Source organism: uncultured Fibrobacter sp. (genome assembly GCF_900316465.1).
Taxonomy (GTDB): domain Bacteria; phylum Fibrobacterota; class Fibrobacteria; order Fibrobacterales; family Fibrobacteraceae; genus Fibrobacter.
Window position 1 is genome coordinate 57672 of sequence record NZ_ONDD01000009.1, and the last position, 52375, is coordinate 110046.

Consider the following 52375-nt stretch of genomic DNA (forward strand, 5'->3'; position numbering starts at 1 on the left):
TGTCTTGCCCGAAGTCGCCGGAGCCTTTCGCTTTCAAGGTGCCGATGACTTTCAGGGGAATGTTCTTGTAGCGAATGGTCTTGCCGATGGGGTCGCCTTCGGGGAACAGGTTCTTGACGACGGTCTGCCCGATAACGCAGACTTTGGACATGCGGTCCGTGACATCATCGAACATGACGCCATCTTCGATTTCGTAGTTGCGAATCTTGAGGTAGTCGGCAGAAATTCCGCTCAAAGTCGTGGGGGAGTTATTGTTGCCTACAATCGCCTGCCCGCCCACGGTCATCATCGGGGAAACTCCGTTGATGTAGGTGGCATTTTCGCGGATGGCGATAATGTCGGCTTCTTCGAGGAGCTCGCTGGTAGATTCCTGCTGCACGCCGCCGCGACGGTCACGGTTCGGCATGATGATGATGGCGTTGGAACCCATCGCGGTCATCTGTTCCTTGATGGAGATTCGGGAGCCTTCGCCCATGGCGACCATGGCGATCACCGCCGCGACACCAATCACGATGCCGAGCACCGAAAGGAAGGTGCGCATGCGGTTGCGCAGCAAAGCCTTGAGTGCAATTTTGATTAAAGTAAACGGACTCATTCTTCCTCCTCAAACGTTTCCGGCGGAGGGAGGGCTTCGAAGGCTGCCTTGGCGTCTTGCACGTTTTCGTTCTTCACGTCTTTTTTCAGGAGTCCGTCGCGGAGTGTAATGGTTCGCCCGCTAAAAGTGGCGATGTCGGGTTCGTGCGTCACGAAGGCGATGGTTTTTCCTTGGCGGTTCAGTTCCTGGAAAATCATCATGATTTCGTAGCTGGTGCGGGTATCCAAGTTTCCGGTGGCTTCGTCTGCGAGAATGATCACTGGGTCGTTCACCAGGGCGCGTGCGATGGCGACTCGCTGCTGCTGGCCTCCCGAAAGCTGGTTCGGCAAATGGTTCATGCGGCTTTCGAGTCCGACCATTTTTAAAGCTTCGATAGCGCGGCGGTGGCGTTCTGCGGCAGACACGCTGGAGTTGTATAATAAGGGAAGTTCTACGTTTTCGATAGCCGTGGTTCGGCTGAGCAAGTTGTAACTCTGGAATACGAACCCGAGCTTTTTGCTTCGGATTTTCGCGAGAGCGTCGCGTTTTAATTTTTCGGTATGCTGACCGTCTAGAATGTACTCGCCGGAGGTCGGCTTGTCCATGCAACCTAAAATATTCAACATGGTCGACTTGCCGGAACCGCTTGTACCCATGATGGTCACGAATTCGCCGGGATAGATGTCAAAAGAGACGCCACGCAGCGCGTGGACCGTTTCGTCGCCCATTTTGAAGTCTCGGCGGATATTTTGGATAGATAAAATCGGGTTCATAATCGCTAATTAGATGCCTGTCAAGAACTTTTGGTTGCAAATCTACTGATTTTCGGGGCTATTTTGGGGTGTGAGCGGCGTCACACTTAGTTTTAATTTGCTGAAAATACTACATTGGAATCAAAATGTAATAAAGACATGCGAGGGATACAATGAAAAAAATCATTGCTTTGTCACTAGTCGCTGGCGGTCTTGCCTTTGCCCAGTCCGGGCTTCAGGGTGGTACCTCCGGTATTCATCAACACAACGCCTACACGTTGGGTCAGTGGGGTATCGAACTCGGTACGGGTGGAGATATTTCTTCGGACGCTTGGTCTCAGTCCCGTGGTGGCGTGCTTTACCAGGGAAACACGGAACGTTCTTTCCATAGGAATGCGGGTACTCTTAGCGGTAATGTTCATGCTGCAATTGGTCTGAAGGATTTCATTGACCTCGGTGTTGCCCTTCCGCTTTACTACGACCACGCCAACTTGAAAGGCGATGGCGAAGGCGATCTTTGGAAAGCTAGCCGCGGCGACCTGGACGTTTGGTTGAAGGCCGGCCTCGTGGGTGATGCCAAGAGCTTCTTTGGCCTCGCTATCCAGGGTGATGTCTACTTCCCGACCGGTGACGAAAACGTGGGCGTGCGTCCTCGTCATGCCTGGTATTTGAATGACAACGGCGGTGTTACCCACCCGTATACCGCTGGTGGATTTAGCTACGCTGGAACCGTGGTGCTCTCCTTGAACTTCGGCGCACTTGGTGTGCCGGTCTTGTGGAACACCCATGCAAGCTTTGTTTATGCCGACAAGGGTACCAATACCTTGGTTTATGGCACGGGCTTGAACGTGATGCCGACCAGCTGGATGGACATCTTTGTTGAATACTCCGGCGAAATGCGTATCGAAGACGGTGCATACCGTCGTGACCCGATGGACGACCCGATGCTCCTGACTCCGGGTTTCCGCTTCCATCTGCCGTGGCACATCGACTTCGCTTTGGGTGCTGACATTGCCTTCCGCACTCTTAATAACCTCGGCTACGATAGCGAAAAAGACTTGAAGAACGTGAATGAACACATGATTCATCATGCCAATACGACGGGTAATGTAAGCTATGGCTATGCTCCGACTCCGACGGTTGCTGTGACTGCAGCCCTTACCTGGCGCTTCGGCGGTAACGTCAAGGACGTGCAGACCGATAGCGATGCCGACGGCGTACCTGATGCCAAGGACCAGTGCGAAAAGACTCCGGCCGGCGCTGTGGTTGATTCCCTCGGTTGCCCGCAGGATTCTGACAAGGATGGTATTTTTGACGGCCTTGACAAGTGTCAGAATACTCGCGGTGGCGCAAGCGTCGACTCTCTCGGTTGCGAACCGGACTTCGACAAGGATGGCGTTCCTGACGCTCTCGACAAGTGCCCGAACACTGCTGCAGGCGTGAAGGCCGACTCTGTTGGTTGCCCGCAGGATACCGATAAGGACGGCGTGTACGACGGTCTCGACAAGTGCGAAAATACTCCGGCAGGTCTCCCGGTTGACGAAACGGGTTGCCCGGCTGATGCTGACAAGGACGGCGTTGCCGATGCATTCGACAAGTGCCCGAACACTGCTGCTGGCCTCGCTGTTGATACTCTCGGCTGCCCGGCTGACGCTGACAAGGATGGCGTACCTGATGCTCTCGACAAGTGCCCGAACACCAGCGAAGGTGCCCAGGTGAATGCTGAAGGTTGCGAAGGCGACTTCGATGGCGACGGCATTCCGGATGCTAAGGACCAGTGCCCGAACACCAAGCAGGGTGTGCCTGTTGATTCTACGGGTTGTCCGGCCGACGCTGACAAGGATGGCGTGCCTGATGCTCTCGACAAGTGCCCGGATACTAAGGCCGGCTTGAATGTTGACAATACGGGTTGCCCGCTCGACTTCGATAAGGACGGTATCCCGGATGGTATTGACCAGTGCCCGAATACTCTGCAGGGCGTGCCTGTTGATTCTACGGGTTGCGCTGCTGACGCAGACAAGGATGGCGTGTACGATGGTCTCGACAAGTGCCCGGATACTCCGAAGGGTGCATCTGTTGACACCGTTGGCTGCCCGGTCGATAGCGATAAGGATGGCGTGGCTGACTTCCTCGATAAGTGCCCGAATACCCTTGAAGGTGTACGTATCGACAAGAAGGGTTGCCCGCTCAACAAGGCTGAAGACCTCGAACAGTTGAAGAAGGGTATTAACTTCCAGAGTGGCTCCAAGAAGCTCACCAAGGCAAGCTACAAGACCTTGAACAACATCGTGAAGCTCATGAAGAAGTTCAACACCGCCAACATCGAAGTCCAGGGTCACACCGACAACACTGGCTCCGAAGAAACCAACAAGCAGATCTCTCAGGATCGTGCCCAGGTTGTGGTGGATTACTTCATCCAGAACGGTATTTCTTCTGACCGCGTTCGCGCTGTGGGCTTCGGCTCCGACAAGCCGATCGCCGATAACAAGACGAAGAAGGGCCGCTCTAAGAACCGCCGTGTTGAACTCGTACCGTTCTAATCGGAATTCTTGAAAAGCTTGTGCAGCTCAGCTGCAAAAAAGGGTCGCCGCGAGGCGCCCTTTTTGTATATGCGAACAACGACATATGAGAACTCCAAAAGGATTAGTCACTCGTTGTTCGCCCTTCGCTCCGACAATAGGCTAACAGCCTATTGCCATCGCTCGGCAAGAATGCATATAAACATCTCTCGTCTGTAGGACCGTAGGTCCGTTCTTTTGTCTATTTAAACACCCACTTCTTGTAGAGCATAAAGCTTGCGACGACATATACGCCGTTGGCGACGATGTTTGCGAAGAAGCCGGGTTTCATGAATTGCGAAATGAAGTCGGTGAACGGTTTGCACCAGGCGGTGTTCAAAACGTAAACGGTGGCTTCGAGCGTTACAAAGTTCAAGGCGTAGGCCGCAAGGAACACGAGGATGAATCGGATGATTTCGGTGCGCTTGCGGTTGTGGCTCTTGAAGTTCCAAATGCGGTTCATCAAGTAGCTGTTGATGGCGCCGAAAATGAACCCGAGAAAGTTCGAAAGTTCTAGGTTCCAGTCGAGTATTTGGTGCATTACCCAAACCGAGGCGAGGGTAATGAGCGTGTTCATAACGCCAATCAAGTTGTATTTGATAAAATGTTTCACACGGGAAAATCTAAAAAATTATTTTTACGGCACTATGACTTGGTTTGATGCGAAAAAGTGTTCGGCGGCCGATGCCGCAGCAATGATTAACGATGGTGATGTGCTGGGAGTTTCCGGTTTTACTTTGGCCGGTTACCCCAAAGAGGTTCCTACGGCTTTGGCCGCGCGTGCCGAAAAGATGCATGCCGAAGGCAAGCCTTTTAAGGTCACGCTTTTTTCTGGAGCTTCTACGGGCGACAGCTGCGACGGGGCTTTAGCTCGGGCGCAGGCGGTGTCGCTTAGAATGCCTTACCAGAGCAATCCGAGTTTACGCAAGGCGATTAACGCCGGCCAAATCAAGTACATTGATGCCCACCTCGGCAAGATGGGCTACCTCGTGCGTACGGGCGCTGTGCCTGCGCCGACGGTCGCTATTATTGAAGTCTCGGCCATATTGAGCGACGGTCGCGTATGCCTTTCGACCTCGGGCGGAAACTCGGTGACTTACCTCGAGATGGCACCCAAGATTATTCTGGAATTGAATACGCGCCTGGGCGATTCCTTTATGGGAATCCATGACACCGCACTTCCGGAACTCCCGCCGCATGCAAAGCCGCTGGCCATTTATAGCGCCGGCGATCGCGTGGGTTCTGAATTCGTTAAAATCGACCCGAACAAGGTCATCGCCGTTGTCGAAACATCTCGCCTCGACGAAGTGAATCCGTTCGTAGAACCGGATGCAGTCTCTAGAAATATCGGCGAACGCATTCTGGACTTTATCTGCTTTGAAGAAAGCAAGGGTCGACTCCCCAAGGGAATGGCCTTCCAGAGCGGTGTGGGCAAGGTGGCAAATGCTGTCCTTAGCGCCATGTCCGACGATAGCCGCCTTGGAACGATTGACCTTTATACCGAAGTCATTCAAGAAGCCGTGTTCCCGCTTTTAAAGAAGGGCAAGCTCGGTGTCGCTTCGGGTACGGCTCTTACTTTGTCCGAAAAAGCGCAGAAGGAATTCGTTGAAAATGCCGCCGAATGGAAAAAACACTTGGTGCTTCGCCAGCAAGAGGTGAGCAACAGCCCCGACGTGATTCGCCGCGTGGGCGTGATTTCCATGAATACGGCGCTAGAAGCCGACATCTTTGGCAATGTGAACAGCAGCCTTGTTTCGGGCTCTTCGATGATGAACGGAATTGGTGGCGCTGCTGACTTTGCGCGCAACTGCGCACTCGGATTTTTCTTGACTCCCTCGGTTGCCAAAGACGGTGCCATCAGTTCGATTGTGCCTTACGTAAGCCATGTGGACCAGACTGATCACGATACCATGATTTTCGTGACGGAACAGGGACTTGCCGACTTGCGTGGGCTTGCCGCCGAAGAACGTGCAAGACTCATTATCAAGAATTGCGCCCATCCGGATTTCCGCGAACCGCTCACGGATTTCTTGGAATACAGCCTGAAACATGCGAAGGGTTTACACATGCCCTTGGCCTTGGAACGGGCTTTCGAAATGCATTCCAGGTTCCTCGAAACTGGAAAAATGCGCTAAAAAGTTCCGTTTTTGCAGTTTTTCTGTGATTAGACGCATTGCCCTTGCGCAGGCGGGGGGCTTTGGCAAATTCTATTAGCTTTTTCGTTGAAAAAAAAGTAGTTTCTTGTTATATTGCGAGTAGCTTTTTAGGATCGACGAATGAATCGCCTGTTTTGGATTATAGTCTCTGTTTGGTTCGCCTTCTCTATGCAGGCGTGTTCCGGTAGTTCGTCTTCTTCGAACGAAGAACTTGATCCCGATGAAATTGGAGACGATTACGGTGATGGCGACGATGATGGCCGCTCCAGCGGCTCTCGCTGGGAAAAACGCTCCAGTGGTGTTGTCCAGAAAGATTCTTTAGGCCGTCCGATTTCGAGTGCGGCTGACCCTGACAAACCGGGTGAACCTGGCGAACCTGGTGGATCGGGTAATTCCAGTTCTTCGACGGGTGCGGTTGTCGGTATTGAAGATCCGGTTATTGAAGATACCACGACAGTGGTCGATGTAGAGGCCTTGCCGGAATGTACCGCCCAAAGCGAGGGCGAATCCTTCTTGGTCAAGAGCGAAAATATTCTGTATTTCTGCTTGGCGGGTGAGTGGGTTCCTTCCGAAGAGGTCTCCCAGGCCACGGGAATTTCTTGCCGCGACGGCAAGATGTACACGGGTGTCGAAGATGACGACGAGAAGGGCTCAAGTTCGCATGGCGGCTCTTCGACTTGGGGCTTTGGCAACACGGTGAATACGGATGCTGTCGATACGGCTGAACCGCGTATCGTGGGCGCCCATCTGGTCGGTGTCGCTGAAAAGGGCCCGTTCCGCTACGGTACATCCATTAAGCTGATCGAACTCGACAGTACGCAGCATTTGGCTGATTCCAAGCGTACTCACAAGACTTGTATTTTGAATGGCGATGGCAACTACAGCTTTGACAGCGTAGATTATGTTTCGCCCTATTTGCGTGTGAAGGCAAATGGTTACTACCGCAGTGAACTGACAGGCGGACTTTCTTCTAAGGCGGTGACGCTTGAAGCCGTGGTCGACGTGACCGAAAAAGATACGGTGAACGTGAATATCCTGACCCACATGGAAGCGGAGCGCGTGCTCAAGCTTGTGGAAAATAGCGGTAACAACCAACCGATTCGTGCTGTCAAGGCGCAGGCCCTGCGCGATATCCTTTCGAGCTTTGATATCCAGTGGGATAAATCTTCTGGCTCCGGTAGTACCGGTGGCGGCGGTGGCTTTGGTGGTTGGAACTTTGGTGGGCAGCAACAGCTCACGACCGATGGCCGCTTTGCCGAAGATATTGGACTCTTTGATGGTGACGAGTACAGTGGTGCCCTCCTTGCAATCTCTATCATGATGCAGCGCAAGGGCTCGGGCTCCGAGATGATGTCTTATGCCGCAGGCATTGCCGACCGCATTAAGGGTAACGGCAACTGGGACGACAACAACGCCAAGGCCGACCTGGCTGACTGGCTCATGGTGCTTGATACCAGCGGTTCTTACGCAACGATTCGCAACAATATCGCCAGCTGGAATATGGGCGAGGTCCCTGACTTTGAAAAGCATCTGAAGCGCTTCTGGTCCAGAGCCTATAACTTTGGTGATTGCAATGCGCAGAAAGCCGATTCGGTATTTTGCATTTCGAACAGCCTGAGCGCCTATTTCTGCGGGGGCGGCTACGATCAGCCGGGTCCGACGGTCCGCTTTATCTGCGATGCCAATACACATGAATGGCGCGCCGCTACCGCTGTCGAAAAGGACACTTACGGCTACGGCAAGGGCGAATATCCGGGCCAAATCAAGAATGGCCGCGTCGATAAAGAAAAGTATTATGTCTACGATGACGAAACCAAGAAGTGGCGTGCCGCTACAAGTGACGATATTCAGGAATTCGAAGACCTTGAAGATGTGTACAAGAACCTGAAGTCGGGCGAAAAGGTCATCTTCTTCTTGCGCCATGCCAAGCGCAGCGATGATACCGGCAAGAACGGCCATTTGACCGATGAAGGTAAGGCCCAGTCGCAGGGTGTGGGCGCCAAGCTGAAAGGCGAAGATATTTATTTTGCGAATTCGACCTACACGAGAAGCATGGAAACTTGCGAAAATGTCGCTAAGGGCGCAGGCGTGAGCTTCACTGAAAACACGATCGAAGCGCTTGACGGCGAATGGTACGTGAAGGACAACAACAAGCTCGAACAGTACAAGAGCAACAATGGCGGCGGCTGGGTCGTGGCTTCTGAATATGCATACAAGGGCTCGTATACCGATGCATTCTACGACCTTGGAACTTACAGCGAAAGCTTTATTACGGAAATTATCAAGCCTGAATTTGCGAACGTGAAAAAAGTGGGCGTGTTTATTTCGCACGATATGTTTGTGGTTCCGCTGACGGCGTACTTCACCGACAAGAAGGTGAACCTGCGCTACTTTGATACCAAGCAATGGATCAACTACTTGGCGGGCCTTGCAATCATCATGGGGAAAGACGGAACAATCCGATATGTGCCAGTGAGGGGACTAGATTCCGGAACCATGACGATGTAGGTTGCGTATGAAAAAAAAGTGGTGTGTGGAATGTTTGGGTGCTGCCTTGGCAGTAACCCTGTTCTTGTTTGGGTGCAGTGCAGAAAATAATGGTAGTGTCGTAAACGGAGGCGAAACGGCTAACGAGGGCTCGGTAGCGGTAAAGCCCGATACCCAGGCGGTTCAGGTCCTTGAACCGATTTATGCACCGCTCTATACCTTTGAAATTCTAGAGGACCGGATTGCTGCTGCCGATTCCGTGGCGGTGAACAATATATTGGATTTGTTGGCTCGCCCCCGTGTGGATCAGCACTTGATGAACCATGTCCCGTTGGATTCTGCGGTGGAGCGTGCGAAGTACGAAGCGCTTGCGGCCTTCGGGGTGGATTCCCTGCAGTATGCGATGGATTCTAACGCCGTATTGCTTGCCATTGCGGCAATGGTGCAGAACCGCGCAAGCAAAGAAGAAACGCAGAACTTTATTGCCACTTTGGGTGAAGACCTGAAGGGCGACGGCGTATGGAATGATCCTAACTGGAAAATCCAGATTGCCGACTGGATCGTAGGGCTCGATAGCAACTGGCGTTATGGCGAAATTCGTAACAACGTAACGTCTGCCTACGGCGGGAATGTGCCGAATTTTGAAAGCTACATGCGTGGCTTTATTCCGCTGGCTTACGCCTTTGAAGCTTGCTCCGAAGCGAATGCGGGAACAGTGACTTATGTGAACCAAGGCCAGAGTGCTTATTTTGCAAATGACTACGAAACATCGGACCATTCGGCGGTACGTTTTATTTGCGATGCGAATGGATTCCAGTGGCGCCTTGCGCAACCCATGGAAAAAGATACGGTGGGCTTTGGCCCGGGTGAATACGACCGGGAAATTCGCGAAGGCCGCGTCATCCATGACAACTATTACATTTACGATGCCGGTGCCTGGCGCCTTGCCACCCCGCAAGGAGCCGATGGCTTTACCGACCTTGTAGAAGTCTATGCGAATTTGGCTGCCGACGAAAAGGTCGTGTTCATTATCCGCCACAGCGAACGCACCGGTGAAACAGGCGCCAAGGGCCACTTGACCGACAACGGGAAAAAGTACGCCCAAGATTTGGGGAAGCGCCTTGCTGCCGTGAATCAGGAAAAATTCTACTTCGGTTATTCGGGCTACACTCGCACCCAGGAAACCTGCGAAAACATTGCCTTGGGCTATGGGCAATCCAAGTACAGCTTGGATGTCCTTGCCGGGCTTGATGGTGACTGGTACATGAAAGACAGCGTGAAGTTCGAAAGCTATTCGAATTCCGATGGCGGCGGCTGGGTGGTGTGTTCCAGGTACGCTTTTTTAGGCGCTTACCCGGATGTTTTCTATGACCTGGAAACGCGCAGCGAGGAACTGCTGCAAAAAGAAATTTTGGCGAATTTGGGCAAAATGGGGCGTGTTAGCTTCTTGGTTTCGCACGACTACCTAGTTGTCCCGCTGCTTGCCTATGTGACGAACGGGCATGCGAATGTGCGCTTTTACGAAAAATGGAAATGGGTGAATTACATGGCCGGTGTGGCCATGATTATCTCTCCCGACGGCTCGGTTCGTTATATCCCCGTAAAAGGGCTTGAAACCGGGGTGATGTAGCTTTCGGCGGCGTTATTCAAACGCCGCTTTTTCTAAATTTTCGTCGCTGATTTTTACAAAACAGAAACCCAAAAGAATGGATTGAATCCAATATGAACGAAACACAGACCAATGCACCCGAAGCTCAGGAAGTGGCTCCCGCCGCCCCGGCCCAGGATGTGCAGCAGCCGGCTCTCGTTGCTCCGCAGCCTGCAGCAAAGGTGAAGGGCAAGTTCGATGAACAACTCGGACTCATGCTCCCCTCCGATGCCGCCCAGGTTCAGGCGCAGCTTTCTATGCCGGGTATGAATGACGACATGGTTTACAAGATCGTGGAAAATCACGCTGGTAACCATTCGGTTCTCTATAAGACCTACGATCAGGCAGTTCTTGCACGCGACGTTCGCGATTCTATCGAAAACGCCGGCGGCCACAAGGTGTTGCCCATCGCCAAGGCCAAGCTGGGCTCGACCTACTGCAAGGGCGAATTCTCGACCGAACAGGGTTGTAAGGGTGACTCCGACACCTTCGGTATCGGCTCCCTGATCGAATTCCAGGCAACCGGTCTTATCGTGGTGATGTGCGTCATCGTGGGCCTCACGGTGCTCTGCTACCTCATGAACTTCATCATGGCCAAGCTCGGCCTCAACAAGGACAAGGCTCCGGCACCTGCAGTTAAGGCTGCCCCGGCCGCCGCTCCCGCCGCTGCAGCACCGGTGACCATCGGTCCTGCCCACTGCGACTGGGATCCGAACGCCAAGAGCGTTCATCCGGGCTTCACCAACAAGCAGCTCCAGGCTTTCCTCGGCATTGCCGCCGTGGCAGCCCTCGAAGAACACCCGGGCATGAGCAACGACCAGTTCCTCGCCCTCGTGACCGCAGCGGCGACCCAGGCTATCGGTCAGCCCTGCCGCGTGACTGCTTACAGAAACATTAACTCTCCTGCTTGGACGATCGTCAAGTAAGGTAAACTTTTAAAACTCAACAGGCTTTTAAGCCAGGAAATATCAAAATGAAGAAAACCGTCCGTATCAGTTTCGAAGGCAAGACCTACGATGTCGAAGTAGAAGTTCTTGATTCCAATGCCGCCGTTGCCGCCGCTCCTGCTGCAGCTCCCGCTGCCGCTCCGGCTCCTGCCGCCGCTCCTGCTGTTGCCGGTGGTACCGAAGTCAAGAGCCCGCTCGCTGGCTCCGTGTTCAAACTGAAGGTCAAGGTCGGCGACACCGTTACCGCCAACCAGGAAGTGGCTATCATCGAAGCTCTCAAGATGGAAAACCCGGTCGTCGCTCCGTGCGCCGGCACCGTGAACTCCATTGCCGTCAAGGAAACCGACACTGTCGTCGACGGCCAGACTCTCATGACCATCGCCTAAGAGGTACAGATAAATGAGTTCTCTTTTAAATTCGGTCGTTGAGTTCGCAGGCGACACCGGATTCGCATACGTCACCCCTTCGATGATCGTGATGTGGATCGTGAGTTTCGTCCTGATGTACTTGGCGATTGTCAAAAAGTACGAGCCGCTGTTGCTCTTGCCGATTTCTCTCGGCGCACTGGCGGTGAACATCCCGAGTGCGGGATTCTACGATGGTGGCTGGAGCATCGAAGGTATGTTTACCCCGACTGCCGGTCTCTATTACTACATCAGCCAGGGTATCCACCTGGAACTCTTCCCGCCCATCATCTTCTTGGGCGTGGGTGCCATGACGGACTTCGGACCGCTTATCGCTAACCCGCGTACACTGCTCCTCGGCGGTGGCGCTCAGTTCGGCGTGTTTGCGACCATGTTCTGCGCAGTGGCTTTCGGTGGCTTTACTCTCGGTGAAGCAGCCTCTATCGGTATCATCGGCGGTGCTGATGGTCCGACCTCCATCTTTACTGCAAACAAATTAGCAAAGCACCTCATCGGACCTATCGCCGTGGCAGCTTACACGTACATGGCCCTCGTTCCGCTGATCCAGCCGCCTATCATGCGCCTCATGACCAACGACAAGGAACGCAAGATCCGTATGAAGGCTCTGCGCAAGGTGTCCAAGGCCGAACGCATCGTGTTTGCCGTGATGGTGATGATCGTGTGCATCCTCGTGGTGCCCGATGCTTCTGCTCTTATCATCATGCTTATGCTTGGTAACATCTTCAAGGAAGCCGGCGTTGTCGAACGCTTGGTGAAGACCTCCTCTAACGAACTCATGAACATCGTGACTATCTTCCTCGGTACTTCCGTGGGCCTCACGATGTCTGCCGACATCTTCTTGCGTCCGCAGACTCTCATGATTATCGCTATGGGTGTGGTGGCCTTCGGTTTCTCGACCGCTGCAGGCCTCTTCCTTGCCAAGATCATGAACAAGTGCACTCCCAAGAACCCTGTGAACCCGCTCATCGGTTCCGCCGGCGTGTCCGCCGTGCCGATGGCCGCCCGTGTTTCTCAGGTGGAAGGTGCCAAGTATGACCCGCAGAACTTCTTGCTGATGCACGCCATGGGCCCGAACGTGGCTGGCGTGATCGGTACTGCAGTCTGCGCCGGTTACATGATTTCCAGACTCTCGTAAGAGCGCGACAAAAGCAAATCAAGGGAGACCCTCGGCAATCGCCGGGGGTTCCTTTTTATAGGGCATTGTATTACGGGCGGGATTAATGTATATTTTTGTTAAAACAAGCGAGGAGAATTATGAAATTTGGGTTTGTTGTTTCGGCCGTATTGTCGTTGTTTGCGATTCAGTCTTTTGCCGCAAAAGGCACCATGGTGGGTGACGGTTCTGCAGAAAAACCCTTCCTGATTGAAGACTATGAAGACTTGAAGGCGATAGGTACAGGCGCCTATCTGTATTCTTCGGATTATGCTTTGGCAAAGGACATCGATGCCTCGGCTTCCGCCCATGAGATGTGCAATGCGGATGGCTGTAACGGCTTTATTCCTATCGGCAAGAACAAGGATGCCGCCGACAGCATTATTTTCTGGGGAAATATCGATGGCCAGAACCACACCATCAGCAACTTGAATCTTTGGCTCCCGTGCGAAAGGGATGTGGCTTTTATTGCATACTTGGGCGGTTCCGTTTCTAACCTGAACTTTGACCATGTCAACGTGACGGGCAGGGTGTCCGAATCGAACTATGTGGCGACGGTTGCTGCAAAGTCCGTGGGAAAGATCAGGAACGTCAAGGTGACAAACGGTTTTGTCCAAGGGCAAAATTACGTGGGCGGCATTGTCGGCCACGCCACGAAGGAATATAACGAAGGCGCGACTATTGTGAATGCCTCTTTCCAGGGGACTATCAAAGGTTCGCAGCGGGTGGGGGGCATTGTCGGCCAGCTGGACATGGATCTCGATAGCGCCTTTGTCGATGCAGAAATCATTGCCTTGAAAAAGGATGTGGGCGGTATCGTCGGTTATTTGACGGGCGCTGTGAGGCGTACCCGTTCTACCGGCTCGATTATCCCGGGAATGCCGGATGTTGATGATGTGGGTGGCGTAGCGGGCTACTCCAAGGGAGGCGTTTATTCATGCGTATCCTTGATGAACTTGATTTCTTACGGATACACTTTTGACGATGATATTGGCGGCATTGTTGGCGACAACGCGAAGGGCGCCGTTCTGTATTCGTATGCCCTTGGTAACGTTGAAGGTAGTTCGGACGTCGGTGGCATTGTCGGAACCGACGGCCGTGTGATGAATTCGTATGCCTTTGGCTCGGTGAAAGGGGAACAGTATGTCGGTGGCATTGCCGGTTCCTATGCTGGCGTTTTCCATTCTTATGCGGTCGTTTCGGTCCAGGGAAAAAGCGATGTCGGCGGATTGATAGGGGGCTCTCCCGATTCAATTGTTAGCTCTTATTGGAATACCGAGATTTCGGGCATTGACTCGAGCGCCGGTGGAGTTGGCCTTACGACAGCCCAGATGTTGAAATGGGATTCTTATGTGGGCTGGGATACCGTGGGCTACGAAGAATATGTGATTGATGGTACGGACACCTGCGCTTATTACGAATATATAGGTTATTGTACTAGCCCCACAGGAAACTTTATTAAAACCTGGGATATAGACGATGGCAAGTCGTTTCCCTATCTGAAAGAAAATGATTTCTCGAAAAAGTCACTTGTTCCGATTGCGGTCCCGACGGTGGCAGCTAAGTGGCAAGAGACTCCGACGGTTGCCGCGCTCATTGACGTAGAAGGTGAGCTTGTAGGAAAGTGGACGGGCTCTGTGCAGCCAGTATTTGTAGACGACACCCTTTGCAGGGATTCTTTGTACTATGGTTATAGAATTGGCGTGGTCGTCGGTAAGGATACGGTGTGGGGAACGTCGAGCCATGTGGCAATCCCGAACAAGATTGAAATTTCGACTTTTGCTGAACTCCAGAAAATCGGACACGATATCGCTTACCCGCTGCTGGGTAATTATGAACTGACAGCCGATATCGATGCTAAGGGCTTGAATTTTGAACCCATTGGCGATAGCGTGCATATTTTCCACGGAACGTTTGACGGCAAGAACCATACCATCAAGAATTTGGTCATTGACAAGCCCACCCGCGACTTTACGGGACTGTTTGGATTTGTTGAAAGTGCCGTGATCCAGAACTTGACGCTTGAAAATGCGAAGGTTGTGGGCTCCTGGGTCGTGGGCGCCTTGATTGGCGAATCGCGCAATGCGGTCGTAAGCCATGTCGTGTCTTTAAACGGCGATGTTCAGGGTGAATGGTCCGTAGGGGGCTTGATTGGTTACGGTATTGCAGATAGTGTTACCTATGTCGGGACTACCGGAAAAGTCAAGGGTACAGAGAATGTCGGCGGCCTGGTCGGCAGCATAGAAGCTTACTTTGAATTGACGGACGCATTCTCCGTTAACGTTGTCAAGGGTCACGAAGATGTCGGTGGCGTTATCGGCTACAATTACGATTACAGCTATGGTGACATGATTCCGAATATCTATCGCGTTTATTCGGCAAGCATGATCAAGTCTCCCAAATTCGCTGCCGAAGGAATTGTTGAACATGGTGGCAGTTCGGTGGATGACAGCACCTGTTTCTTTGACAGTACCGTTGCAGGAATTGGCCGAAAGGGCAAGACGACGGAGGAAATGCTGTTGAAGTCGACGTATAAGGATTATGACTTTGAAACGGTATGGGAAATTCAGAACGGCGTTTCTTATCCGTTCTTCAAGGGCATGGATCCGATATTGCCGGGAACGCTCGAAGACGATGGTACAGTAAATGTACTGGCCGGTGCTGGTACAGAAATCGACCCCTACAAGATTTACGATTACGATGATCTCAAGTATGTCGGCAAATATGAATACGGCCTTGATGCCTACTACAAGCTGATGGGCAATATCAATGCCAAGGCTTCGTTCAAGGAAAACTGCAATGCTGACAGCACCTTGTGTAAGGGCTTCGAACCGATTGGTGAATTCAGCGGTGTGTTCATCGGAAACAACAAGATTATTGCAGGCTTGAATATCAATCGTCCCGACGAAGATTCGGTGGGACTTTTCCGGGCTCTGGCGAAGGGTGCCAAGGTAAGCAATGTTGTCTTTGATACGGCTTCGTATCTTGGAGAAAGCTATTCGTATGGGCCTGCGAATACTAGGGGTGCCATCCGTGGTAAGGACTATGTCGGTGTCCTTGCCGGTGTCGATAATGGTGCTACGGTCGAAAACATCTTTATCAAGTATAATGTTTCCGGCGAAAATTACGTTGGCTCTCTTGCCGGTAAGAAATCTGCAGGCTCTGTCGTGAGGAGCGCGTCTAGATTCCTGGTCTCGGGCAAGGAACATGTGGGCGGTCTCGTGGGCTTTTTGGGCGAGGCCAGCGTGACGGATTGCTATTCTATCGCAAATGTCGCGGGAACAAAGAATGTCGGCGGCTTGGTGGGTTCTTCTGACAAGGCAATCGTGAAAAACTCGTTTGCCGCAGGTCAAGTTACGGGCGATTCTAAATGGGGTGGCCTTGCGGGCTCTGACAACAAGTCGACCTACACCTCGGCCTATTATGATACGACTCTCTGGTATGTTAATACGACAGCCGCGGGGGATCTCCGCAATACAACAGAGATGGTCAAGAAGGAAAACTACGAAGGCTGGGATTTCGATTCGACATGGAAGATTGCAGCGGATTCGACTTATCCCTATTTGTCCTGGCTGACCAAGGCTTATTATATATCCAAGACAATGAAGGAAAAGATTTATCCGAATCAGGCTGTGGATCAGACCATGATGAAAATGGCCGGTTCCGGTACGGAAAAAGACCCGTTCTTGATCAAGACCTACGGAGACTTGAAATCAATCGGATTCGGAAAATACAAGCTGTCGGCCGTTTATCGCTTGGCTAACGATATCGATGCCACCGCTTCCAGGACGGATGAGCGTTTTGCCGTCGGAGGAACAGGATTCAAGCCTATTGGTAAGTACGATGTGTTGGAAGAATTCTGCAACTGTTACGGTGTTGTCCTTGGCGGTTACGCAAAACAGGATACCGGTGCGTTTACCGGCGAATTCCATGGTGGCGGCCATAGCATCGACAGCTTGTACACGGGATTTTGGGATAAAGAGTATAAGACTGTAGGATTTATTGATACGGTTGCCAAATCTGCGGTTGTAGACAGCTTGACTTTCAAGGGCTATTCTGTCGGTCGCGAAGATTTTGGAATGAAAATAGGTGGCGTTGCTACGGTGAACAATGGTACTATCCGGAATGTGGATGTCGACATTGTGATGGACAGTGTTTATCAAAGTGCGGGGGTCGTGTTCAGGAACTATGGTTCCATCGAGAATGTATCGGTTAAAGGAAAAGTCAATGGCAGCAGACTTGCATCCGGTATTGCACACTTGAATTACGGAACCATTGCTAATGCCAAAATCGATGCGCAATGGATTGGTGGCAGTTCCGCCGCCGGTGTTGCTGCACTGAACTGGGGGACCATCAAGAATGTTTCTGTTAAGGCGAATGTAAAGGAAAACTCTGGCTTTGTAGGTGGCATTGCCGGGTTAAACGCTCCTAGTGGATCGATTGATAAGAGCTCTGTGAATGTTGATGTATCTGGACAGAAATCATCTTCAGAAGGTTTCTCCATTTCTTACGAAGATGGTGGGGAACTCTCGGTATATTATAACGTGCAAGGCGTTGCAGGCCTTGTCGTAGTCGATAGCGGAACGGTCAAGAATTCTACGGCGTCGGGCGTTATCAATGCAAAAGGAGCCCTCTACGTAGGTGGCTTGATTGCTAAGGCTTACAGCAAAGAATTGAAAGGGCTGCATGCATCCGTTGATGTTGCTGGAGATCATTATGTCGGCGGCTTGGTCGGCTTGAACGAAACAACTATTTCGGAATGCTATGCCACCGGAAGCGCTGAGGGAACGGGAACGTTCAGCTATTCTGGAGCTTTTGTTGGTCACAACAAAGGCTTGGTAGAACGCTCATTTGCGACCGGAAATGCATATAGTGCCGCCAGCTTTGTCGGCGGAAACGACGGAACAATCCGGCAGTCTTATTCTACGGGAAATGTCGAAGGCACGGGTAGCTTTGCCCATAACAACCAGTCAGTAATAGAAGACTGCTATTCGACGGGTGATGTGCTTGCTATAGATTCATACTATGGTTTTGGTTTTGTCGAAATTAACGGCAATGATGCAGAGGTAAGAGGATACTCTTCTGGAAGTGCATTTAAAGACGGAATCCGTTTCTGCGATGGCTTGCCTGCAAGAACGAAGCCCTCGGATGAGTATTACTATTTAGCCGAAGCCTGCAGTGATTCGATGATTGTCGGAAAGGGCCTGTCCAATGCTCAGATGAAAATGCAGAAGTCTTTTGCCGCATTCGACTTTGATTCGGTTTGGTACATCGCCGAAGGCATGAGCTACCCTCAGCTTCGCAATATGCCGAATCCGCCGGTGGTTTCGAATGGGGAACTTCTCTATAGCGCAAAACCCCTCGCGAAGGAAATCCGCGCCGAACTGCTTGCCGGTGCCTTCGTGATGGATTCTACGGCGAAGAAGGTGCTTAAGCTGGATTCTGCAAGTGAGGCCTTACTCGATTCTCTGGAAAACGAAAAAGCACCTTACGGAAAGTTTGTCATCTCTTACCGTGTGGGAATCCTTTTCGATTCTGATACGCTCTGGAGCAGGACAGCCAGCGTTGAACTCAATATCGAAAAGACGACGGGTGCTCACGCTCGCGAAATCGCGGTGACCCATTCGCTCGGTGCTGCATTCCGCGACGGTCATGTGGCTCTCCATTTCGCAATTCCTGACGCGGGTGCGGTAAAGTTCTCGCTCATGGATATGCAGGGCCGCGTCGTGAAGGCCTTTGACTTGGGACGTCGCGCAGCGGGAGAGTATTTCGAAACTGTCGCTGCCGAGGGAATCGTTCGCGGTCGCTATATTGGTGTGCTGCAGGTGAATGGCCGTGTGACAGACAAGGTAATGCTGCTGAAACGGTAAAATACGACCTTTAATAGTTAATCAAGGGCTCTCGCAAAATGCGGGAGCCTTTTTGTTTTGTGTTTCGGGGATTTTGTTTCATGGATTTTGAACTTTGTTTTATAGATTGCTAAAAATTTTTGCATTCGGATATAAAGTGGCGAAATTAGCTTAAAAACGCAAATCCTGTTTTAAGAAAAATGTTGCATGGCGTTTTTTAAAATTCTATTTTATGGTCATGATGAAATCAGTTATTGAATACAAAGACTATCGCGAGTACGTACTCGATTACTACCGCGAGCGCAAGCGCACCTCGGCGTTTACATGGCGCGAGTTTGCGAAGATTGCGGGTTTCGCATCGGGGTCCTACCTGAAGCTTGTTTGCGACGGTAAGACTCGACTTCGGGAAGAGGGAGCAAAGAAAACGGCCTTGGCAATGGGGTTGCTGGGGTTTGAATTCGACTACTTCGTTTTGATGGTTCGATACGAAAACGCAAAGACAGATCGAGAGAGAAAGAAGTGCTTCGAGGAAATGGAGGCATTGAGTTCTGCGCATCACGTGAAAATTCTAGGCAGCGAGATGTACACGTTCTATGAAACGTGGAAACATTCCGTGGTCCGTGAATTGGCCGTGGCGATGCCCGGGGCGAAACCGCACGAAATCGCGAAGGCTTGTCGGTTGCCTATTTCGGCGGCCGACGTAAGCGGCAGTTTGCGATTCCTTTTGAATGCAGGGTTTCTGACGATAGATGCCAAGGGCATTTACCACCAGACGAGCCATTCGATTACGACGGGGCGCTTAAAGGTGGTTTCGGTAGCGGTGCACTCGTTGCTGCGCCAGATGGGCGAATTTGCGCTCGAGGCTTTGGACAAGTTGCCCATTTCGGAACGCCACTTTAGCGGTGTTACCATGGGCATGACTGCCGAAAGCTATGAAAAGGTCATCGAGGAACTCACGGAGTGCCGCAAGCGCATCGTGTCGATTGTCTCGGCCGACAAAAAAGTGGAAAAGGTCTGCCGTTTGAACATGCAGCTTTTCCCCCTCTCTGAAAAATTAAATTGTGACCCGACTGATTTGGGTAAAGGAGCATGAAATGATTCATTTTTTTGACGAAAGAAAAACAGGGGCGGTTTGGGCTCTTGCTTTGACAGCGTTGCTCGGCGCTTGTTCCAATGTGGAAACCTCTGGCACGAGCGAAGAAGCGGAAGGCGTTATCGCCATTTCCGACAAAAAGATTGCGGGTGTTTCGCAGAAGGGCCCGTTTGTAAAGGGCTCCGAGGTGACGCTCAGGGAAACCTCGAAAAAGGGAGATTTCGAGCCCACCGGTAGAGAATTTACTACCAAGACTATCAGCGACAAGGGCGATTTCAAGTTTGACGGTATCAATTTGGAAAGCCAGTATGTGCTTCTTTCTGTAGAAGGCCGCTACGAGCGAGAACACACGGGTGAAGCTTCTAGCTGCCCGATGCGTCTCGACGCAGTTTCCGACTTGGAAAAACGTGAAACGGTGAATATCAACCTCTTGACTCATTTTGAATACAAGCGCGTGCTGAATCTGGTCAAGGAAGGCAAGACCTTTGCCGAAGCCAAAAAGCAAGCCGCAAAGGAAGTCCTTGGCGCGTTCGGTGTCAAGATCGATGTTTCCTCTGCAGAAGACTTGAATATCTACAATTCGACGGATGGCGACAGAACGCTCTACAATATCAGCCGAATTATAGATGAACAGCCTGAGTGGAATTATTGGCACGATTGGTATAATGCTGATGACGATGTCGATTGCTCCAAATTGCAAGATTACATCGACGGGTTTACCAATGACTTTGCCGATGACGGTGTTCTCGCAGATTCGATTATGCAGGATCTCGCTGGCGAAGGCTATAGCTCTGCCAAGGAATGGAGCAATATGATGGATGTCGATGAAGACGATATCAAGAGAAAGGACGAGGCTAATCCGGATGATATCAGTATCCGTTTCTTGAAGAGTGAATACGATTTCGGTATTCTTGTCTTCTTGAATTATATGGATTTGGAACTCTGTATCGCCGACCTTTGGGGCGAATACAGAAAGCTGGACAAGGCCATGGTGCTTGACGGCGAACTTGTTGATTCGGGCTATTTCCTTTGCAACGGGTATTATTGGGACTTGACGACAAAAGAACATATCGATTCTCTCAAGATTCCAATTGACCACAAAACGGGAAGCATGACTGACCCGCGCGATGGACGTAAGTACCAGACGGTCAGCTTTGAATACGAAGGGAAAAAGTATGAATGGATGGCCGAAGATCTCAAGTATGATTCCAAAGAACTCTATACTTGGACGGAAGCTATGCAGATCGATGACAAGTACATGACGGAAGTCGCTGAAGATAGTTTGATTGGCGAAAAGCACCAGGGAATCTGCCCTGATGGCTGGCATGTCTCGAGTACCGAGGAATGGGATATCTTGGTGAATTACGTCGGTGACGTTAAAAACCTGCTTAACGAAAACTGGAGGACTTCTGATTTGGATGCCGCCTTTGGAAAGGATTTGATTGGCGTGTTCTACAACAGGTTTGATTTTAACCTGATGCCGATGGATACGGTTTACTTGGAAGTCTATTACCATTCTTACAGGCAGGACTCTTACCATATAGAGGAACTTGATGAGTTCATGAAAGAGCACTATCAATGGGAACTTGAATATGCTAAGAATGATGAGGAACGCGAAGAAATTGAAAAGTACCTTTCTCCAAGAGCTGTCGGTGACTATTACGTGCAAGTCTCTCCCTACGATTATCGTGTTGAAGAAGAACCTTTGAAAGAAGGCAAGGTGCGTTGCGTAAAGAACTAGAACAGATAAAGTAAAATACATTTGTTTCCCCCGGTTTGGACCCGAGAGCTGGGCAGGGGGAAGGTTAGGAGAGAGACCTCGCTAGGACGCTAGCGGGGTTTTTTCTTATATGACCGTTCGGCTCTATTGTATTCATAAAATGTGATATCGCCTCACTCTCGCCGTCACGGCATGCTTACGCTATGCCGCTTGCGGCTCACGCATGACCGTTCGGCTCTATTGTATTCATAAAAATGTGATATCGCCTCACTCTCGCCGTCACGGCATGTTTACGCTATGCCGCTTGCGGCTCACGCATGACCGTTCGGCTCTATTGTATTCATAAAAATGTGATATCGCCTCACTCTCGCCGTCACGGCATGCTTACGCTATGCCGCTTGCGGCTCACGCATGACCGTTCGGCTCTATCGCTTTCATGTTCTGGGAACATGAAAGTATGTTCTAAAATTGATTAATTTTTTAGAATTTTATAGAAATTGGTAAAATTTGGCTAAAAACGCAAATTTCATGTTCTATTAAGGTTAAATGAATCTATATTTGTAGTCATGAAGGAGATCATAGAATACACGGATTATCGTAAGTTCATTCAGGACTACTACGATGAACGCAAGCGCTGCTCTGCTTTTTCTTGGCATGCGTTCGCCCAGAAGGCGGGTTTTTCGTCAGATGTCTATTTGAAGTATGTTTGCGAGGGGAAAAAGAATTTGAGTGTCGGTTCCGCGGGCTCGGTGGCAAGTGCCATGGGCCTTGTCGGCTTTGAGTACGACTATTTTGTTTTGATGGTTTCTTATGCGCATGCAAAGAGCAACGAAGCTAAAAAGGCTGCGTTCGAAGAACGTTGCGCGCTGGCGAATGCTCACAAGGTTCGTGTGCTGGGGGACGAAGAGTTCAAGTATTTTAAGTCATGGAAAAATTCCGTGATTCGTGAATTGGCGCCGCACATGCCCGGCGCAAAACCGCTTGAGATTGCCCATGCCTGCAAACAAAAAATTTCGGCTGCAGAAGTTTCTGAAACACTTGATTTTTTGGTGAAGGCAAATCTCTTGAAAAAGGACAAGAACGGAAATTACCGGCAGACGGACAAGACGATTAAAATGGCGCCGGTGGAGGCCGTGCCGCTGGCCGCTCGCGATTTGCAGCGCCAGATGGGTGAATTTGCCATCAGGGCGATTGACTTGCCGATTTCGGAACGAGTCATGTCGGGTTATACGCTTGGGCTTACGCATCGTGCGTACGAGCGCATCAAAAAAGAGACTGAAGATTATTACCGCCGCGTGGTGGCGATTGCGACAGAGGAAGACGAAACGGAACAGGTTTATCGCTTGAACGTGCAGTTGTTCCCATTGAGCGAACATTTGAAAACCGAAAAGGAAACAGTTTTAAAAAAGGGGCAGAGAAAATGAGAAAAATGATGAGCAAGGAATTGTTTATGAAACGGAATCAAATTATAGGGTGTCTCGCGATTGGGGCCATGTTCTGGGCCTGTTCCAGTAGCGATTCCGATAGTATGGATCTCGGCGGCGGCGCTTCGGGCGATGCTGGCGTTACCGCTGTCGTAGACTGGGAAGTTGCTGGCGTTTCGCAGAAGGGTCCGTTCGTGACAGGTTCTGCAGTGACCGTGCAGGAACTGGACGGCATTACGCTCAAGCAGACCGGCAAGAGCTTCAAGGGCTCTATCAAGAGCGATAAGGGCGACTTTGCTATCAAGGATATCAATCTAGAGTCGCAGTATGCAATCCTTGAAGCTTCGGGCTACTACCGCGACGAAATCTCTGGCAAGAAGTCTTCGGGCATGGTGACGCTCCGCGCGCTGACTGACCTTTCTAACCGCAAGACGGTGAATATCAACTTGCTCACGCACCTGGAATACGAACGCGTGTTGTACCTGGTCAACAAGAAGAAAATGTCGATTGCCGATGCGAAGGCCCAGGCTGAAGAAGAAGTGCTTTCCTCGTTTGCAATCAATGGCGACTTTGGCGAATCCGAAGATCTGAATATCTTTGAATCGGGTGATGGCAATGCGGCGCTGCTTGCAGTGAGCGTGTTGATGCAGGGCGATGCCGATGTGGCGGGCCTTACCGAACGCATGGGTGAATTCGGTATCTCGCTTGCTGAAGGTGGCCGTTGGGACGATGCCGACACCAAGACCGCGATTGCGGACTGGGCCTGTGATATCGACCTGAAGGGCTCACTTTCGAAGGTGCGCAAGAATGTGGAAGACTGGAAATATGCAGATACTGTTCCCGCATTCGAAAAATATGTCACGAACTTCTGGTGGGATAATTACGGTCTCGGTGTTTGCAATGACAAACGCGAAAACGAAACCAAGCGCAACATAAACAAGCTCAGCAATCTGTACAACGAATACTTCGTGTGCGAAAAGGGCCGCTGGCATATTCCTGGTGACGAACCGCTGTCCAGCTCGTCGGTTGAAGATGCTTCAGAAAGTTCTTCGTCGTCGCCGGCCGGAGTGTCAAGCAGCAGTTCGGTCCAGAACCCGTCCGGAATCTCTTTTGGAACCATGAAGGATTCTCGTGATGGACAGGAATATAAGACGGTCCGTATCGGCAATCAGGTCTGGATGGCTGAAAACCTGAACTATGCCGCCGAGGGTAGCCGTTGCTATGGCGATGACAAGAAGAATTGTGAAAAGTATGGACGCTTGTATAACTGGGACATTGCCTTGGATACGACGAGCGAAGGATGTGGCGTAAATTTCAATAGATGTACCTTGAAGAGTGATTTTTATCCCCGTCAAGGTGTGTGCCCCGATGGATGGCATTTGCCAGATCTTGGAGAATGGGATGACCTTATAGAATATACTGATGATGATGTTGACGGAGAAACTTTTGGATTCAGTTTGCAGTCGTATTATTGGGACGATGATTGGGAAAAGCAGTATGGCACGGACAAGTTTGGATTCAATGCCAAGTCTGCAGGCATGTTTGATGGCGAAAAATATGTAGGATTGGATTCCGCGGCTATTTTCTGGACGTCGTCAAAAATAGTAGACGTTATTATGAATGGTGCCATCACTACCTTGAACTATGTGATGTTGGAGAAAAAATCTTCTGGGATTACAAGGTCTCGAGGTGGCGATGTTGAATGGGGGCTCTCTGTCCGCTGCGTCAAGGGGACGGGCACGAAGAGGACGAATTCGGAAGAATCCTCTTCCAGCGTCGCATCTTCGAGTTCGGTTTATAACCCGTTTGTGTATGTTGATCCGGCAGATTCAATCAGGAATTTGCCTAGCGGGTTTGAATTCTTGAGCGCTTATAAAAAGCTAGGGTATATGAACTTTGAAAATGGCAAACAAGAAGTCTGGTTCTTGAATTCGAAATATTCTACTTCGTCCTTTGTTAGGGATACGATGGCGGAAAATCTTGTCAATACCTTGGGTACGCTGGGATATGCTTTTGATGGCGCCGTCTTTAATGATTCCGTGTCGCCAATATATGAAGATACTTCCTATATCTATTCGTTACATGAGGGCAATGATGTCTACAAGGTTGCCTTAACCCTAGTCAATGAAGGTGGTGTGACAGTGGGCAATTACTCCATAGACGTAAAGGTGGTTATTCTCAAAGATGGATTTGAGGAACTCCCTACGGCCGACAAGACTTCATTGCGCTTTGAATCAGATATACCGGAAGAACTATCTTTTGTACAAAGTTATATTTCGTCAAAGGATTTGGTTTCTTGGGATGACGATTCGCTCACAACATTCTGGTATGCTCGCCATGGAACCACTTTCGTCACGACGCAAATGACGCAAGAATATGTTTGGGATGCAGTGAAAGAAGAGGCTGCTAAAGATAGTTTGGAAATCATGAGGAAGGTCTTAGTTGAAAATGGCTTTAATTTTGTAAAATCAGATTCAATAGCCCAAAGTGAATTTATCAGTAAGAGTGCTTATAAGCGGTATGCCTATACGAACGATGGTTTGATTCGACGTCATTTTTACGAAAAGGAAACGTCGGTTGCAAAATACGAGATTGTAGTCTATGTTGGCTCGAGTTGTTCAATTCTGGGGGCTAGCTATCGGTATGAGTATGGCTATTCTATTGAAATCCATACTCAATACAAGAACAAACCCGAATAGATATTCGCTAGGAGGAGAATGAGAAGGGGCCCGCCTGTCATGGTGGGTCTTTTTGTATTCCAGGAATACAGGTGTATTCTACAAATTGTCTAAATTTCTACAATATAAACATAAATAGTAAAATCTGAACAAAAATGACTATTTTGTGTTCCGTAGCAAAATGAAAAGTCTATATTTGTACTCAAGAAGGAAATTTGAGGAGAGGGTTGTTGACGAGTATAAAGAGGAGGTTGGCTAGGAGTAAATTCCCTTGCAATGGGGGTTCAAGGGAAAAAGCCTCGCGGAAAAATCCGCGGGGTCTTTTTATAACTAGTCGTGTTTGGTCACGTGTCCTTGGAATACGAAATTGTGTTCTATTTTGCTTAAATTTTTAAAATTTTTGACAAAAATGGTAAATTTTAAAAGTAAATCGTAGATTTGTGTTCTAAATCATCAAAAATTGTCTATATTTGTGACCATGAAGGAGATTGTAGAATATACCGATTATCGTAAGTTCATTCAGGACTATTACGATGAACGCAAGCGTACTTCGGCGTTTACCTGGCGAGACTTCGCTCGAGATGCGGGGTTTTCGTCGGCGGTTTACCTGAAGTATGTTTGCGAAGGCAAAAAGAACCTGAGTGTTGGTGCTGCGGGTTCTGTTGCAGCCGCAATGGGGCTTGCCGGTTTTGAACATACTTACTTTGTCTTGATGGTCTCGTACGCTCACGCAAAAAACGACGAGTCGAAACGGGCTGCGTTCGAAGAACGTTGCGCTCTGGCGAGAGCACATAAAGTAAGGGTGCTTGGGGTCGAGGAGTTCAATTATTTTAAATCGTGGAAAAATGCGGTGCTGCGAGAACTTGCGCCAAATATGCCCGGTGCAAAGCCGCTAGAAATGGCTCATGCGATAAAGCCCGCGATAACCGCTGCCGAAGTCACGGAGACGCTCGACTTTTTGGTGCGGGCAAAGCTCTTGAAAAAAGACAAAAACGGAAATTACCAGCAGACGGACAAGGCGATTTCGATGGGCTCTGTAGACGCCGTGCCTGTGGCTGCCCGCGATTTGCAGCGCCAGATGGGCGAATTCGCCGTAAAGGCAATTAATTTACCGCTTTCGGAACGCGACATGTCGGGCCTTACCATGGGCCTCACCCGTAAATCTTACGAACGGATTCGTAAGGAACTCGCAGATTGCCGCCGCCGAATTATCGCGATTGCCTCGGAAGACGACGAGACGGAACAGGTTTACCGATTGAATTTGCAACTGTTCCCGCTGAGTGAACCTTTGGCAAAAGAAAGCAAGACTTCAGTTAAGAAGGAAGGAGACAATGAAAAATAACTTGTGCAAGATGACCAAGAAAAACTTGGCCTTTGCTTCTGCATTTATAGGCATGTCGCTCTTTGCTGCATGCTCCAGTACTGATGACAAGGGCGTTGCAGGCGGCGTCTCGGAAGATGCCGGCTTTGTGGCACTCAAAGATGTCGAGGTTGCAGGCGTTGCCCAGAAGGGGCCGTTCGTGAAGGGAGCTACCGTGACGGTGCAGGGGATTGACTGTAAGACCATGGAACTTTCGGACGAAATTTTTGAAACCGAAGTCAAGAGCGATAAGGGCGACTTTGCCGTTGACAGTATGTCTTTTGCGTCGACGTGCGCTTTGTTCGAAGTTTCGGGCAAATATTTTAACGAATTGACCGGCAAAAAGTCCAAGAACGCGGTTACGATCCGTGCGATTACCGATTTGAAGGATCGCAAGAACGTGAATGTCAACATGCTTACGCAGTTGGAATACGAACGCGTGAAGCACCTTGTTGCAAAAAAGAGCAAGTCTTTTGCCGATGCAAAAACTCAGGCGCAAAAGGAAGTCCTTGCTGCATTTGATATCAAGGGTGAATTTGACGAATCGGAAGAGTTGAATGTCTTTAAATCCGGTAACGGAAACGCAGCACTCCTCGCCGTAAGCGTGATGATGCAGTCCGGAACAGATGCAGATGGGCTTGCCAAGCGTCTTGACAAGTTCAACGATTCCTTTGCCGAAAGCGGCAAGTGGAAAGATTCTACGACCAAGGCCAAAATTGCTGAATGGGCCGCCTCTGTCGCCGCAGACGGCAAGCTTGATTCCATTCGCAAGAATATCGAAGGCCTGGATTACGTTGACGAAGTTCCCGCGTTCGAAAAGTACATTCCCGCTGTAGAACCCGCTGATTCGACCGAAGAAGAATCTTCTTCTAGCGATGAATCTTCGTCTTCTGTCGAAGTATCGTCTTCCAGTGACGTCGTTACGAGTTCCGAAAGCGAGCCTAAGATTGACTCCACGAAGCAATCGAGCAGCAGTAAGCAGGATTCGCGCGACAGCGTTGTGACTTCTAGCAGCAGCGGGGCCGTTGCCGATACGGTGCTGTCTAGTTCTGCAAAGGCGGATAGTTCCGCGAAGGCGGATTCCCTGGAGCGCGATACGATTAGATCCTCGAGCTCTTTTGTAGAGGATACTTCGAAAACGGATGTACAGGATTCCGTAAAAAGAGATTCCTCGGTTTATGATTCGATTGATCCTGCAATTTACAGGATGATCGATTCCATAAGGTCCACAAGGCGAGAGCCCTCGAATCCTGTTCCTGTAAAGGATTCTGCAGTTTGTGCTGATGAAGTCTTTCCTTGGGAATTGGAAAACTTGTTGGGAAACAGTCTGGAACAATTGAACCTTCGTTGTGACGGTGATACCATTGTTATCAACTGGCGAATCCGCCACACGACTGAAGAATTCTTGGATACTCTTTCTAGAACCTATGTATTGGCGGCTAGCGATGATCAAGAGGCGATTGACAGCCTGACCAAATTTAGAGAGGAGTGGTTGGATACTACTTACGGGTATGAACGTGCTCGCAGTTTTGAATACGGCAGGAATGACCTGATGGAATTCTTGTGGGGCTATTCATATACGGATGTGGATGCGGACATCTCTCGGATTGGAGATAAGGTTCATGTTTACTATTACTCGAAAAGGTTGAAGAATTTTATATATACGGTTGCCGCTTATCCGATGGCAGAAGTGATAATGAATGCTAGTGGTTGGCGTACAATACGCTATGGATTTATTCTGGATGTATATAGCGTTTATATAACAAAGTAATTTCTCCTCACTCTCTAAAAAAGCGGCCCTGCCAGAAATGGCAGGGTTTTTTTGTGTTCCTGGGATACTTGCTTTGTATTCTAGATTATTAAATTTTTAGTAATTTCTATAAAAACTGTAAAATTTAAAGAAAAACGTTAATTTTGTGTTCTAAAGTCTTAAAATCTACCTATATTTGTAGGTGTGAGGGATGTGGAAAACACTCCAACAAAGAAGGGAAAATGAAAAAGAAAAACAAATGGTATGAAGTTCTTGGCGCGAGTCTGTTGTCTGTTTCGGCAATGTACCTCTGCACGTCACTGGTGGTGACGGGCTGCTCTGTTGACGATGGCAGCTTGGATGCTCTCGATGCGAACGAAACTTCCGAAGTCGTGGAATCCGGCAGTGATGAAGAAGTTGAATCTTCGGAAGTAGAGAAATCCTCAAAGCCCGAAGAAACGTCGAAAGAAGAAGCTGAAGCCTCTGAATCTGAAGAACAGGAACCGGCTGACGCCGAAGAAACTGCCGAAGCCGAAGAAACTGCTGACGCAGAAGAAAAGCCGACAACCACTCCAGAAACAGAAGAACCGGCTGAATCTGGCGACGAAACTGCGCCTGAAGAATCTACTGAACCTGAAGAAACCGCAGAACCGGCGGAACCGGCAGAGCCCGCGGAAACCACAGAGCCCGCAGAACCGGAAACACCTGTTGAAACTACAGAACCGGACGGTGGGAAAAAAGTTGCGCGTCATACAAGGGAATGGTACGATCTTCGCGACACGGTGTCGTACTTCATTCAAGAAGAATGTTGGCGAGATAAGAATGCGCTGGAAAAACTAGAAAAGAATCGTTATTCGCTCATTAGCCGTTGTGAGTGGGATATCGAAGTCAATGATTGCTCTATGGAAGAATCGGCATTTCATGCTGCTTATCAAAGTAATGAAGACGTGATGCGTAAGCTCACTGATGCAGGCATTCTTTGGGACGGTAGTGAATGGGAAGGCTGGAATCCGATTGAAGACGGCGAGTCTACCGTTGTTTTGGATACGGCATTGAGTGCTTGGAGCAACGGACGTGTTTACGTGCATGCGGTGTATAGGGTGAGCTACCATTTGAATTCGGATCCGGATACCGAACATAGTTTCTTGCTTGACGTCCCCGTAAAATATATGCGGGTAGATTAAGGATTTCAATTTTTTTCAATAGGAAGGTAGAAAATGAAAAATAAATGGCCTGAATTTCTTGGGACGGGTCTGCTGTCTGTTTCAACGATGTTCTTCTGCACCTCTCTAATGGTGACAGGCTGTTCCAGTAACGACAGCAGCAGTGTTGCCGGGGGCGATACGGAGGAATCCCTCGAAGAGGAAGATTCCGACAGTGACGAAGGAGTTTCTTCGTCTTCGGTTGCAAGCAAAGATAAAAAGGCGAAGTCTTCGAGCTCTGAAAAGAACGAGAAAATCGAATCTTCGAGTTCCGAAAAAGCGGATTCTTCTAGTGTCGAAGAATATGCAATTAAGAATATGACTTTAACTGGCGTGGCGCAGAAAGGCCCGTTCGTTGAATCTATAGTCGAATACAGGGAACTTAATTGCAAAACGTTAAGAATAACAAGCAATGGGTATGTTTATAAAGGTAGTGTGGAAAATGGAGTGTATAATCTTGAAAATCTCAACACGATTTCTCCATGTATTGAAATCAGTGTGTGGGGCAAATATCTAGATGAACATACTGGGAAAAAGTCGAACAAAGACATTCGACTACACGCCTTTGTTAATTTGGAAAAACGTAGCACCGTGAATATTAACGTGTTTACGCAGCTTGAATACGACCGCATAATGTATCTTGTGGAAGAAAAGAAAATGCCTGTGGCAGAAGCAAGGGCTCTGGCGAAAAAGGAGATCCTTGCGCTGTTTGATATTAAAGACGATGTCGGTGATTTTGCTGATTTGGATATCCTTAAGCCTGGAGATGGCAACGCAGCACTTTTGGCTGCAAGTGTGCTCTTGTCGGCACAGACCAATTTAGACAAGAAAGCTTATCTTACTTATAGCATAGACTCGTTGGGGGATTCTTATGCTAAAACGGGTGAGTGGGATAACGAAATGAAAACCAAAATTGCCAACTGGGCTAAATCAGCCAAAGAAAATGGCCAACTGGAAACGATTCGCAAAAATGTGGCCGGGTGGAAAAACGTAGAAGCGGTTCCCGAGTTCGAAAAATATGTAGAATCATTTGGCGAAAAATTCTCCAACCCAGAAAATGAGGAGCCTTCAAAGGAGTCTTCTCATCCGAAGGAATGGCACGAACTTCATGACATTGTTTACCATTATGTTCTAGAAGAAAATACTCCTGAAACCTTGGATAAAGGATGTTGCAAAGGAATTGATCGAGAAGATGAAGAAACGAATTTAGAAGAATACTTGATGGATCTAGATGCCTTTAAAGCAGAATATAATTTTGATGACAAAAGTAGTATGTATGACATAGAATGTTTGGGGAGTTCCAAAGTAAGGAATGATGCTAGAATATGGGATGGCGATGAATGGGACGATCCTCGATATCCGAACGTTCATTATGAAGTCTGGCTAGACACGACGTGTGTAGGGGAAGCATACGAGTATGATTCGGATAAGATTAGTGCTGTTGCAGGATATATGATTCGATATACTGTTGGGGTGGCTCCGGATGTTGAAGTACATACTGTTCTTATACAGTTCCACATCAAGCTCAATGCGCTTGATATACCCTACAATCCGCCCAAGAAAGAAGACGACTAAAACCCTTTTGTCTCATCACTAAAAAAAGAACCCCGCTAGTTTGCTAGCGAGGTTCTTTTTTAAGGGTGGGTGACCGGACTCGAACCGACAACATCCAGAATCACAATCTGGGACTCTAACCAATTGAGCTACACCCACCATGATTGTGAGCCCAAATATAAAAAAGCCACCCCGATTTTCAAGGGTGGCCCTGCAATTTTTTTGTAAAATGCGCCTTTTTAGTCGTTTTTCAGCTTCGAAATGATGCGCAGGTAGTTTGCGCGCTTGAAATCGTTGCGGTGTTCTTCGCAGAAACGGGGGTAAATGTACTGCTTCGGGAACACGCGGATGGTGAACAGCTCGTTGCAGCCTTCGAGGCAGCACTTGAAGGTGAGGTCCATGGATTCCGTGTAGTTGTGGCGGAAGATGATGTTCTTGGACTCGATGTTGTCCACGTCCTTCTTCTGCTTCTGGCGCTGCTTGATGTCGCGGTGCAATTCGCAGTACTTGGCGATCGGGTGGCCCCAGAATTCGCGGCCGCAGCCGGGTTCCTGACAGACTTTCAGCTTGATACGCTTTTTCTTTTTGTACTTGGGTAATTGCATAAAAAACCTCGGTTTAAGGGTAAATATAGTAAAGTTTGCCGTCTTTTTCATTTTTGGGGGTAAAATCAGACAGTTTTGCCGATTTTGGCGTGTATATAAGAGGACCTCTTAAAATCGGAGACTGCTATGAACCGTTGGATTTACATGTGGGTGCTGCTTTGCGCCATACTTTGGAGTGCACTCCTTTGCGTTTTTGGGGGCGCTTTGCTGTCGGGTTGCTCTTACGACAGTGGCTGGGGCGCAGAGCCCGAGCCACTGAGGGTTACATTCTTGGATGTGGGGCAGGGACTTGCCGTGTTGCTGGAACACGACGGGCATTTTGCGCTGTACGACACCGGGCCCGACTCGGCGGGTCTGGTGGACACGCTTGCCGGTCGTGGTGTCAAGGCCCTTGACTGGGTGCTGGTGAGCCACTTTCACCGGGACCACGGCGGTGGGTTTATGGAAATGGGGGCTGCAATCGAGTCGGGGCGGCTCAAGGTAGGGCGCCTTTTGGTGGGGCTGGACACCGCGGTGGGCTTTGTGAGCGATAGCGTCTTTAAGGTGGCGCGGCGGTACAAGATTCCGGTCGATACGCTGGAACGCGGCGACACGGTGTACTTCGCCGAGGGCCTAAGGCTTGAATGCTTGTGGCCGGTCAGTTACGGGCGCTTTGGCGAAAATCGGGCGAGTGTGGTCCTCATGGGCTCTATGGTTGGTCCGCAGGCGGGGCGTGAAAGCGCAATCCTGCTAACAGGCGATTTAGATACCGTGGGCGAAAACCGCCTAATGGAACTCTCGCGCGACTTGTCGGCAGACTTGCTCCAAGTCGGGCACCATGGTTCTGCGGGCAGTAGCGGGCTTCAGTTTCTGGCGCAGGTGGCCCCCAAGTATGCGGCCATCGGGGTCGGTAAAAATAACCGCTACGGCCACCCCAAAGACGAGGTGGTAAACAAGCTCTACATTGTCACGGGCGATTCGTCGGCGGTGTACCGTACCGACTTGCACGGGAGTTTCAGCTTTGAAATGTGGCCTGGTGTCGGGCTTGTCGTTCCCTGAAGTTATTCCCGGAAACCCACGCGGGCCTGGAAATGGCAGCGGTTCGTGGTCGGGCTCTTTTCCATGTCGGCGTTCATGCCGAAGAATACGGCGTGATGGTTTGTATCCTTAAAGCGGATGATGTTCACGTTTGCGCCGAGCGGCACTTGGTTCACAAAGTTCAGCTGCAGCGAGCGGATGCCGCGTTCCTTGATTTCTTCTTTGCTCAGGCAATCGAGAATCCATTCCACATAGCGGCAGTGGTTCACATGGTGGTTCAAATCAAGGTCGCTGTTACGGGCACGTTCCGTATAAACTAATTGAGGCTCTTCGCCCATGGGCAAAACCGAGAGCATCTCGGGCATGGCGCTCTTTTCGAGCTGAATGGGGAAGGGGTACGGGCTGTTTGACGGCGGCTCTGCAAAGCCGGTCTTCAAGTTCACCAAAATCCAAGAAGACGTGCCTTCGGCCAAAGCGTGGCCCTGGCTATCGACGACGGCGTAGTCCTTCAAGACGACCTTGTCTTTGTAGATTTCCTTGATCCAGGTAGAAACGTGAAGCTCTTCGCCCATGACCGGCGTGTGATTGATGCGGACCTTCATGCGCGTGATGGCCGAGGTGTAGCCGGCCTTGATCATGCGCCACAGGCCAAATCCACCCCGCTCGGCGTCAGCGATGGCGGCTTCTTCCATAAACTGGAAAAGGCGCGAAAGCTTGAGTCTGCCGTATTCGTCGCAGTCCGAAAAACGTACGGTGAATTTGAGTTCTGTGATTTCGCTCATCATTTAACGCTCCATAATGTCTATCAGCTTATTTAATTTATAAATTTATGACCATGGATACACCCTTTATTCGTCCCAGTCATATTCAGATTCCTGCTTTGAAGTCTTATAACGGCGAACTTCGCGTGCCGGGTTCCAAAAGTATTACCAATCGTGTGCTTTTGATTTCTGCCTTGGCCGAAGGAACCACTCGTTTGCACAACTTGTTGAAAAGCGACGATACCCGCTATATGGGCGAGGCTTTAAAGGCGCTTGGCGTCAAGGCCGACATGAACGACGACTTTACCGAAGCTGTTATCGAAGGCTCTGCTGGCCCGATCGATGCTCCGTCGGTCCTGATGGAAAACGACAACTACGTGGCAGGTCTTTATCTGGGTAATGCGGGCACGGCCATGCGCTCCCTGTGTGCGGCCTTGGCTCTTGGTCGCGGCGTGTTTCACCTGAGCGGTGAAGAACGCATGAAGGAACGCCCGATTCGCGACTTGGTCGATGCTCTTAGATCGCTTGGCGCCGACATCGACTACATGGAAACTGAGGGTTTCCCGCCGGTATGCATTAACGCTCGCGGTTTGAAGGGCGGCTCGGTGTCTGTTCGCGGAAACATTTCGAGCCAGTACCTCACGGCGCTTTTGATTTGTGCCCCGTATGCAGAATCTCCGCTCCATATTCACGTGGAAGGCGATTTGATTTCTGCTCCGTACATTTTGCTGACGCTTGATGTCATGAAACAGTTCGGTATCGAAGTCAAGCATGCCGATCTCAAGGAATTTTATGTGCCCAAGGGCGTGTACAAGACTCCGGGCGACTACATGGTCGAAGGCGACGCCAGCTCGGCCAGCTATCCGCTAGCCGCCGCTGCCATTGCAGGCGGCAAGGTGCGCGTGCTCGGCGTAGGTAGCGATTGCCGCCAGGGCGATATCGCCTTTGTCGACGTGCTCAAGAAAATGGGTGCAAACATTACCATGGGTCCCGATTGGACCGAATGCACGGGCGTGGGCGGCAAGCTCAAGAGCCTGGGCGAATTCAACGCGGTCGAGATTCCCGATGCGGCAATGACGGTTGCGGTGCTCGCTTTGTTTGCCGACGCCCCCATGACCATTACGGGCATTGCCAGCTGGCGTGTCAAGGAAACCGACCGTATTGCGGCCATGGCGGCTGAACTCCGCAAGGTGGGCGCCGAGGTCCGCGAAACGACCGATTCCATTACGATTACGCCGCCGGAACACTTGCAGCCTGCAACCATCGAAACCTACAACGACCACCGCATGGCCATGTGCTTCAGCTTGGTCGCTTTGGGTGGCGTGCCGATCAAGATTATGGATCCGGCTTGCATTAATAAGACGTATCCGCGTTACTTTGATGATTTCTTGAGAATTGCCCAGTAGTCAATTTGTATTTTAGAGTAGAAACATGTTCAAGCGTATTTGTAGCATAGCCTTGTTTGTGAGCCTCGCCTTGGGCGGGGTGTCCGCACATGCTGTGCCGGAACTGAGGGCCATGCCGACACCCCCCGATACGCTTGTGCTATGGGTGATGGACCAGGATATTAACGCCGGGTCTGCGCTCCAGAAACTCATGAAAAAGTACACGCGGCATAGTGGAACTCCGGTCAAGATCCGATTCGTGGACTGGGGTGCCGCCTTCGCCGAACTCAACAAGACTTTGGTAAACGAAGCCGGCCCGGGTACCGATTTCCCGGATGTATTGCAGTTGGGTTCGACCTGGGTACCTTACTTTGCCAAGGCGGGCATGATAAGCCCTGTCACTGAATTGTTAGACGCTGTTGATACAAGTCGCTTTTTCCCGGAGGCCATGAAGTCTGGCCATATCGGTCGCGACTCGCTGGTTTACTCGATTCCTTGGTTCCTCGATGTTCGTGGATTCTTTGCGAACGAACGCATTTGGTTGGAACTGGGATTGCATGATACCGAAATTGAAACGTACCCGAAGTTCTATGGTGTACTTCGTGCCATTTCAGAAGCCAAGGTGACCAATCGACAAGAAGTCGAGGTGGTTCCGTTTGAATTCGGCGTGAAGGACGACTGGACTGGCTACCAGCAGATGTCTCCGTTCCTCTGGAATTTCGGTGGCGACTTTGTGGCCGAGGTCGACAGCGGTTACCGCAGTGCCTTGGCCGATTCCCTGACGCTGGTGGGGCTTTGCCACTATTTGAAGTTGTTGCGTGACCACGATGTTTCGCCGTACAACCTCAAGGAAAATTCGGCCCAGAGCGCAGACCGCTTTGTGCGTGCCGAACAGTTGATGATTTTTGGTACCTCCGAACTGATTCGTAAAATTGAATTCGATACGGAACTGGGCGGCCTGATGGATAGCCCGCTTGCTAAAGACGGCCTGATTACGTTGACTGGTCCCAAGGGCCCGTATGGAAACTTCTCGTTTGTGGGCGGAAGCCACTTGACGCTCCCGAAGAACAGCAATCCCATCAAACAGGTAAAGGCTCGTGACTTGTTCTTGTTCATGCTCCGTGCCGACAATATCGATTTCTATTCTAGACAGTGTGGCTTTATTCCGCCCGACAAGAGCTTGATTCGAATCTGGATGCAGGATAGCCGCTACAATCATTTGATTGATGGCCTTGAAAATCATGGCCGTAGCAGCCAGAACATTCCGGAATGGAGTGAAATCGAAATGATGGTGAACAGCATGGTGTCTGCCATTGCCGTGACCCTGCTCAAGCACGATTCTTCCGTGAACGACGAAATTGCACGCCTCGTGTTCGATACGCACCAGAAGATTAATCGCGTCTTGGGATACAACGATGGCGAAAAGGCTTCTGTGGTAAGACAACGCGTTCTTACGGCTCTGCAAACTCCGGTCGAAGAAACCAAGTACGAAAAGGGTTTTGGCTCGGTGAGCAAACAGTCTAAATTTAGCTTGCGACTTATTGTGGTGATATCTTTGGGAGCTGTTGCGGTCGTGCTGTTATTGGTGTTCTCTATCCGTCGTTTCCGCAAGCGCTAAAATTATGCGAAATATTTTTGCTTTAATTGGATTATTTGCAACTGTCGCTCTTGCCAATTTTCAATTGGATTCATTCCAGGTCTACGTAGATTCTGTGGTGCCTGGCTCCCGCTACGGACTTTCGATTCGCTCGGTAAAAACCGGCAACGAAATCGGTAACATTCGCGGGGTCGAAAAGTTTACGCCTGCAAGCACGCTCAAGACTTTGACGACTGCTGCTGCGGTGCATTTCTTGCCGCTCGATTATGCGCCCAAGACCGAAGTCTCTTTGAACGGTAGCGTACGCAAAAAGACTTTTGTCGGATCTATCAATATTCGCGGTGCGGGCGATCCGAATTTTTCGGGCCGCTATTACGCAGACCCGTTCCACATGCTGTATGCAATGGCCGATTCCATTCATGCCTTGGGCATAGATTCCGTTTCGGGCAAGATTAACCTGGATTCCAGCTATTACAAGGGCCCGTGGCGTGCCGAACACTGGCGCAAGAATTTTTATGATGCTTGGTACGGTGCCGAAATTGCTCCGCTCGGGTTTAACGACAACTGCACCATGATTCGCTTTAAGCCGGGTACAAAAGTGGGCGAGCTGGCCCGTGCCGAAGTGGTGCCCGATGTTGGCTATGTTGTTTTGAAAAATGAAATGGTGACTGTTCCGGGCAAAAAGCGCAAATGGACTTGGGCGCTCGATTCTGCAAAGCCCGAAATCACGATTGGTGGCGCCATCGGCATTGGCGTGGATTCTAGCCAGCTGGTGCTTCCGGTGCGTAACCCGATTGCTTACTTTAAGGCGGCCTTCATTCACGCTCTCAAGGAACGCGGAATTACTTTTAAGGAACAGCCCAATGTGCAAGAGGGAATCCAGATTGCCTCTTATACTTATTCGGCGGCCCCCTTCTTAAGCATTCTCGACGAAATCAATCAGCGCAGCCAAAACTTGCACGCCGAAACGATTTTCCGCAATTTGGGCGCCCAAAAGACGGGTGTGGGTAGTGTCGAAAGTGGCCGCGCCATGGAAATGAAATTCCTCGCCGAAATGGGAATTGATTCTACGGATTTTGAAGTCTGGGATGGTTGCGGACTTTCGCCCAAGAACAAGGTGAAACCTTCTACCGAAACCAAGTTGCTTGCCAAGATGGCCCGTCACCCCAAGGGCAGTTACTACATCAACAGCTTTGCGGGCCCGGGAATCGGAACGGGCGGCAAGCGCATGTTGGATTTGCCGTACCCCTGGCTCACTCGATTCAAGACGGGCTTTATCGGCGAAGTCCACGGCCTAGTAGGCTACATTTATACGCTTGATGGCGATACCCTTGCGGTGGCCATGTACTTGAATGAAACGGGTCGGAATCCGGATGCTCAACTCAAAGATGTGCTGGATACTTTGTGGAGCCGCCTCGTGTATCGCGCAAATGACAATTACGCCTCGTTCATGAAGATGAAACAGATGTGGCTCGGTGCGCAGAATGTGGCCGGCCTTACCGCAAGACTCGAATATTTCTCTCGCATGATGAAGGGAACTCCTTACAAGCTTGGCCCCATGGGCGAAAGCTATCTGGATTCTATCGAGAACAAGCCGCTGGTGTACATGGATTCAGTCGACTGCGTAACGTATCTGGAACATGCGCTCGCAATGGCCTTGTCGCCGAACGAAAACGAAATTTTCAATACGCTCCAAAAGATTCGCTACAAGGGCGGAAAGATTGGATTTACGACCCGCAAGCATTACTTGATTGCTGACTGGGTAGGCGAGGGCAAGTTTGCGCGCCCCATGCAGATTCCGGGTGATACGGTTGTCAAGCGTACCATGCCCCGACAGGATTTCTTCAAGGCGAAAAAGATCAAGTACGACACTCCCGATGCTCCGATGGATTTGCGCTACCTGCCTTACAATCGGGCAATGGAATTGGCGTCTAAGTCGTACGAAGGCCCGCTTATGGTAACAGGTGTTGCCTTTGTTGCCGGCGCGAATAATTTGGATGCAACGCATACGGGCTTTGTCATTTTCCGTAACGGCGAACTTCCGAAGTTGCGTCACGCTGCCTTCAAAAAGCACGTGATTGAATTGACTTTGAAAGATTACTTGGCGAGCCGCAAAGGCAAGCTCCCGGGAATCACTCTGTTCGAATTCCTGAAACAATAAGTCGAGAGTTCTTTCTTTGTCATGCCGGGCTTGACCCGGCATCTCCTTTTATAAGTAGCGATTATTCGCCTAAATCAAACGCAAGAATCGCGACGAGTTCGTGCTCGCCGCCTTCATTGCCTTCTGTATTCTGACCCTTCTCGAACAAAGTCCATGCATCCGGCATCCAGCCGTAGGCGGCCATCGTGAGTTCCTTGCCAATGGCGATTTCGGCGGCTTCTACCTCTTCCCAGCGTACGGGGCCTGCGGGCGCCTTGTAGTAGCGCAGCATTCCCAGCGCTTCCATGGATTCCGGGTAATTGTCTACCAGCTGGTAAACGCAATCCTTGTAGCTTTCGCCCTTCAGGCGAATTACGCGGTAAAGGCGCTTGTGGCCCAGGAATTTGGAAAGGTCACCGTGGTGAACGTCAATCTTGGATCCTTGCCCAAAGAACGTCATGAGCTCGCGGAAAATTTCCGAATCCTCTTCCATAAACGGGGAGAGTTTTTTGATCAGGCTATTGACTTCGTTCGCGAGCATGTTTAAATTATAGATAATTGAACCTTTGCGGTGTCAATTTTTTATCTTTTAGCTGTATAAAAAAGAGGCTTCAAAATGAAAAACGTAGTTCTTCTCGGTGCGACCGGTTCTATCGGTACTTCTAGCGTCGATGTCATTCACCAGCATTCCGACATTTTCAATCTCTATGCCGTTGCCGCAAACAGCAGTGTGGCGAAGGTTGCCGAAATCGTGCGCAAGTACAAGGTGGAACGCGTGTGCATGTTCAACGAAGCTGCCGCCAAGGAACTCGAAAAGGAACTCGGCATGAAGGTGCTCGCCGGCATGGAAGGCCTGTGTGAACTCGCTGCCGACCCGAAGGCTGATATCATCATCAACTCTCTGATGGGTGCTGTGGGCTGCCTCCCGACCATTACCGCTATTGAACACGGCAAGCATGTGGCTCTCGCCAACAAGGAAACCATGGTCATGGCTGGCCCGGTGATTTGGGACAAGCTTGCCGAAAACCCGAAGTCCTTCATCACGCCGATCGATTCCGAACACAGCGCTATCTTCCAGTGCCTCGAAGGCGGTAAGCGCGAACATGAAGTGGAATTCCTCGAAATCACGGCGTCCGGTGGCCCGTTCCGCGAATGGCCGATTGAAAAGTTTGAAAACATCACCGTGGCCGATGCCCTGAATCACCCGGTGTGGAGCATGGGCAAGAAGATTACCATCGACTCTGCCTCCATGATGAACAAGGGCCTCGAAGTTCTCGAAGCTCACTTCTTGTTCCACATTCCGTACGACCAGATCAAGGTGGTGGTTCACCCGCAGTCCATGGTGCATTCGCTGGTGCAGTTCCGCGACGGTTCCCTCATGGCCCAGCTCGGCGCTCCTGACATGCGCATTCCGATTCAGGTGGCGCTCACGTGGCCCGACCGTCTCAAGCTCGATACCAAACGTATCGACCTGCCGACGCTCGCAAAACTGACCTTCTTCGAACCGGACTTCAACAAGTTCCGCTGCCTCGCCCTTGCGTTCGAGGCGGGCCGCCGTGGCGGTATCGTGCCTTCGATGATGAATGCCGCGAACGAAGTCCTCGTTGACGCCTTCCTTAAAGGTAACCTCAAGTTCACCGACATCCCGCGCCATGTGGAAACGATTATGGCCGGTGCCCCGAACGTGACCGGTCACCTGACGCTCGACCAGGTGCTCGAAGCCGACGCCGAAGCCCGTCGCCTGACGCTTGACCTGATTAAGTAAGTTGTAATCTTGTACAACAGAATTTTGAGTCGCTCCGGAATGGGGCGACTTTTTTGATTTATATTGTTTTATGGGCATTTTGCCTGTTTGGAAAAGGATTGAGTATGAATAAAATTATAGCGGCGACCTGCCTCGCGGTAGCGGTTTCTGCGTTTGCACAAGGTTTTGGCGGCCAACAAGGCCAAGGCAAAATGGAGTATTCCGAAAAATTCGCCGATTTGAATTACGCGAACGACGGAAAGACCTTCCATACACTGGACATCTACTTGCCCAAAGAAACGAAGGATGCTTATCCGGTGGTGATTCACACTTACGGTAGCGCCTGGAGCATGAACAATTCCAAAGGCTCCGCCGATTTAAATACCATTTGCGCGGCACTCCTGAAAGCAGGCTATGCCGTGGTGACGCCGAACCACCGTTCTGCAAGCGATGCCAAGTACCCGGCGCAGTTGCATGACCTTAAGGCCGTGGTGCGTTTTATTCGCGGTAATGCGGCGAAATACAAAATCGATACATCGTTTATCGCTATGTCCGGATTTTCGTCGGGCGGACATCTCTCCAGTTTGGTCGCTACAACCTGTGGCTTGAAAGAAGGCAAGTCCGGTTCTGTAACGGTGGACTTGGTGGGCTCCCTAGGGGAGTTCACCAAGTTCAGTAGCTGTATCGATGCGGCGTCGCTTTGGTCTCCTCCGACCGATATTTACACTATGAATCCTATCAATAATTTCATGGGAAGCGGAACCTACGAAGGCGCTTTCATTGGTGCTGAACGCGAAGGAAACAAGGATAAATGGATGGTTGCCAGTTCGCCGTATTATGCAAGCGAAGACGATCCTCCGATTATCATGTTCCACGGCACGAAGGATCAGGTCGTGAATCCGGAACAGAGCAAGGAACTGTATGATTCGCTCAAAAAGCATAATGTCGTGACGGAACTGGTTTCGGTAACGGACGGAACCCATGGCGGCAACGAAATGTATGTCGACTCGACCTTGAACAAAATGATCAGTTTCTTCGGAGCTGCCCGCGATGCAAAATCGCAGGTAGTCGATCCCATAGATACGACGACGGCGGATACCTCCGTGACGGATACTTCGGTTACCGATACTTTGGATAACGACTCCATGCAGACTCGTCTGCCTTCGAACTGGAAACAGCTGGCTCATGTCGGCTTGGTCGGTAACAAGCTGGTGGCCTTCGGGAATGGGGGCGAATACCATTGCGCTATCGTTTCCATGAACGGCTCCGTTGCCTGGCGGGGCGATTTCCGGGGCTCCCTGGACCTGTCCTGGCTGCCTTCTGGGACGTATGCCATTGTTGTAACATTCCCGTCTGGAATACAAAAAAGCCTGAAATTCGCGAAAAAATAACACAATGGGTACACTTGTGTCCAATTTCTAGCGTAAGAGATTTCTCTTACGCTTTTTTTGGGGTATATTTGTAGCTACATAAATCATTTAAGGAGTCTGAGATGCTGAAATTTGGCTTAAAACAGTATGCCGCTGTCGCACTTTCTCTTACAACAGCGACTTTTGCTGCTACGGCATATATCAACCAGATTGGTTACCGTGTGGACGATGCCAAGGAATTTGCCTTGGTTGACGGTAATGGCAGTGTGGAAATTGTAGATGCAAGTGGAACGACCGTTTTGACGGCGACTCCGTCTGCTGCATCGAATTGGGAACCCAGCGGCCAGAATGTCCAGTTGGTCGATTTCTCGGACTTGAACGTTCCGGGCAAATATTCCATCAAGGTGGGTGGCCAGGTGCTTCGCCAGGATCTCACGATTGCCGCCAACACTTATGAAGATGTTGTCAAGGCTTCTTTGAAGTGGTATTACTACCAGCGTGCTTCTATGGCTCTGGAAGAAACTTATGCCGGTCAGTGGAAACGTGCCGCAGGCCATACCAATGCAAGCGTGCAGCTTCATAGCTCTACCGGTGAATCGGGCTCGATCAGTTCGACCAAAGGCTGGTACGATGCTGGCGACTATGGCCGCTACATTGTGAACTCGGGTATTACCACTTACACGCTCCTTTCGTTGTACGAACATTTCCCGGAATATTTCAAGACGCTCAAGTGGAACATCCCGGCAGAAGGTACTCTTCCGGACTTGCTCGCCGAAATCAAGTACAATCTGGACTGGATGCTTACCATGCAGGCCTCTGATGGTGGCGTTTACCACAAGCTGACTTCTCTCGGTTTCCCGGGTGACGTCATGCCGGCAGACGATATCGATCCAATTTATGTAATCGGTAAGGGCTCTGCTGCAACGTTTGACTTTGCCGCTGTGATGGCCGTGGCCGCTCGTGTGTACCAACCGTTCGATGCCACGTATGCAAGCAAGTGTCTCGAAGCCGCCAAGAAGGCCTACGCTTGGGGCGCCCAGAACCCGAACAAAAAGTTCAGCAACCCGTCCGATGTGCAGACCGGTGAATATGGTGATGGCTGGCTCGAAGACGAAAAGATGTTTGCTGGTACGGAACTCTTCGTGTCTACCGGCGATGCAACTTACAAGCCGAGCAAGGCTTCCGCAAACGTTCCGAGCTGGGCTGATGTCGGAGGCCTTGCCACTTATGGTCAGGCAACGCATGCTACGGAATTTGGCGGTAATGCCCAGGCTGCAAAAGACAGCTTGCTCAAAACGGCCGATGAATTCGTGAAGCGTAGTCAGACGGGTTTCGGTGTCGTGATGGCCAAGGATGACTTTGTGTGGGGCTCTAACGCTGTGGCCGGAAACCAGGGCGTTTGGCTGTTGCATGCTTACTACCTGACTGGTGAAGTCAAGTACTACCAGGCTGCCGTCAAGGTGCTGGATTACCTGCTCGGTAAGAACCCGCTCGACATGTCTTTCTTGACTGGTTTTGGTACAAAGTCTGCCAAGAAGCCGCACCATCGTCCGAGCACCTCTGACAAGGTTTCCGCTCCGATTCCGGGTATGATTGTGGGTGGCCCGCAGCCCGGTGGCGAAGATATCGGCTCTGAAACTTGGGAATGCAAGGATTATAAAACCGGCTTCCCGGCAACCTCTTATGTTGACAATAACTGCAGCTATGCTTCGAACGAAGTGGCTATCAACTGGAATGCTCCGTTTGCATACCTTGCTGGTGCTATCGAAGCGATTAACCACGGTTACGCTCCGAGCTTTGCTGTCGCGGGCGTTGCCCGTACCGATGCAATCAAGTCCAAGGTCGCTCGCAAGGCTCACGCCAAGCAGGGTCCGCAGCTCCGCTTTGTTGACCAGAAGCTCTATGTCGAAAACAACGGCAAGCGCTTCAACCTGAAGGGTCATCAGATCAAGTAATCTGAATTAGGAATTTCCCTTGCTTTTAAAGCCGAACTGATTAAAGTCAGCATCGGCTTTTTTTATATATGTTCTTAGGAGAGGTTTTTATGAAAAATCGTTTAGCTATTGCAGCCTTGGCGGGGCTTTCTCTGGGTTCCGCCGCCTTTGCCGCCCAGAATGTCATCAAGGTCGATGATTTGCATCCGGGTGTCGTTATCAATAAAGAAAACATGATGTCTGCGGACTTGGCGATTTGGAATCCGCCGAGCCGTTATTACGACATGACCTCTGCCTTGGTCGATGGCGGTTACACGCTGTTCCGTTTCCCGAATGGCAGCCTTTCGAATGATTACCACTGGAACGGTATCGGTAGCTACGATAGCACAGGCCTTTGGACCGCTGACGAAACCAAGTGGGCTCGCGGTTTCTTGGGCGAAACGATTTACCGCGGCACCACCAAGGACAACTACGGATTTGTGCGTCGCAGCCACTTGGCCGACGGCAATATGGAAACCATGTGGTGGGGCGAAATCCTGGACCCCGATGATCCGCCTTGGGTCGTGATTGAATTCCCTGAAAAGCAGAACTTGGATTCTTTGCAAATCGATTGGGGCAAACTCCGCCCGAAGTCTTTTGAATTTGCTTATTGGACCGAAGACTATGCCGAATATCCGGGCGTGCATCAGGCGCTCGAAAACAAACTCAAGTTGCAGTCGGTGGTCAAGGTGACAGGCGCCACGACCAAGTACAAGTTCAAGCAGCTCCGCACCCGCTACGTGGCAATCCGCTTTAAGGCGAAGGAATTACCGGCCAAGGGTGTGCAGATTCGCGAAATGAAACTCTTCAGTGGCGAAACCGACTTGCTCGGCGGTAACAACTACAAGTTCTACGCGATGTCTACCCGTAACGGCGACAAGGCCCGTACCGACTGGACCGACATCAAGTGGGACTTCGAAGAATTCATGAAGTACATCAAGACGCTTCCGAACGCGAAGGCCGTTATCTGCGTGAATGCAGGCACGGGTACTGCAAAGGAAGCTGCCGCGTGGGTGCGCTACGCCAACAAGGTTAAGGGTTACAATATCAAGCAGTGGGAAATCGGCAACGAACTCGATGGCGAATGGGAAGAATCCGGCCCGATTTCGGCAAGGCATTACGCCGCCCGCTTCTTGGAATACGCACGCGCCATGAAGGCGGTGGATTCTACCATCATTCTGCACGGACCGCTCTTGAGTACGCATAAGATGATGCAGAAGGGCGCCGGCATTCTTGATGGCAAGTACTGGATGGAAGAATTCCTGCGCATCGTGGGCGAGGCTGAAAAGAAAGATGGCAAGCGTTACCTCGACGTGGTGGACTTGCACAATTATCCGTACTGGACTCCCAACGAGCCGAAGCCCGCTGAAATGCTCAAGGCCATGCTCGACGTAGGCCCGAATATGGATACGCTGAATGTGTGGATGAAACGCCACCTCGAAGGCGAACGCCGCGTGTTCCTCTCGGAATTCAGCACTTGCGTGCAGGGCTTTAGCCTGCTGATGGATTACCCGCAGGCTGCTGCTGTGGCAAGTATTTTCGCTCAGCATGCCATGCGCTTTGGTAACCGTTTGCAGGTGCTCCCGTGGGATGCCTTTGGCAACGTGTTCAAGGGACCCGATGACACCTGGGGTACCATCAGTATGACCGCTCTTGCAAAGGAAGGCTCCTGGAATCATTGGAAGTCTCTGGAGCCGACGGCGGAATACTACGGCCTTTATATGACTTTCAAGGATTTCTTGGAAGACGGCTATGCCGTGTTCCCGGTAGAGGCGACTTCGCCGGATGTGGAAGCTTATGCAATCGGCAAGGGCGATTCTACCCGCGTGATGATTGTGAACTTGTCGGACGCCCCGCAGGTGGTGCAGATTGACCGCGCAAGCGTCGAGGGTAATTCTAAGGAAGTCGGCAAGGGCGATCTGGTGCGCACGCAGGTCGAAATCTTTGGCGAAGATCAGTTCAAGTGGGTGGGTACTTCGCAGAATGCTTTCCCGTACCCGAAAATGGGCCCGAGCGGTCGCCGCATTAACCCGAGCAAGAGTAAAGACATTACGGTGCCACCGTTTGGTCTCGCTGTTGTGCAAATCAACCCGAAGGTGGTGGGCTTGAGCGAAGCGACTAAGGCCCAGGCTGCAAAGCCTGTGATTCTTGCGGCAGCGCTTGAAAAGAAAGTGCTCATGGCGGGCGATACGATCGACTTGTTCGTGACGGCAACTCAGCCGAATGGTCAGCTGACAAACGGCTCCGTGAATATCGGCAACTGGGGCAAACGCGGACTGTTGATGCAGTCGGTGACTCCCGATGACGGCAAGTGGAATGCTTCTATCGAAAGTTTCCATGTGCAGATTCCGATTCCCGAAGACATGTACCCTGCCGCTCGTACGATTCATGTGGTGGTTCAGGGCCTTGGCGGTAAAGTGACGGTGCTTGAAATTCCGTTCCGCGTTCGTGGCGCTTACCGTACCACGCACGTGATGCAGAACTTTGATAACGGCCTCGATGCAGTCGACTGGTTCCCGGTGGCAAATGGTGACAATGCGACGACTATCGGCGCGAAGGTCTTTAACGGTGCTCCTCCGCATGGTGGCTTTATCCGTCACGACTTTATGATTGAACAGCCGCCTACGCAGGGCTGGCCGAACTTCGCTGGCGCCTACTACGTGATTCCCGAAGAAGTTCACAACTCCGTGGGTATTGTGTTTGATTACGCCACGAACCATAGCAATCCCGATGGTTACTTCGAAGTGCAAATCGCAAGCAATCAGGTCCAGGATTACGATGAATTCATGGTGCGCCTGAAAAATACTCGCGGCTCCTGGATGCGTGACACGCTCATTTGGGAAAATATGAAGCAGGAAGGTTGGGGCAAGACTATTCCGCAACTCGACCCGAAGCAAATCAAGAACTTCTCTTGGCGCGCCCGCTACAGCGGCACGGGTTACATTAGCCTCGACAACATCTACCTGCTCGGCGAAGATGGTGAAGAGGTGCCGATGCCCCGCGGCCTCCGCCGCCTGAGATAACGCCTGCATTCCGGCGTCATGCCGACGAAGGTCGGCATCGGCATTCCTGCCTGATACATTCGACACACTTCTGTCTATAAACGGCTTTTTGTTGGACCGTTTATAGGCTTTTTTCTTTATATTACTCTCGCACGCGCGTTGGTGACGCGTTTTCTCGAAAGAGAGGGATGTTGTGAAATACAAATTTTTTGCTTTAGTCGCAGTTTCTGCGTCTGTTTTGGCGTCTTCGGCCTTTGCCGCTAACGCTTACATTAACCAGGTGGGTTTCCGCCCTTCCGATCCCAAGGAATTTTCGCTTGTCGGAGCCTCTGGCAATGTTGAAATCCAGGATGCCTCTGGCAAGACTGTGCTTACGGTAACGCCTGGCGCCGCCTCGTTCTGGGATGCAAGCGGCCAGAATGTACAGCTGGTCGATATTTCCAAATTGACCGCCGAGGGCAAGTACAGCATTAAGGTGGGCGGCCAGACACTTCGCCAAGATCTGGTGGTCAAGAACAATACCTTTGCCGACGTTTACAAGGCTGCTATCAAGTGGTTCTATTACCAGCGCGCCTCTATGGCTCTCGAAAGTGCATACGCGGGCAAGTGGGCTCGTGCTGCAGGCCATACGAATGCGACTGTCGAACTTCATAATTCTACGGGCGCTTCGGGCTCTATCAATTCGAGCAAGGGCTGGTACGATGCCGGCGACTACGGACGCTATATCGTGAATTCGGGCATTACCACCTACACGCTCCTTTCGCTTTACGAACATTTCCCGGAATTTTTCAAGACGGCCAAGTGGAATATTCCTGCCGATGGAACTTTGCCGGATTTGCTCGCCGAAATCAAGTACAATTTGGACTGGATGCTTACTATGCAGGCCAATGACGGTAGCGTTTATCACAAGCTTACCTCTCTTGCTTTCCCGGGCGATGTGATGCCTGCGCAAGACAATGCAAAACTTTATGTTATCGGTAAGAGTGCCGAAGCCGCCCTTGACTTTGCCGGTGTGATGGCAGTTGCTGCGCGCGTGTACAAGCCGTTTGATTCCAATTACGCCGCCAAGTGCCTTGATGCAGCCAAGAAGGCTTATAGCTGGGGCTCTTCGAATATGAGCTACCACTTTACCGCAAATCCCTCCGATGTGGCGACGGGTGCGTACGAAGGCGACAATGCGGCCGACGAAAAACTTTTTGCCGGCACGGAACTTGCCATTACCACGGGCGATAATTCTTACAAGCAGAATGGTTCTTCGGAATATGTGTCGTACTGGGGCGACCTTTCGGGCGTTGCCACTTATGGCAAGGCGACGCATGCATCTGTGTTTGGCGATGCAAACGAAGCCAAACAGAAAATCTTGGGCACTGCAGATGGTTTCGTGAACCGTACCAAGTCGGGCTTTGGCGTGGTGATGGCGAAAGATGACTTTGTGTGGGGCTCCAACGCCGTGGCCTCCAATCAGGGCGTATGGCTTTTGCATGCCTATTACCTCACCGGCGACGAAAAGTATTACGCCGCAGCGCTCAAGGTGCTTGATTACTTGCTCGGCAAGAATCCGCTTGACATGTCATTTGTTACAGGTTACGGCACGAAGTCTCCCAAGATGCCGCACCACCGCCCGAGTACTTCGGACAACGTAGAAGATCCGATTCCGGGTATGCTTGTGGGTGGCCCGCAGCCCGGTGGCGAAGACGTTGGCTCTGCTGCCGAATGGAAGTGTGCCGATTACAGAACTGGCAATGCGGCGACCGCTTATACCGACCAACGTTGCAGCTACGCAACGAACGAAGTCGCTATCAACTGGAATGCACCTCTTGCTTACCTTGCTGGCGCTCTTGAAGCTCTGAACGCCGGTTATGCTCCCTCGTTTGCCGCCAATGGTGTTGCAAGAAAGTCTACTGTATCTTCATCGAGTTCCTCGGCAGTTTCGTCTAGTTCTCAGGTGGTTTCCAGCTCCTCTGTCGCTCCGGCATCTAGCTCGTCTGAACAAAAATCCAGCTCTTCGCAGTCGCTCGCTTCGAGTTCTTCGCAGTGGAATCCGTGGATTTCGAGCAGCTCCATGACTACGGCAATTCACGAAACTTTGCCCGCCGGCATGCAAAACAAGGCTGCTCCGCGCCTTCGCCAAAATGGTCATAAGCTCTATGTCGAAAAGAACGGCAAGCGCTTTGATCTTCTCGGCAACAGCATCCGTTAATCGGCGATTTTACAACACTCGTACTCCTAAATGCCGCACTAGCGAAAGTTGGTGGCGGCATTTTTCTATATTGGAACGCGATGGAATCGATATTCAGTAATGTCTTGATGTTTGTGCTCGGCCTACTTGGCTTGAGCTTCTTGGTGACCATTCACGAACTCGGCCACTTCTTGGTGGCCAAGTGGAATAATGTCAAGGTCAATACGTTCAGCATCGGTTTCGGCAAGAAATTGATTCGCTACCGTCACGGCGAAACGGAATACTGCATTTCGGCAATTCCGTTCGGTGGTTATGTGGCCATGGCGGGCGAAAATCCGGACTCGCTTAAAGAAGGCCAAGTTCCGGGTGAACGTGATTTTGTGGCAAAGTCGGTGGGTGCTCGCGCTGCCATTGCGTTTGCGGGCCCGTTCATCAATATCGTATTTGCCTTTATTCTGTTGATGATTCTCTATATGGTGGGCGTCGAAGAACCGGCGACAAACGATTTGATTGTGGGCTTTGTCGCCAAAGATTCTCCGGCCGTAGCCGCAGGTATTCAGCCGGGCGACACCATTACCGAAATCAACGGCAAACCCACTCAGGGCTGGGATGATTTCCGCGAACAGATTGGCGTGAGTCTCGGCGCAAGTGTCCCGCTTACCGTGCACCGCGGCGGCGAACCGTTGACGATTACGGTAGTTCCTGAAGAACTCGTTATTCCGGCGCAAGATTCTGCCGGCTCCGAAATTTCGATGGGTATCGGTGATATCGGCATCTACCCGCGCAACCGCGTGATTGTACGCTTGCCTCCTGTAGCGGGCTCTGCAGCCGAAAAGGCGGGCCTTGCCGTGGGCGATACCATCTTTGAGATCAACGGCGAACATATTTCCCGCTACGAAGAAGTGGTGCGCATTATCGACGGCAGCAAGGGCGAGCCTGTAAACATTACCGTTATCCGTAACGGCGATACGCTCACCAATTCGCTCACGCCGGTTTACAACGAAGATTACAAGCGTTACATGGTCGGCATCCAGATGGGTTATGTGCTCTTCCGCGAAACAAAAATTGTGCGCCGCGGTCCTGTGGAAGCCTTCACGAAAACTTGTGCCACTAGCTGGAAAATGACAACGAGTATTTTCCGTTACTTTAAGCGCATGTTCCAAGGCCATGTCAAGGTTGATGCCTTCTCGGGCCCGGTCTCAATTGTCGCTGTCATGGGTAATGTGTGGATGAGCGGCTTCCAGGACTTTTTGATGTTGCTTGCCCTCATCAGCATTAACTTGGGCGTCATGAACTTGCTCCCGCTCGCGATTACCGACGGTGGCCTCTTGATGTTCCTCGGTATCGAAAAACTGCGCGGCAAGCCGCTTTCCACCAAGACGCAGACGGTCATTCAGAATGTGGCTGCCGCGTTCTTCATCAGCTTCTTCGTGTTTATCACGATTCTTGACTTTAGCAAGCTCTCGCTGTTCCTGAAATAGCCCTAGAACGGAATCCAGGGGATGTTCCACTGGAAATTGAGGCCCCAGCCGCCCGTATGCATGGTGTCGTCTCCGCCCGGATTAGCATGCCAATCACAAATCAAAACCTGATAATTGGCAGCCACTGAAACCTGCAATTGGTCTGTTATGCGGTATCCCAGTCGATAACCGTACTTAAAGTCACCATGGTGTATACCAGAGTCTTCTTCCATGTCGTCGACAAGCGCGGGATTAAAATTATTCATTGAGAAAACGTATCCAAAACCAACATAGGTCTCAAACATAATCCGCTTTATCGTCACGGACCAAACTAAAGGCTTGATGTAGATATCCCATGCAGACACGCTCACGTCGCCATCGGAATGGGAATAACCGAAACGGCTGACACCTACGGCAAGAGTGTAGTCCACCATATTTTCCGGCTCGTTGAACACGCCGAATTCAGCGGCGAAGCCTAGTATTCCACCGGGCTTATAAACAGAATTCTCGGTTTGGAGGCGGCTATCCTTGATGTCAATATCTAGGAAGGCTGCGCTAGCAAAGCCGCAAACAAAAAGGACGAGTATTAAAATCCTTTGCATACATCCCATCCTTTTGTAGAAAAGACTTCTTCGGAATCATAATGCGTAACGGATATTTTTCTAAAAGCTCCGTCTTTCGAAAATACTCCTTCACTGAGTGCTGAAGAAGCGAAGAATTTAAAACTTCCTGTATAATACAACGGTTTGTCCGTGTTCGTGCCGATAGGGAAGTGGGTCGTAATGTTTGTGTGAAAAATGCCGTCTATTTTCGGTTCCAAATAAGACACCGGGAACGTTTCCTTGTAAACCGTTTCGTCCGATTCCCATATCGTGTGAACTTCCATATCGTCTCTATAAGATATCGTTTCGCCCCTAAGGGTGTAAGGGATGGTGTCCTCGACAAATTGACCCGTGGTATCGTAAGTCAAAGCGAAGCCGCGTACAACGACTGTTGCACTATCGCCTTCAAAGCAGATTTCCTTACAAAGAATCTTGTCGTAACGTTTTTCACGTCCCTGAGCAGGACGCTCGCCTTCTACATTAGGGAGCTTTTTATCTATGTAGGTGTCCTCGTTAATGATTTCGCTATAATAGCATCCTTGGACATCTTCGGCAGTTACCTGTTCCGGTGCATCTGACGGATCATGAGCGATGTAGGGACACCCCTGTAAACACAGGGCGCTCAGGACAAGTAATAATAAAGAACAATATTTTGTCATGAATAAAAATTTAGATTATTTTTATAGCATTATTACCACTATCCAAAATTTTCTAGATATGGTAGCACATAGGCTTAGGAATTGTTGATGACGAAAAAGCATAGAATTCTATTGGCGTTATGTCTTTTATTGCTGGGATGTTCTTCGCTTGGCCGTTTTACGACATATTCTTTATCTACCTACGAAAAAGAAAGTTCATCTTCAAAAAGAGACGTAGAAGAATACCTAGTACAAGAAAATCCGGTAGACTCTTTGAATATTCGAATTAGTGGAAATGAGTATTTCTTATTGGCAGGGATTATTGTCCCGATAATACCTTTATTTCATTCGGATATAATTGAATTGACTTATGAAGTGAAACCTGATGATCAATGTGCTGTTGTTTATCTAGGTGATCAGGAAGCGAAAATGCATCGTTATTCCCCGTGCGATACAATTTACCCTTACCATCGGGGTTGCCCATATTATGAGCCTCGTGAAATTCAAGAAAAAATTTATGAATGTCATTACATTGTAGATGAAGACGATATAGATGATTTGGTTACGTTTAA

Annotated in this window: 35 protein-coding genes and 1 tRNA gene (1 of these 36 running past the window's edge); 27 read left to right on the top strand and 9 right to left on the bottom strand. The window is 50.5% G+C overall.

Annotation, left to right across the window (positions count from 1 at the left end; genetic code table 11):
- Positions 1-595, bottom strand: partial view of an ABC transporter permease gene (locus QZN53_RS05040; RefSeq protein ID WP_163437798.1) — the 5' end (the start) only. The gene continues 614 nt to the left of window position 1, outside the view; only the first 595 of its 1209 coding nucleotides appear in the window; it begins with the start codon at positions 593-595; its stop codon lies off the left edge, out of view.
- Positions 592-1347, bottom strand: a complete 756-nt coding sequence (locus tag QZN53_RS05045) for an ABC transporter ATP-binding protein (protein WP_163437799.1) — start codon at positions 1345-1347, stop codon at positions 592-594. The genes QZN53_RS05040 and QZN53_RS05045 overlap by 4 nt, the downstream gene beginning before the upstream one ends.
- A gap of 152 nt (positions 1348-1499) precedes the next feature.
- Here QZN53_RS05045 and QZN53_RS05050 point away from each other — a divergent pair, with 152 nt between their 5' ends.
- Positions 1500-3866 (top strand): OmpA family protein, encoded by a 2367-nt coding sequence (locus tag QZN53_RS05050; RefSeq protein WP_205428124.1) that lies wholly within the window; start codon positions 1500-1502, stop codon positions 3864-3866.
- 220 nt (positions 3867-4086) lie between these two features.
- On the opposite strand, the gene QZN53_RS05055 is transcribed toward QZN53_RS05050, so the two are convergent.
- Positions 4087-4497, bottom strand: a complete 411-nt coding sequence (locus tag QZN53_RS05055) for a GtrA family protein (protein WP_163437800.1) — start codon at positions 4495-4497, stop codon at positions 4087-4089.
- A gap of 34 nt (positions 4498-4531) precedes the next feature.
- On the opposite strand from QZN53_RS05055, the gene QZN53_RS05060 reads away from it, so the two are divergent.
- The 15 genes from QZN53_RS05060 to QZN53_RS05130 all read left to right on the top strand — a co-directional run bounded on the left by QZN53_RS05060 (position 4532) and on the right by QZN53_RS05130 (position 31351).
- The gene (locus QZN53_RS05060; RefSeq protein ID WP_163437801.1) at positions 4532-6019 is read left to right on the top strand and encodes an acetyl-CoA hydrolase/transferase C-terminal domain-containing protein; all 1488 of its coding nucleotides are present in this window, start codon (positions 4532-4534) and stop codon (positions 6017-6019) included.
- Between the two features lie 141 nt (positions 6020-6160).
- Positions 6161-8548, top strand: a complete 2388-nt coding sequence (locus QZN53_RS05065) for a histidine phosphatase family protein (RefSeq protein WP_163437802.1) — start codon at positions 6161-6163, stop codon at positions 8546-8548.
- Positions 8549-8555: 7 nt separating this feature from the next.
- Positions 8556-10157, top strand: coding sequence for a histidine phosphatase family protein (locus QZN53_RS05070; protein ID WP_163437803.1), 1602 nt, complete (start codon positions 8556-8558; stop codon positions 10155-10157).
- Positions 10158-10249: 92 nt separating this feature from the next.
- Positions 10250-11101, top strand: a complete 852-nt coding sequence (locus QZN53_RS05075; RefSeq protein ID WP_294651951.1) for a hypothetical protein — start codon at positions 10250-10252, stop codon at positions 11099-11101.
- Positions 11102-11148: 47 nt separating this feature from the next.
- Positions 11149-11508: an acetyl-CoA carboxylase biotin carboxyl carrier protein subunit gene (locus QZN53_RS05080; protein ID WP_073056323.1), complete on the top strand. Its 360-nt coding sequence runs from the start codon at positions 11149-11151 to the stop codon at positions 11506-11508.
- 13 nt (positions 11509-11521) lie between these two features.
- Complete coding sequence (locus tag QZN53_RS05085; protein ID WP_163437804.1) at positions 11522-12682, top strand: sodium ion-translocating decarboxylase subunit beta; 1161 nt, start codon at positions 11522-11524, stop codon at positions 12680-12682.
- 119 nt (positions 12683-12801) lie between these two features.
- Positions 12802-18570 carry a GLUG motif-containing protein gene (locus QZN53_RS05090; protein ID WP_163437805.1) on the top strand — a complete coding sequence of 1923 codons (5769 nt, stop codon included), beginning with the start codon at positions 12802-12804 and terminating at the stop codon, positions 18568-18570.
- 217 nt (positions 18571-18787) lie between these two features.
- Entirely contained in the window at positions 18788-19642 is an 855-nt protein-coding gene (locus QZN53_RS05095; RefSeq protein WP_163437806.1) for a TIGR02147 family protein, read from the top strand.
- Position 19643: 1 nt separating this feature from the next.
- A complete protein-coding gene (locus tag QZN53_RS05100; RefSeq protein WP_163437807.1) occupies positions 19644-21383 on the top strand; it encodes an FISUMP domain-containing protein in 1740 nt (579 codons plus the stop codon).
- Positions 21384-21928: 545 nt separating this feature from the next.
- On the top strand, positions 21929-22786 hold the full coding sequence (locus QZN53_RS05105; protein WP_163437808.1) for a TIGR02147 family protein: 858 nt from the start codon (positions 21929-21931) through the stop codon (positions 22784-22786).
- Between the two features lie 26 nt (positions 22787-22812).
- Positions 22813-25485 carry a fibrobacter succinogenes major paralogous domain-containing protein gene (locus QZN53_RS05110; RefSeq protein ID WP_163437809.1) on the top strand — a complete coding sequence of 891 codons (2673 nt, stop codon included), beginning with the start codon at positions 22813-22815 and terminating at the stop codon, positions 25483-25485.
- Between the two features lie 457 nt (positions 25486-25942).
- A complete protein-coding gene (locus QZN53_RS05115) occupies positions 25943-26806 on the top strand; it encodes a TIGR02147 family protein (RefSeq protein WP_163437810.1) in 864 nt (287 codons plus the stop codon).
- Positions 26796-28595 carry a hypothetical protein gene (locus tag QZN53_RS05120; protein WP_163437811.1) on the top strand — a complete coding sequence of 600 codons (1800 nt, stop codon included), beginning with the start codon at positions 26796-26798 and terminating at the stop codon, positions 28593-28595. Before QZN53_RS05115 ends, QZN53_RS05120 begins: the two co-directional genes overlap by 11 nt.
- Positions 28596-28816: 221 nt before the next feature.
- Entirely contained in the window at positions 28817-29758 is a 942-nt protein-coding gene (locus QZN53_RS05125; protein WP_163437812.1) for a hypothetical protein, read from the top strand.
- 33 nt (positions 29759-29791) lie between these two features.
- Positions 29792-31351, top strand: a complete 1560-nt coding sequence (locus QZN53_RS05130) for a hypothetical protein (RefSeq protein ID WP_163437813.1) — start codon at positions 29792-29794, stop codon at positions 31349-31351.
- Positions 31352-31415: 64 nt separating this feature from the next.
- Here the strand turns inward: QZN53_RS05130 and QZN53_RS05135 are convergent.
- Positions 31416-31489: transfer RNA gene (locus QZN53_RS05135), tRNA-His, on the bottom strand.
- 80 nt (positions 31490-31569) lie between these two features.
- Positions 31570-31935 carry a hypothetical protein gene (locus QZN53_RS05140; RefSeq protein ID WP_072799910.1) on the bottom strand — a complete coding sequence of 122 codons (366 nt, stop codon included), beginning with the start codon at positions 31933-31935 and terminating at the stop codon, positions 31570-31572.
- Positions 31936-32061: 126 nt separating this feature from the next.
- Between QZN53_RS05140 and QZN53_RS05145 the strand changes: the two genes are divergently transcribed.
- Complete coding sequence (locus QZN53_RS05145; RefSeq protein ID WP_294651958.1) at positions 32062-32973, top strand: MBL fold metallo-hydrolase; 912 nt, start codon at positions 32062-32064, stop codon at positions 32971-32973.
- Between the two features lie 2 nt (positions 32974-32975).
- On the opposite strand, the gene QZN53_RS05150 is transcribed toward QZN53_RS05145, so the two are convergent.
- Positions 32976-33737 carry an acyl-[acyl-carrier-protein] thioesterase gene (locus QZN53_RS05150; protein WP_163437814.1) on the bottom strand — a complete coding sequence of 254 codons (762 nt, stop codon included), beginning with the start codon at positions 33735-33737 and terminating at the stop codon, positions 32976-32978.
- A gap of 50 nt (positions 33738-33787) precedes the next feature.
- Between QZN53_RS05150 and aroA the strand changes: the two genes are divergently transcribed.
- The 3 genes from aroA to dacB are packed head-to-tail and all read left to right on the top strand — an operon-like array spanning position 33788 to position 38856.
- On the top strand, positions 33788-35119 hold the full coding sequence (gene aroA, locus QZN53_RS05155) for a 3-phosphoshikimate 1-carboxyvinyltransferase (RefSeq protein ID WP_163437815.1): 1332 nt from the start codon (positions 33788-33790) through the stop codon (positions 35117-35119).
- A gap of 25 nt (positions 35120-35144) precedes the next feature.
- Entirely contained in the window at positions 35145-36716 is a 1572-nt protein-coding gene (locus tag QZN53_RS05160; RefSeq protein ID WP_163437816.1) for an extracellular solute-binding protein, read from the top strand.
- A gap of 4 nt (positions 36717-36720) precedes the next feature.
- Entirely contained in the window at positions 36721-38856 is a 2136-nt protein-coding gene (gene dacB / locus QZN53_RS05165; protein WP_163437817.1) for a D-alanyl-D-alanine carboxypeptidase/D-alanyl-D-alanine-endopeptidase, read from the top strand.
- Positions 38857-38917: 61 nt separating this feature from the next.
- Here the strand turns inward: dacB and QZN53_RS05170 are convergent, their stop codons facing one another.
- Entirely contained in the window at positions 38918-39376 is a 459-nt protein-coding gene (locus QZN53_RS05170; protein ID WP_163437818.1) for a hypothetical protein, read from the bottom strand.
- A 75-nt stretch (positions 39377-39451) separates the two neighbouring features.
- On the opposite strand from QZN53_RS05170, the gene dxr reads away from it, so the two are divergent.
- The 6 genes from dxr to rseP all read left to right on the top strand — a co-directional run bounded on the left by dxr (position 39452) and on the right by rseP (position 50584).
- A complete protein-coding gene (dxr, locus tag QZN53_RS05175; RefSeq protein ID WP_163437819.1) occupies positions 39452-40600 on the top strand; it encodes a 1-deoxy-D-xylulose-5-phosphate reductoisomerase in 1149 nt (382 codons plus the stop codon).
- A gap of 104 nt (positions 40601-40704) precedes the next feature.
- Entirely contained in the window at positions 40705-41970 is a 1266-nt protein-coding gene (locus tag QZN53_RS05180) for an alpha/beta hydrolase (protein WP_294651962.1), read from the top strand.
- A 101-nt stretch (positions 41971-42071) separates the two neighbouring features.
- On the top strand, positions 42072-43904 hold the full coding sequence (locus QZN53_RS05185) for a glycoside hydrolase family 9 protein (protein ID WP_163437820.1): 1833 nt from the start codon (positions 42072-42074) through the stop codon (positions 43902-43904).
- An 89-nt stretch (positions 43905-43993) separates the two neighbouring features.
- The gene (locus QZN53_RS05190; RefSeq protein WP_163437821.1) at positions 43994-46945 is read left to right on the top strand and encodes a glycoside hydrolase family 44 protein; all 2952 of its coding nucleotides are present in this window, start codon (positions 43994-43996) and stop codon (positions 46943-46945) included.
- Positions 46946-47117: 172 nt separating this feature from the next.
- Complete coding sequence (locus QZN53_RS05195) at positions 47118-49124, top strand: glycoside hydrolase family 9 protein (protein WP_163437822.1); 2007 nt, start codon at positions 47118-47120, stop codon at positions 49122-49124.
- Positions 49125-49204: 80 nt separating this feature from the next.
- Positions 49205-50584: an RIP metalloprotease RseP gene (gene rseP / locus QZN53_RS05200; protein ID WP_163437823.1), complete on the top strand. Its 1380-nt coding sequence runs from the start codon at positions 49205-49207 to the stop codon at positions 50582-50584.
- Between the two features lie 2 nt (positions 50585-50586).
- Here rseP and QZN53_RS05205 read toward each other — a convergent pair whose 3' ends face one another.
- Together QZN53_RS05205 and QZN53_RS05210 are read right to left on the bottom strand one after the other, a co-directional pair.
- Positions 50587-51165 carry a hypothetical protein gene (locus tag QZN53_RS05205; RefSeq protein WP_163437824.1) on the bottom strand — a complete coding sequence of 193 codons (579 nt, stop codon included), beginning with the start codon at positions 51163-51165 and terminating at the stop codon, positions 50587-50589.
- Positions 51150-51824, bottom strand: coding sequence for a hypothetical protein (locus QZN53_RS05210; protein WP_163437825.1), 675 nt, complete (start codon positions 51822-51824; stop codon positions 51150-51152). The genes QZN53_RS05205 and QZN53_RS05210 overlap by 16 nt, the downstream gene beginning before the upstream one ends.
- 87 nt (positions 51825-51911) lie before the next feature.
- On the opposite strand from QZN53_RS05210, the gene QZN53_RS05215 reads away from it, so the two are divergent.
- A partial coding sequence (locus QZN53_RS05215) for a hypothetical protein (RefSeq protein WP_163437826.1) occupies positions 51912-52375 on the top strand: 464 nt, incomplete at its 3' end.

Coding starts and splice junctions, on each gene's coding strand:
- QZN53_RS05070 (WP_163437803.1), top strand. CDS start 8,556: ATGAAAAAAAAGTGGTGTGTGGAATGTTTGGGTGCTGCCTTGGCAGTA.
- QZN53_RS05085 (WP_163437804.1), top strand. CDS start 11,522: ATGAGTTCTCTTTTAAATTCGGTCGTTGAGTTCGCAGGCGACACCGGA.
- QZN53_RS05115 (WP_163437810.1), top strand. CDS start 25,943: ATGAAGGAGATTGTAGAATATACCGATTATCGTAAGTTCATTCAGGAC.
- QZN53_RS05125 (WP_163437812.1), top strand. CDS start 28,817: ATGAAAAAGAAAAACAAATGGTATGAAGTTCTTGGCGCGAGTCTGTTG.
- dacB (WP_163437817.1), top strand. CDS start 36,721: ATGCGAAATATTTTTGCTTTAATTGGATTATTTGCAACTGTCGCTCTT.
- QZN53_RS05145 (WP_294651958.1), top strand. CDS start 32,062: ATGAACCGTTGGATTTACATGTGGGTGCTGCTTTGCGCCATACTTTGG.
- QZN53_RS05205 (WP_163437824.1), bottom strand. CDS start 51,165: ATGCAAAGGATTTTAATACTCGTCCTTTTTGTTTGCGGCTTTGCTAGC.
- QZN53_RS05080 (WP_073056323.1), top strand. CDS start 11,149: ATGAAGAAAACCGTCCGTATCAGTTTCGAAGGCAAGACCTACGATGTC.
- QZN53_RS05140 (WP_072799910.1), bottom strand. CDS start 31,935: ATGCAATTACCCAAGTACAAAAAGAAAAAGCGTATCAAGCTGAAAGTC.
- QZN53_RS05095 (WP_163437806.1), top strand. CDS start 18,788: ATGATGAAATCAGTTATTGAATACAAAGACTATCGCGAGTACGTACTC.
- QZN53_RS05065 (WP_163437802.1), top strand. CDS start 6,161: ATGAATCGCCTGTTTTGGATTATAGTCTCTGTTTGGTTCGCCTTCTCT.
- QZN53_RS05190 (WP_163437821.1), top strand. CDS start 43,994: ATGAAAAATCGTTTAGCTATTGCAGCCTTGGCGGGGCTTTCTCTGGGT.
- QZN53_RS05105 (WP_163437808.1), top strand. CDS start 21,929: ATGAAGGAGATCATAGAATACACGGATTATCGTAAGTTCATTCAGGAC.
- aroA (WP_163437815.1), top strand. CDS start 33,788: ATGGATACACCCTTTATTCGTCCCAGTCATATTCAGATTCCTGCTTTG.
- rseP (WP_163437823.1), top strand. CDS start 49,205: ATGGAATCGATATTCAGTAATGTCTTGATGTTTGTGCTCGGCCTACTT.
- QZN53_RS05160 (WP_163437816.1), top strand. CDS start 35,145: ATGTTCAAGCGTATTTGTAGCATAGCCTTGTTTGTGAGCCTCGCCTTG.
- QZN53_RS05060 (WP_163437801.1), top strand. CDS start 4,532: ATGACTTGGTTTGATGCGAAAAAGTGTTCGGCGGCCGATGCCGCAGCA.
- QZN53_RS05075 (WP_294651951.1), top strand. CDS start 10,250: ATGAACGAAACACAGACCAATGCACCCGAAGCTCAGGAAGTGGCTCCC.
- QZN53_RS05180 (WP_294651962.1), top strand. CDS start 40,705: ATGAATAAAATTATAGCGGCGACCTGCCTCGCGGTAGCGGTTTCTGCG.
- dxr (WP_163437819.1), top strand. CDS start 39,452: ATGAAAAACGTAGTTCTTCTCGGTGCGACCGGTTCTATCGGTACTTCT.
- QZN53_RS05100 (WP_163437807.1), top strand. CDS start 19,644: ATGATTCATTTTTTTGACGAAAGAAAAACAGGGGCGGTTTGGGCTCTT.
- QZN53_RS05210 (WP_163437825.1), bottom strand. CDS start 51,824: ATGACAAAATATTGTTCTTTATTATTACTTGTCCTGAGCGCCCTGTGT.
- QZN53_RS05150 (WP_163437814.1), bottom strand. CDS start 33,737: ATGATGAGCGAAATCACAGAACTCAAATTCACCGTACGTTTTTCGGAC.
- QZN53_RS05110 (WP_163437809.1), top strand. CDS start 22,813: ATGAAACGGAATCAAATTATAGGGTGTCTCGCGATTGGGGCCATGTTC.
- QZN53_RS05170 (WP_163437818.1), bottom strand. CDS start 39,376: ATGCTCGCGAACGAAGTCAATAGCCTGATCAAAAAACTCTCCCCGTTT.
- QZN53_RS05185 (WP_163437820.1), top strand. CDS start 42,072: ATGCTGAAATTTGGCTTAAAACAGTATGCCGCTGTCGCACTTTCTCTT.
- QZN53_RS05130 (WP_163437813.1), top strand. CDS start 29,792: ATGAAAAATAAATGGCCTGAATTTCTTGGGACGGGTCTGCTGTCTGTT.
- QZN53_RS05090 (WP_163437805.1), top strand. CDS start 12,802: ATGAAATTTGGGTTTGTTGTTTCGGCCGTATTGTCGTTGTTTGCGATT.
- QZN53_RS05045 (WP_163437799.1), bottom strand. CDS start 1,347: ATGAACCCGATTTTATCTATCCAAAATATCCGCCGAGACTTCAAAATG.
- QZN53_RS05120 (WP_163437811.1), top strand. CDS start 26,796: ATGAAAAATAACTTGTGCAAGATGACCAAGAAAAACTTGGCCTTTGCT.
- QZN53_RS05050 (WP_205428124.1), top strand. CDS start 1,500: ATGAAAAAAATCATTGCTTTGTCACTAGTCGCTGGCGGTCTTGCCTTT.